Genomic DNA, 57,671 nt, shown 5'->3' with positions numbered 1-57,671 from the left:
CAAATGCTGCGTCTACTCTCGCCTTCGCCAGATCCATTCCTTTATAGTGATCCCATGGTCTTTGCATCGTAGCTGCCCCAAAAACGTCTGTTCCATCAGCGGTAAATGTATGCCAATAGGCAATAGAAAATCGCAAGTGCTCTTTCATCATTTTTCCGCCAATTACTTCTTGAGAATTATAATATTTAAATGCTAAAGGATTAGTGGAATCTTTCCCTTCGTAAACCACTTTGTTTACGCTTTCAAAATAGTTGACTGAACTAGAATAAGATTGAGCCATGTTATTTCCCCCTTAAAAATCATTTCAAATACATGCACGTTTTATTTCATATTGTAAGTAAGTTGTCTGTTAGTTTGTTGTCCGAACAAACTAACTTATTTTCATCTTATATAACCTCATCAGTATTTTCAATATTTTTTTTGTTTTTTATGAACACATTAGATATAGTAAAGGTAAGATTCGCTATGTACTATGTCTCATACTGAAAACAATACATTTCAACTTAATTTAAAGATTATACAAATGGAGTGGATTAAGTGGTTATCGCTGATCAAACCTTTGTCAAAAAAGTAAATCAAAAGTTATTATTAAAAGAAATTCTTAAAAATTCACCTATTTCAAGAGCAAAATTATCTGAAAAGACTGGATTAAATAAATCAACTGTTTCATCACAGGTAAACACGTTAATGAAAGAAAATCTTGTATTTGAAATTGGTCAGGGACAATCAAGTGGCGGAAGAAGACCTGTCATGCTTGTTTTTAATAAAAAGGCAGGATACTGCGTAGGAATAGATGTTGGTGTGGATTATATTAATGGCATTTTAACAGACCTTGCAGGAACGATCGTTCTTGATCAGCACCATCATTTGGAATCGAATTCTCCAGAAAAAACCAAAGACATTTTAATTGATATGATTCATCACTTTATTACGCATATGCCACAATCTCCATACGGGCTTACTGGTATAGGCATATGCGTGCCTGGACTAGTTGATAAAAATCAAAAAATTGTTTTCACTCCGAACTCCAACTGGAGAGATATTGACTTAAAATCTTTCATACAAGAGAAGTTCAATGTGCCCGTTTTTATTGAAAATGAGGCGAATGCTGGGGCATATGGAGAAAAAGTATTCGGTGCTGCAAAAAATCACGATAACATTATTTATGCAAGTGTCAGTACAGGGATAGGGATCGGTGTTATTATCAACAATGATTTATATAGAGGGGTCAGCGGATTCTCTGGAGAAATGGGACATATGACAATAGACTTTAATGGCCCTAAATGCAGTTGCGGAAACCGAGGCTGCTGGGAATTGTATGCTTCTGAGAAGGCTTTATTAAAATCTCTTCAGACTAAAGAGAAAAAAATGTCCTATCAAGATATTATAGACCTTGCCCACCGGAATGATATCGGAACTTTAAATGCATTACAGAATTTTGGATTCTATTTAGGAATAGGCCTTACCAATATTCTAAATACATTCAATCCTCAAGCCATCATTTTAAGAAACAGCATAATTGAATCGCATCCTATGGTTTTAAATTCAATTAGAAGTGAAGTGTCGTCCAGGGTTTATTCCCAATTAGGCAATAGCTATGAATTATTACCGTCTTTCTTAGGAAAAAATGCACCGGCATTAGGAATGTCCTCTATTGTTATTGATCAATTTCTGGATATGGTTACAATGTAATTTATGATTAAAATGTACAGATCTCTGTGTCCTGCGCTCATCTTTAAAGATGAGCTTTTTGTTTGTTATATTAATGTTGAATAGGAGTATTTCTGAAGGATATGAAAAAAGGAGTTCTAAAATAGAAGTCTCCTTTTTTCATGCACAAATTATTTTTCTTTATAGCGAAAATATCTAAAGTCGGCCGGAATATTGTTACCACTGGTATCTTGGCATTGCATCCCTACAAAGGCTCCCGTGAAAAATCCTCCTCCACGGATGTAATCATCTGATAATTTTTTCGATTCCAATGCAATGTCAATTTTGTGCCAATCTTCTTTGTTAAAAGAATAAAAATAATAATAATTTTCCTTTTCAATATTTACTTTTAAATATACATACTTTACTTCACGAGGAATAACAATTTTATTTTTTAATGGTTGTGAAAAAGAAAAGTTATCACATATTGTTAATTCAAGAATACGGCCAAGGTCTTCATCATGCGTGACTTGAAGAGCCGTCCAGTTTTCTGTATTGTAATAGTTCACCAATCCAGCAGCTTGTTGAAAATTCTCCGGATAAAACTCAACAGCCGTTTCTGCTTCAAAATGGAGACTTTGCCAACGTCTGGCCACAAATGCCTGAGTAAAAGTCGAGGTTAATGATTCATGACCGTATAATCGTAAATGATTTGGCACTTGAGTTAATGAACCTAATTCATTCGTAAACGGGATCCTTAAAGTTTGAAAATTTATATTTAATGTTGAGTCCTCAAATTCATCAACTTCCGGGTACGTTGCTTGAAACATTGTATTAGGTATAGAAGGCGCTTCTACCTCCAAGCTTCCTTCTTTTCCACCTACTACATAAGGCCATTCATCTTTCCAATCCAGTTTTTGAATAGCTGTTTCTCTGCCTAAAGGGCAATATCCTCTCTGCTGAAAAATTGAATCATCGTCAGGATGAATAGGACGTCCCGTTAAATGAGCTAAATACCACTCATCTGTATGTGTTTGAACAATGGATGCATGACCGCATTTTTGCAATGGATTTCCTGGATCATGCCATGATGTTAAGATTGGATTATCGGGATGAACTTCATATGGTCCCTCAATATTTTTAGAACGGGCAATTGTAGCAGCGTGTTCAAACCGTGTTCCTCCTTCTGCAGTCAATAAATAATAATAGTTCCCGATACGGTAAAGGTGCGGCGCTTCTGTCAGCTTTCTTTCAGTTCCTTTAAATATCACTTTCGGTTTACCGATTAGTTTTTGCTCCTTATCAGAATATTCCTGCATGACAATGCCTCCAAAGGAGTGCCGATCAATACGCTGATCCCATAACATATTTAATAAATATTTTTTTCCATCCGTATCATGGAACAAAGAAGCATCAAATCCTGAGCTATTTAATTTGATCGGCTCCCCCCAATCGCCATTAATCGTTTCGCAAGTCACTAAATAATTGTGACAATCTTTCCAGGCGCCATCTACGACCTTAACATCCGTATAGATCAGCCAAAACTTTCCGTCACTGTAACTTAAACATGGTGCCCATACCCCGCCTGAATTAGGGTTTCCTTTCATGTCTAATTGTGAAACTCTCTGTAAAGGATGTGCGACTAAGCGCCAATTCACTAAATCTTTTGAATGGTGTATCTGGACACCTGGAAACCACTCAAATGTAGATACAGCGATATAATAATCCTCCCCTGCCCTGCAAATACTTGGATCGGGATTAAATCCTTTAAGTACTGGATTGGTAATCTTCATTTGGGACTCCTCCTCAGTCTATTTTCTTTTTTAAGCTTTGAAATCATCAATATGATCCAAATAAACTTTGTCTCTATTCTCTAATTCTCGAACCATGTTTTTATATTTTTTCTCATCTAAGTTATAGAAATTAATATCAATTAAAGCCAGAGCCAGCAAGAACACGGGAATAATGGTTGTTGTAATTAAAATCCCCGTTAATGCCGCCGGGGTTTGTGCCTGATTTGCCACATATCCAAACTTATCAAGAACCAGACCCGGAACAACTCCTCCTAAGGCCATACCAAACTTAAAGAAAAATCCGATGATAGCGTAAATAAGCCCACCCATTCTTTTCCCAGTCCTGTACTCTCCATATTCTATTGTTTCAGGAATAAGCGCCCACATATATCCCCCGGCAGTGAGACTTCCAGCAGCAGCGATTAAGCGACAGAAAAGTATGAGATATACATTACTTGGCGGAACAAACAGTAAAGCTAAGAGGCCGATTATATTCAGTAATAAAGCATAGTTTAGTAATTTCTTCTTCCCCAAAAATTGATGAAGCCTTGGAATAAACGGTAAAATGACCAAAGCGGGCAAACTTCCTATCAAACCGTACCACTTCACCAAATCCTCTCTTTCTAAGTTATACGTTACGTAATAAATGCCAACCGAATTACTGATGGAATTCACTCCAAAAATAATAATAAAGAAAATACTTAATACAACAAGTGGACGATTAACACGAAACTGCTCAAATATATCCGTAAATTTAATTTTTTCTTCGGATTTTTGAAGAGTGACACGCTCTTTTGTGCTTTTAAAACAAAAGATTAAAAGGCACCCTCCTATCAATCCTAAAATACCCATGGTTAGCTGCCAGCCAAGAGATTCGTTGCCGGAAGTATCGCTTAAATAAGCAGCCAATAAGGGAACAAAAAATGCAACGACAAGTCCCCCAAGATTCGCAAATAACATACGAACTGATGTTATACTAACCACTTCTTGATTATTTCTAGTCATTGCAGAAGTTAACGCGCCATATGGCACGTTAATCGTTGTGTATGTAAGCGACAAGCCAACATAGGTCATATAGGCATATATTAATTTCCCCATATCTGAAAAATCTGGTGTTGTAAAACAGAGTATTGCCAGTATGACAAATGGGAAAGCTCCGAATAAAAGATACGGTCTAAAGCGTCCAAACCTGCTATTTGTTCTGTCTACTACTGTTCCAATAAAAGGGTCAGCGAGAGCGTCGATGATTCTAACCACTAAGAACATGGTACCGGCTGCTGCTGCCGATAAACCAAATACATCTGTATAGAAGAACAAAAGATAAGTAGACACCGTTGCATAAATTAAATTACATGCAAAATCTCCAGAAGCATAGCCAACTTTTTCAGTCATGCTAATCTTCTTTACATTTTCACTGACCATGATCTTTCCTCCCTTTTCGATCATTAAATAAGGAACAGTATGCAATGGTATAAAAATTTCTCAAACTCACCTCGGCCGGCAATTGTTTATAAAAGCGCTTTCAATAAATCACAAAAAATATGAGTGGTTTAATTTCACAGTGCATTTTTCATCGTACAAAGCGATCTAATCAGCAAGCAGTAAATTCATCTTTTTAGTTGCACCCGTATACTTTGGAAAGGATTAAAGATACAACACTCTTTTGTTTTATATATTGTTTAGCTCCCATTGAATCGAGCCTCTTATTCCCCCTTTAGAAGTAACCTTATCTTATGGAACTAATAAAGTCATCTTCATTAGTTTGTTGATTAGACAAACTAACTTGACTTAATATTATAAAATCCTATCAACTTTTTCAATGTTTTTTCAGAAAATTTAAATTCCTGAAGCAAATATTGATTATTTTTAAACAGTCAGTTTCTCAAATATCCTGATTATTCTCTTCAAAAAGATTTCATTCCTTCTAAGAACCCTGTGAAATTTTTAAATTCATATAAACTTTACTCTGAATAAAACAAAAAGCAGTCTATTCAGATCTGCTCCTTTACGTTCTCTTCTTTTAACTTTTTGTTTAGTTTGAAACTAATGAAGACATTGATCATTGCAGCTGGAACATATAAAATTCCTGCTCCCATTATTCCTAACGCAGTACTTGAACCTAATATAAAAGCCTGCATTTCTGTATTTCTTGACTTCAAACTAAGTAACACTAGAATACCCGCTATTACCCCTATAAATCGAGCAATGCCTGGAATAAAGAAATCAGTTAGGATTCCAAATATTTGTCCAATAATTGATAACACAATCCCCATAAAACTGGATAATACAACTAATGTTTTGATAGCTTTTCACCCCTTTTTAAATCCGTTTCCATTATTAAACCGCTTTTGATACAGGTCTACAAGTATAGCAGCCCGCTCTACAAACCCTCTCAGCTGCCATGCTTTTTGACTCACCATTCTCTTTCCGCTCTATTCCAATACAAATAAACACTCCTTCCCTTGCGATAATGGCGATTAGCTTTATTCAAAAACTCTGCAAAGAGCGGTGTATTCATACGTGAATGCCGGAGATGTGGAATAGAAAAGAGCCTTTAACTTAATATTCTTTAAGAATTCTCACAGTCTGTTTCTAGGAACTTTTATTCTTTACTTTTCTTGTTTAAGCTCTTTCTTTTTATTCCTTTTGTAACCTGCATAAGAGCCGCCAAAAATAGCTATAAACATGGCAATCCAAATAAAAATGTTCAAGTCAACTCCCCCAATTTTAAATAAAACACTTCTTTTGCTTTTTCCTCTCCAATAAATGCTCATACCGTGTTATGGTTTAATAAAACTTCCAAGGAGTGGTTCTTTGCTTAAAGCTTCAAAAATACTGATTTCATGTGCAGCTTTAATTCTATGTGTATATTCTTTATACAATCAAAGTGAATTCCTCTTGGTTTCTCTCCAAGTATTAGTTGCCCTTCTCTTTGTTTTAATGGGAGTGGAGACACTTTCAAAGAAACAAACAAGGTCTGCGTATTTGTTGTTCGGATCAGCGGCTTTTATACTTGTTGTGAACGTTGTGAAATGCATGATTTAAATAGTAGATAAACTAATTCCGCAGGCATATGGAATCCCAGACCCAATAAATTAACGCAGCAACAATGCTCATTATGTAATAATTTAAGCTCTTGAACACTGTAAGAGCACTAGGCGGATAATCAACAAACCAGAACACGAACACAGCTAAAAAAGCTACTGCTGTATAAATGAAAAAATAGATCAAACTGAACTTTCTGGGATTTCTTCTTAGTAATAATTGTAAGGGGAAAGCAAATATTAAGTAAGTGATAAAAGAGTAGAATGCAATGATGCCTATTGTGATTAAGGCGATCGCCATAAATCCCGAATAAACAAACATATACAAGCCAAAGACTAGACCATATGACAAACTCGAGAATACCAGAGTATAAACATAACTGTTTAACGTCTTTTGATTGAGGCTCAAAATCAGCCCCCCCTACCATGTATCCTTTTTAACCAGTTATCCAATTGTTCAAAATCTTCATCGATTTTCACAACTTTTTAAAAATTAGACTCCGAATAACAAAGTTCCACCTATAAAAAAGAAGAAAGGGAATAGTAACAAAATTGAATTTAAAATGATTCCCCATATAGCCCACCGTTTATTTGTCTTGATTGAACCTAACGCCAGCATTATCCCTATAGGTGAGAGTAATAGAGGGAACAATACCGGCATTCCTTGCCACGGCATTGAAATAATCCCAGTCAAAAAATTAATTATTAATATAGCTGAGATAATTGGAAAAGCAAATGAAAATATGACTGCAGCTTTTTTAAAATTCATATTAAAAGTAAATCTCCGTTCTCTTTAAAATCGTATTTTTCATAAAAATATATTAAGACGTCATTGTCTACGATGCTATTGCTTCAACAACAGGTTCATTAATACTTTCAAAAGATGCCTCAAACCTTGCCTCAGATCACACTGCGCTTAATTCTTTTCTCATATTCCGAAAAGATGTTTTATCTAAATGATTTTTTTTTCGTTAGTATCAAGGAAGTAAAGAAGCTTAATGCCATTCTATTCTATGTATTGAGTAGACTTCAATTAAAATTAAAAAAAGATCGGCAGATGCACGAACATCTAACCGATCTGCAATAGATAGCTCCTCTTAATAGCTTCACAGCATCCCATTTGATTCTCGTACTTCCACACTCAAACACTCTGTGTTCTCCCGGTCCGTTACAGTTTCCTTCGTTGTTACAGTAAACGTTTCACTAGCTGGTGATGGCTTATCTGATATAGTCACAACTATTGGCAGCTGTTAAAACCTTAGCGGTATACACTGTGCCAGTTTGATGGCAATTTTCTGATTAAGCCTCATATTCTTGTCCATTGGGATTAAGATTTGTTCGATGGAGGTTCAACATCATTGTATTAGGTTTACATCAATTACGTTATAAAAGGCATTAGAGGTATCCGCAACGTCCCACACCCCTAGAATGACATGATAACCACTGCGATCAGCTGGCACATAAATCTTATGAGAAAGATTAGTATCTGCCTTTGAACCATCGTGATCAACTGTTCCAATTAATTCAAACTCATCTCTTGTTAATGGTTTGTTTGGATTCCAATCTTTCTTGGTTATATAATAGTGCCATTTTGATGTTGCGTGAGGAGCAGTATAGTGCCAAGTAAAGGTGTTTAGACCTCCATGCATGTTTTGTTTTACCCAATGATCTGCAGTCTGCCTGTCTAACCCAAAGTCAATTTGACCAAAGCCTCCATTTGCCGATGCAATTTTTCCATCTGGCGGACCTCCGGCTGGAAACCCTTTTGGTCCTTCTACCGATTGAGGATTATCAACTACAGAACCATACTTTTGCGTAGCTGCCGTCCAACCAATTATTTGTTTTTCTAATGATCCCATGTACGCTCTACTAGCAGGTTCTTTTATATACCCGTGTGCAGATACATCACCTGCAAATAAAGTAGCACCCACACTTAGAACAGCAGTTAGAACAGCGCCTTTGACAAAACCCTTCATTACCAACTCATTCCTCCCTTTTCTGTAAAATTTTTCTCTTCCTACTATAATAATTCATTATATGTCAGGTAAACTCCTTCTTTTTTTTTTGATGGCGTAACACTTAAAAAACTTCATACTCCCCCGCTCTTTTGTTCTTCCTACAGCTTTTTTTCGTCTTGATTACATGTATTCATGTAACTTTGAAATAAAGTCGTAACGTCTATATTAATGTTGCGATGCCTTCTTTTCTTTAGAAAATTCTTGTCTAAAGTTTTGTTCTTTTTAACTAAACGGGTAGGTATAATTAAGCTATAAAAAGAAAACAAAACATCATAAGGAGGATTTTTGTGTTTCAAACCTTAGACCATTTTTTTAAATCTTGGGAGTTCGAAGCTGACGCTACACAGAAACTGCTAAATAGTCTAACTGATGAATCACTTAAACAAGCAATAACTTCACAAAATTGGACTTTAGGCCGTATTGCTTGGCATACTGTTGCTGCCATTCGCATCATTACCTCAAACACAGACTTAACGTTTCATGCCCCTGCTGAAGATTATCCTGTTCCTACTTCGGCTCAGTTTATAGCAGACAGCTATCATCAAGCCAGCAATGCGTTTGTACAGGCATTAACAACCCAATGGACTGATCATACACTTCAAGAACGTATCAACTTTATTGGTCAACAATTGCCAAAGGGTTCACTTTTGATGTTTTTGATTCAACATCAAAATCACCATCGAGGACAAATGACTGTTCTTATGAGACAAGCAGGATTAACTGTTCCAGGTATTTATGGTCCAGCTAAAGAGGAATGGACAAAATTCGGTTTGGAACCCCCGCAAATGTAAGCAGCCTTTATAACGAAGTTAACCTATTACAAAATATAAAAGCATGTTTCGATGATTTTTTTCAAAACATGCTCTTCCTTTTGTTCATTTAATCAATGTTGATTAACATCAGAAATAATATCTGGCAATTTTCTTATCTCCTTTTTGAATAATGTTTTGATACACATTAAAATGGGTAAAAATTTATAAGGTGATTTCTTTGAATCATGATCAAAAAGTTACTCATTACTCCTCATTTATTTTTTCAACGATCATCGTGTTGCTGGTCGCAATCTTTCCTGAATACACTTCTTGGTTTGTGACTGTTTTCTTTTTGGGTTTTGCACTTATATATACTCTCCAAAAACATAAAGCAAGTTCGTCAAAAGCAATTTCTTATATTTCATATTTCTTGTTCATCGTTGTATTGGTTTACACATTAGTAAATATATAGTTTTAATCCTACTAGAATTGTCTCAAATAAAATGCCCTGCATGTAAGAATGTCTCCTGCCATTTCAGTGTTCTAAGTAGGAGATGGTATTTTGTTTGTATCGCCAATGTTTCTGCCTTCAATATAGTTCAATTCCACTCTTCCTCTAAAATAGCGTAATAATATTCATCCCACCATTCATTGCCTTTAGGAATACATTTTTTAAAAAAGCCTTCTCTTCTCATTCCAATCTTCTCCATAACTCGATATGATGGGATATTCTCAGGTTGACACGTAGCTATCATCCTATGTAAGTTCATTTCTTTAAATCCATATTCCAAGATAGCTTGTGCTGCTTCAGAAGCATACCCTCTATTTTGATAATTCGGATTAAACACCCACCCAATCTCATATGTATGTTCACCAAAATACTTATAAAAAACAATATGGCCTATAAGAGAATCTTCATCTTTTAGTATTACAGGAAAATTTTCAGCGTTATCACCTTTGTTTTTATTTACAAATGTTTTTGCATCTTCTTCAGTAAAAACCCCTTCTGGTATATACTTCATAACATTCATATCTGACGTATACTCATATACAGCTTTCCAATCTTTGAATTCAAATTCACGTATCAATAACCTTTTTGTTGTTATATGCATTAAAATATCTCCCATCAAAAATAATTACACTTAAATCTTTATTCGATATTAAGACAATAATAACCTCTTTAAATACTATCCTTATACAACAATCTGGGCCCTTACAAACAAAGGGTAGGCGTTTCAGCTATATCTTCTTGTAGACTTCTGTGTACGCCTTTAATTGGTCACGTAAATCCTGCTCTTATGCTCTAATCGCTTGACTTTCCGCTTTAATGATTCGATAATCGCGCCTTTATTATTTTCATTCATATCCCTTTGCAGCTTTCTTTTTCATTTTTAAAGCTCTTTACACAAAAATGAGGCTATCCACAAAATGACAATTTTAGGGATAACCTCTTTTTTATCAAAATCTAATCAATCATCTAGCTTTCACTCCATAAAAGCTTCTGAATAATGAACGACACCTTGCACATCTTCAAGAGAATGATTTGCTAATTCCAGAGCCATAAATACTTCATCAGGCACCTCAAAGGGTGCTTTTATATTCCATAAGCTAGCTGGCTTAAAACCAAACTTCGGATAATAATCTTTATGTCCTAAAACAATTACTGAACGATAACCAAGCTCTATTGCTTTTTTTAACCCAGCACGAATTAATTGACTCCCGATTCCTTTTTTCTGGTTCTCAGGCGCAACAGAAACTGGAGCAAGTGCCAAAGAATCGACTGCATTATCGCCATCTATGATTTGGATTTTAGATAAAAGGATATGACCTACGATATCTTTGTTTTGATGTAATGCAACTAATGAAAGTTCAGGAATGAATGCATCTGATTTTCTAATCTTATTTACAAGTATGTGTTCTTTCTTGTCGCTATATTCTACATTTGAAAAAGCTCTTTTAATCATTTCTTCAGACGTATGATATTCTTCAGTGAGCTCTTGCCTAATTGAGATTTCCATATTCATATCCCCTGTTCTTTTAGTTAATTGCCATAAGCTTTTTCTTCAACAGCCTTAATACTTGTTAAGAACGTTGTAATATTAAATCTTTTCTTGATTCTTTATAAATACTGAATCCCAGAACCAGTACACCGCCGCTGCTACAAAACTCAAATAATAAAAGTTCACATGTTGAACCTCAGTAAGCACATAAGTTGGATCACTGGCTAAGGAGAACAAGAATAATGCGATTAGCGCTACGATTATGTAAATCAATAAGTACACCACACTAAATTTCTTTACTTTTTTTCGAAGTAATATTTGCAATGGAATAGCAAATACTGTATATGGGATGAATGCATAAAATGGTATGATGAAAATTGTTATCAGCATCCAAGGTTCGAAATTAGAATAAGCAAAACCATAAAACCCAATAATAATCCCGTATGTAATGCATGAGAGCGCTAGTGTAAGACTATATCTAGCGACATTTTTTTTATTAAAACTCAAAGCTTTAACCTCCAAAAAATATAGCTCAAATCTTTTCTTTAAAAAAGAATTGTTATTCAGTTATCCAAATTGCTAGATCTTCATCGATTTTCACGTCATTATAAATTTTAAACTTCAAATAACAAAATCCCGCCTATAAACCAGAAAAAAGGAAATAGAAACATAATTGCATTTAAGACTATTCCATATATGCACACCGTTTATTTGACTTTATTGAAACCAACGCCAAAATCATTCCTATAGGAGAAAGCAATAATGAAAAAACATCGGCATACTTTGCCATGGAATTGAAATAACTCCCATAAAAAAATTAATAGATAGCTCAGATAATTGGAATAGCGATTGAAAAAATAGCTGCAGCATTTTTAACATTCATATTGATAGCAAGTCTCCCTTCTCTTAAATTCGTAGTTTTATTTAGACTTTTTCCCAGGAATGTCTTAACCTTTTTCTTTCTATTTAAAAACAATAGCTTTTTATAGCTCCTTAATTAAAACACTACACATCAACTTCTGGGTTTCCCGCTCAATTTCTCTTACATTATTAAACTGCCCGCTAGGTCAATTATAGATTTAAAAACATCATCTTCCATTACTTCTTTCTCCTTCTTTGAGAAAAATTGTATCATTTTTATATAACTTTTTTCAATTAATTCTAGTGGTGCCTCTTTTAATGTTAGTTCGAATTCAATAAAGTGATCAAACTTGGAATACAAGGCTTCTCCTCATGACTTTTTAATTTCTTCTCTAGATTTATAGTTAGAAGGTAGAAGTGCAGATAATGATTGCTTTTGAAATATCTGCTACATAGTGTTTATCAACTAAAATGCCTTATTTTATAAAATGCGCTATGAAATACTGCAGGAGCTTTATCAAATTCATCAAGCAATATAACATTAGATGAACGATTTAATAAGTCTCTTGCTAAGGACGACCCATTGGCAAAGGTTGGTTATTATTGCGATCGTTTCAACAGCTCAACTATATAAAAACTATCTTTTATTTAGATATCGTTATTGAACTCCAATCAAACGTTTCGAGAACTTTAAGCAACCTTTCAACTTTTGGTGCTCTCCAAGCTGTCATAGCGTACGTATGAACCTTTTTCGTATAGTGGTAATGATTTTGTTTCTCTTTTGCCTCCGCTTTAGTTAGAAACATTGTATTTTGATAAATGTAATGAACCTCTGTTTCTGGATCAGATCAGCGCCACTGTCTACATATTCATGTATCCAATCTAATGCGGAAGCCTCACACTCTATATCTTCCACCGTTTCTGAAGACAATTCATCATTCTTTTTGATGTCCTTTAGATAACTTTCCAGCTCATAGGATTCGCCATCTTCAGGAATGTAAACAGAATAGCGTTCCGCATCATGATCTGAAGTCCTAACCCATTTATAATCTCCTATAGACCAAAATCACGGTGCAGCTTGAGAGCCATGATCCTGTGTTTTCAATTCAGTTTGGAGGTCTTTCAAAAGCTGAATATCGTGATTCATTCGTTTCCCCCTAATTTGTTTAAAACCACGATTTTGAAAATAAATAGGCTTTTATGATCCTTCATTCACTTCCAAACAAACTCCAGATATTACATAATAAATGAATAATATGTAAATGGAGTTGATATAATTGAACCCTCGGAAAATTTTATTGAGTTCTGCTTTAACATTCGGCATGCTAATATCCGCTGTTCCTGCCTTGGCAACGAATGTATCATCTGAAGTTGTTGTGAAAAATGATGAATATGAGTACGACACCATATATCAGCTTAGTCCCATACCAAACTTCAAGCCTTCTCTTGAATACAATGGTTATACTTATACTCTTACAAATTTTTATTTTGATTACTCAATAGGATTTTATAAGGCTATTTATACAAAAGTTGTTTAAACTTATAAGGGGCTTTTTAGCTCCTTTTTCTTGTTTTAAGCAAGGTGTTTCTTCCTATGTGATCTTTTATGTATGATATCAAACGTAATATTTACTTTTGCTGGTCCCTTCTTTTCTGTTGCGCTGAATAATAACAATCACTTGGCCATATTTTGATTCCTCAATGATCTCGACTGATTAACCCTTAGATGCAATATAAGCACTGGGATTGTGTACGATATACGACTTGAAGATATTGGGTGACAATTTGACAGAGAAATTTAATGCACTTCTAACTTTTTTAACTGCAATGGGAATCATTGTTGACCCGACAACTCTCAAGGTATTTCTGATAGTGAACAAGCAATGGATTTTGATTTACCGAGATAAAACCCCTACCCTTCTCTTAATCGAGGAGGGTATTTTTTTCGCTTTTTAAGAAAACGTTAATCTTCCTTAAACACTTAAATATGATAAAATATTACATATTTAGTCTATTGGATACATAGAGGGAGGGATTTCAATGGAGCAATTAATTCCGTCATCCACGGTTGGAGTTAAAATCAATGAGTGGTATAAATACATACGGATGTTCGCCGTTCCAGATGCTGAGATATTAAAAGCAGAGGTTGAAGAAGAAATAAAACATATGAAGGAAGATCAAGACTTATTGCTGTATTATTCTCTAATGTGTTTTCGTCATCAGCTAATGCTGGATTACCTTGAACCTAAGTCATTGAATGAAGCACGCCCTAAAATTTCAGACTTATTAGAAAAGATCGAAAGCAGCCAAACAAAGCTTAAAGGTGTCCTGGAATACTACTGCAATTTCTTTAGAGGAATGTATGAATTTGATAAGAAGGATTATATAAATGCAATAAGGTCATATAAAATGGCTGAGAAAAAGCTCGCTTTAGTAACAGATGAAATTGAACGAGCTGAGTTTTATTTCAAAATGGCTGAAGTGTATTATCACATGAAACAAACCCATGTATCAATGCACTATGCTGAAGCAGCCCTTAACATTTATAAAGACCAAAAAACTTATACTGTTCGCCGAATACAATGTGCATTTGTTGTAGCAGGCAACTTTGATGATCTGGAAAGTCATGAAAAAGCAGTTCCCCATCTTCAGAGAGCCCTAAAAGACTCAAAAGCCATAAACAAACACAAACTAATTGGGGCATCATTATATAATTTGGGGAACTGTTATTATAAAATGAAAGAGTATGACAAAGCTGCTGAATATATTGATCAAGCAGTCTCATTGTACGAAAACGATAAAAGTGATCTTCTCCCTCACACGTTATTTACACTGACACAAATTTACTTCAAAATGAAGGATATTGAAAAAGCCTTGATTCTTTATAAAAAAGGAATCGAGAGAGCACAAGCCATAAACGATGATGTCTTAGTTGCTGAGTTTAATTACTTAAAGGCTTTATATATCGACTCTATAGATAAACGCACAGTTTTCCGAACTTTTTCTATGCTTAAAGATAATGTTATGTATCCAGATTTAGAGGAATTAGCACTCGACACGGCTAATTATTGTAAGGAGATAGGGCAATTTGAAAACTCAACCACCTTTTTTGACGTCATGGTGGATGCCCGAATCCAAATACAAAGAGGAGAGTGTTTATATGAAATTTAAACTTGCATTAGCCACCTTTTCAGTTTTCGTTGGATTAGCAGTGTTTAGTGGCTTTTCATCCTCGAATGACCAAGAATTCCATGAAGCTAAAAGGAACATTACTTCTATTCAACCAACCAAGTTTTTTGTTTAATGTTTAACCCTTCTCAATGAGAAGGGTTTTAACTCTTATGTCCACCTGTTAGCCCAGCTCTGTGAAGTGCTGTCCCTGCAGGTGTATAAGAAACTGCTCTTAGAATCGCTTTCGATCCGTATTTGCTCTAATTCCATCCATAACGAATCCAAGCTTTCTTCTTTTTATTATCCACTTCAAATAAACTAACCTGCTGATTAACATCACCCTCAATATTTGATAGCGTGACTGAGATATTACTCACTGTTTTACCCGAGTAAAACTTATAAAAGCGCATCAAGCAACATTCATAAATGTCCATTGTGATATTTGTGGGGAGATCAATTGTTTTGGATCGATGAAAACCAACGCAAAACTCATCTTTACTGTAACCAATTCCCAGGCTAATTGTTCGACCAACTTTATTATGTGCACGTGCCCTTCTTGCGACTTCCTCACAAATCTCCAGAAGAACAGCTTTAATCTCTTCTTTTCTTGTGTAATCCCTCATTAAAATTTGACTCTTACCAAAACTAATCTGACCTTGCATCAACTGAGCACCTATTTCTGATAAATCAATTCCGTGAGAGGTAGTACAACTGGTTTCCCATTATTCCAAACTTCTTTTCAAGCAGCTCTAAAGGAAATATAGCCAACTGACCTACAGTTGATATTCCCATCCGATTCAGATTTCTTTCCATCCTCCCTCCTATTCCCCACATTTTAGACAACGGGTGAACCTTCCAGAGTTTATTTGGTACATCTTCATATCTCCAACGTGCAATACCACTCTTTGTTTTCTTACTCTCCAGGTCAAGCGCAAGCTTACTGAGTAACATGTTATCTCCAATGCCTACTGTGCACATTGGCCAAATTCTCTCCACATGCTGCTTTGAATTGCTTTGACCATGTCTTCAGGATCTTCCTTCCTGCAATGCGGATTTCCCACGATAAGCAATTATTACATAAAAAAGCCGGATCCCCACTCTATGGGGATCCGGCTTTGCTTATTGTTAGAGTATTATTTTTTTCATTTTTTTATATTTCATCGACTCTCTAATCTTGTCGAAGAATAGCTATGGCCTCAATGTGTGTAGCAAACCATCAAATATTCAACATTCACTAAGTGTCCTTATCTCTGCTCAAGAGATAAAAGAATGAACAGTATAACCGTTCTTTTATCCATTTAAGGTCGTCCATTATAACAAGATCTCAATTGATAAGCCATTACAATATTTCAATGTACCCTTCTGTTCCATTCACACGAATTCGTTGCCCGTCTTTGATTAGTCTGGTAGCATTTTCAACTCCAACAACTGCAGGTAAGCCATATTCACGCGCTATCACTGCTCCATGGGTCATCAGTCCACCAACTTCGGTGACTAGGCCTTTTATGGATACAAACAATGGTGTCCAGCTAGGGTCAGTAAAGGAAGTGATTAATATATCTCCAGCTTCTAGATCAGCATCTTCCATGTTTAAGATGACACGTGCTCGCCCCTCTATAACTCCGGAGGAAACAGGGAGACCTACAATCGCTCCAGCTGGGAGATTTTCTCGTTTGTACTCGCCTGTCATGATTTCACCATCAGACGTGATAACACGTGGTGGAGATAGTTTTTCATATAATTTATACTCGTCTTTTCGTTTGCTTATGATTTGGTAATTCAGATTATTTGTGCGTACGACTTCGTGAAGTTCTTCAAAAGTGAGATAGTATATATCTTCTTTTTCATGAATAACGCCCACATTTACGAGTTGTTCGGCTTCTTTCAGTAAAGCCTGCTTATAAACGAAGTAGCGATTAACCATGCCGTATTTTGGATATTCCCGATAACCGATGAAATTCCGGATTATGTCGATCATTCGTTTGGTTTCTTTGGCTTTTTGTTCACCATCCGGTAATTGCTTCAATCGATCTAATAACTCTTGTTCTTTCTTCAAAGCCTCCTGTCGCCCTTGCTCAAATTTCCGATGGCTGGCATTAGGCTCAAAGTTTTTGATATTATTAAGAATCATTGGGACAAGTGTAGTTGGTTTTTCGCTCCACCGAGTTCTTGTAATATCAATTTCTCCGGCACATCGCATCCCGTATTTGTTGAGATAAGCATGGATAGCGTCTTGGATTTTCTGTCCATTTTCAAACTCAACCAGCTCATCCAAAAAGTGATCATTTTTTACATGCTGTAAATAAGCAATTACTTCTGGATAAGGACGGATCACGTCTGCGACGTCCAATAGCGCAAGACCCATTTCTGAAGTAATATTATGAGGTACAGATTGAGAAAGCGTATCTGCTGCGTTTTTTTCGCCTAACCACTCGTTCATTTTTTCGTTAATCCATGATGTAGCATTTATAGCAGCCATAAACACAGCTGAACTTTGTGGGTCAAATAAGATCTTCTTTAATTGCTGGATATCTTCGAGAATAAAATCAAACAAATCCGATCCCGATTTCGTTTGGATGTTTTGTTTTAACTCTTCTATCGATGTTTGACTTCGCTTAATCAAATTAGAAACGATTGTCGGATCGTTCTCGAATTGTGACAGCATATCTGTATTATTACTTCGGTTGGGAATCGTTGCTGTTTTATCATTTGGTATCGACTTAATGAAATCTCGTCGCTCAATTGTGGTCATAAGTGCGTCTTTTAAGAGCGGATCGTGTTGTCCCATGCCATTTAATAAAAATTCTCTGCTGTCAGGTGATGCCAGATTATGTGTGACATCAACAAATAACCTTCCACCAGCTTTATGCATGGGTGCAGAAGTCGTCAACAGAAAAAAAGACAATCCCAATGGTTTTATGGGATCCGTCATCATTTGTTGATGACCAACAGAGATATAGACGTGATTTTCTTGATCGCTCGCTTCAGGGATGGGGTATAAAGTTGTGATTGGACGACTCTGGACAATATAAAAAGTATCGTCAACCAAACACCATTCGATATCTTGCGGGCAACCAAAGTGGGCTTCGATCTGTCTCCCGATGCGTGCCAGTTGTAGAATTTGTTCATCAGTCAGTGTTTGAGTCTTTTGCTGAGTAGGATCGATCTGCTGTGTTTCTGTTCCTCCTTCTTTTCGTCCATAGATAGCCAATTTTTTGGTTGCTATCATCTTATCGACGATTTGCCCATCCTGTACTTTATAACAATCGGCAGATACCAAGCCAGAGACCAGTGCTTCACCAAGTCCAAAACCGGCATCGATGGATAACACCTTTCTGTTGGAAGTGATTGGATCAGCGGTAAATAAAATCCCCGAAGTCTGTGAGAAAACCATCCTTTGAATGATAACAGATAAATAAACTTGGGTATGGTCGAATCCATTTTGCATGCGGTAGATTACCGCGCGATCCGTAAATAGGGAAGCCCAGCATTTGCTGATATGCAGCAAGATCGCTTCTCTGCCGATAATATTTAAATAGGTATCTTGCTGACCGGCAAAAGAGGCATGTGGTAAATCTTCAGCAGTCGCACTCGAACGCACGGCATAGGCATGTTCCTCGCCAAACTGGGAGAGATAGTGAGCAACTGCTTTCACAACATCGGAAGGAATTTCTACTTCCATAATGATTTGTCGAATCTTTCTGCTGATTTTACCAATTTGTTCTCGATCCTCAACTTTTAGCATGGCCAATTGATCCAACAACACTTGTAACGTTTCGTTTTGTTCGATGGCTTTTTGATATCCTACTGTTGTGACACAAAATCCTTCTGGTACTTGTAGACCTTGAATTTTTGATAATTCCCCTAAATTAAACCCTTTTCCTCCAACAAGCAAATGCTGTGTTTTTTCAATTTCATGAAAACCAAGAACCAAAGAACTCATTCTACATCTCCCCTTCAAAAATAATAATTGACAAAGAGCTTTTCAGTATGATATATTGAAAATATAAGATGGATATCTATAACTTTTTATACAGAAAGCACACGTAATCTGATTATATCACCGTGTCTATTATTGTGCAATATAAAAAGAACCTGGGCTATTTGGGACTGACCCCCGTTTTTGAGACAGGGATCAAAACACCTTTTATACAGCCAATTGCCGATAGCTTATCGGTGATTGGCTGTTTAGTTTCGTTTGAATACGAATGTTGTTATAATAATAAATGTATTCTTTGACAGTGCGTTCTACGATGGCGGTGTGGTTCGATCAATGCTGTTAAGATAGAACGTTTCAGACTTTAGTGAGGAATGAAACGATTCGATGGAGGCATTATCAGCGGGCGTCCCTTTGCGGGACATGCTCTTGGTAATGCCTTTTGTTTTAACAGCTTTCTGATACTCATAATAAGTGTATTGCTTTCCAACAGGCTGTTCGAATCGATGTGTATCCCCAGCCTTATGCCATCTAACCCATGTCTGAACCTGCGTCTTATTCTTGATATTCAATTCCTGCACGATCTCTTTCATAGGCACGCCTGCCAATCTCATTTCTACAGCCTTCTGTTTGACTTCAATCGAATAACTCACTCTTGTTCCCATGCAAAAAACACCTCCAAGTCTAATTTCGGCTAACAATCATCCGTTTTCAAACTTGAAGGTGTTTTTTATTTGTCTCATCTTATGGGGTCAGTCCCCCCTGTCCTTTAAGGAAAACGACTTTTTTATACGACTTCTTCAAGTAAATCCCCATTAACCTTTTTTGGGGACTATTTGTAATCTCTGCGCAGTTAAATTATACCTGTGCTAGCCCGCCATCTACGAACAATTCAACACCCGTCAAGTAACTGCTTTCGTCTGAAGCAAGGAAAGATACAGCGTTTGCTACTTCTTCAGGTGTCCCAACTTTTCCAGCTGGAACAGTATTTCTGGTATTTTCCATTGCTCCTTCAAGTGCATCACCAAAAAGCTCATCGTATGCAGGTGTAAGAATAACTCCTGGACTAACCACATTTACACGGATTTCAGTACCTTTTAGGTCAAGAATCCAGTTGCGAACTAGTGCCCTTAATGCTGCTTTTGATGCTCCATATACACTAAACGCTGGGTTGCCAATTGATCCAGCAGTAGAGCCCGTTACAATAATAGAACCTACTTTGTCCGGGAATAGTGATAACGCTTTTTGAACAGTAAAGATGGTTCCTTTAACGTTAATGTCGAACGTTCTATCAACCTGCTCTTCAGTAATTTCACCTAATGGAAGGAAGTTGCCGGTGCCTGCATTAGCAAAAAGAATGTCCAGCTTACCTTTTTCCTGCTTTATAATGTCATATAGTTTGTCTAAGTCTTCAAGCTTAGAAATATCACCTTGAACACCGGTTACGTTCTTGCCAATTTGGTTAACAGCTTTATCAAGTTCGTTTTGTCTACGTCCCGTGATATAAACATATGCACCTTCGTTTACAAATTTTTGTGCTGTAGCAAGACCAATCCCACTTGTTCCACCCGTTACAAGCGCTATTTTACCTTCAAATTTACCCATACTTAACACTCCTTTAGAATTAATTTTATTTTATATCTAGTACCTTTAAGTACTTGAAGAACAACTTACAAGATATAGTATCCTTCAGTAAGCACATTATCGGAAGTACCCACTTTTTTGTGATATAGTAACTAAAAAGTAATAAATGTGGAATGGAGAGCGTTAGACATGAAAAAATTTAGCTGTGGGTTCGAAGTGACAAAGGAAGTTATTGGCGGAAAATGGAAAGGCCTTGTATTATACTTTTTAATGAATGGACCAAAGAGAACGAGTGAATTAAAGCGCATTATCCCAAATATAACTCAGAAAATGCTGATTCAAACACTTAGAGAGCTTGAAGCCAGTGGACTTGTGAGCAGAAAGATGTATAATCAAGTACCGCCGAAGGTTGAATATTCATCCACTGAACTTGGAGAATCTCTTAAACCTATCTTGCAGGAGCTCTGTCAATGGGGAGGCCATTATGCGGAGCAAGAGTATGCAGAAGGTGAATATGAAATTGTACAACCAGAATAACTAAAGTTAGGATTGATGTAGCTGCTGAAGTAAATGCTAAACAACTTCAATACCATCACCTAACAGATGAAGAACAGTCAAAAATAAATGAGATATTCAATTTTGAAAGTGAAGTTCTAATAAGAAGTGTCATGGACTATATTCAGGAGAACTTTGATGAAATTCAAAAAAGAGCTGTTTCAAATGTAAGAGAAGGTTCAGAAACTTAGCCAAAAAATAAATGAAGATATTGATAATAATATTTAATGCCTATGATCTCTAGATAGGCATTTTCTTGTGCATAAAAAAAGACCTGAATTAAAAATCCAGGTCACACTACTCCCCTGTATTCACCTAATTATTTAGTACGTTTTTATTGATTTAACTATGTTTATGACAACTCTTACATGTACACTTCTGGTCACAGTGGGGGTCACACTCAGGTCATAAAATGACTTTTACCGGTTTCAAATCATCCAATACAAACTAATCATTGTACAGTAATCTACCCTATCTCTCTTCATTTCATATTTTCACAGCAAATTCAAACATAAAATAACAAAGTACTCCTTGCATTTCCTCATCCGTCATGCTATATTCATATAGCGATGAGCTGAATTGTGTAAGCCGATGTACATGCCCTTTGCGGCACACACGAATGTGGCGTGTGGTGCATCGCCTCAATACGCAAAGACGTTTGCCTCTTAGGCAAACGTCTTTTTTGTGTTATCCGATTTTTGTTCCGTTTGGTAATGGTTGTTCAGGCTGAAGCAGGACGACATCGCCTTGGCCGGGAATGCCGCCGAGGACTAAGACTTCGGATTTAAAACCTGCAATTCGGCGCGGCGGGAAGTTCACGACAGCGATAATTTGTGTGTTGGCCAGTTCTTCTGAGCAATAGCGCTTTGTGATTTGCGCGCTTGATTGTTTAATGCCGATTTCTTCTCCAAAATCAATGAACAGTTTAATCGCCGGGACTCTTGCTTCAGGGAACTCTTCCGCTTTGATAATGGTGCCAGTTCTGATATCCAGTTTTTCAAAATCTTCAATTACAGCCATCATTATATCTCCTTTTTCTTACTATTTTAAAAGAGACACCAGCTAAATGTTTAACCAAAAGCTCATCTTTTTTTATCTGAATGAAAGGTATTCCGGTACATTCGGGGCGATACACCTGTACTTTTTGCAAACCATCTTGTAAAAGAAGAAAGGTTTTGAAAACCGAGCGATTGACTCACGACAGTCAGCGTAACATTTTTCTCAATCAGCATCCGTTTCGCTTCCTCAAGACGGAGGTCAGCTATATAGACTTGAGGGGACTTACCGGTCTGTTTCTTAAACCAGCTTGAATAGTAAGCTGGGTGATAATGTTCAATTTTCGCCAGCTTTTGTATTGTCAGCGGCTCAGACAAATGGCTATGGATGTATGCGATTGACGCATGAGTATGGGTTTGCAGTTTTTCTTTTATGTATTGAACAAGCAGGTGGAGCGTGTGCGCTGAGCGTGTGTGTGCTTCCTCTATTAATAAGTGCCTGATCGAAGACCAAAAAGGATCGATTGCAGCTTCAATCCCTGCGGCTGCATGATGCTCCTCAATTTTCATCGCCTGAAGCGGCACATCCAGCACAAGACATTCATTTCTGCCAATAGAGCGGAACCGATGCTCGCACTCTGGCGGAATATATAAAAATTGATCCGGCTTTAATTTGACCTGCCGATCCTCTGTTTCAAGATCGATATTCCCTTCAAGGGGAAAAAGAAATTGGCTGTATGCGTGCTTATGTGAGGAATAAAGGCGTGTATATGTCCGTTTTTCACAGATAATCTCTTGAAGCGAATTCATCAGCCATCCTCCTTTTTGATCCGGTAATGGTGTTCCGATATAGGCGAGAACCCGATTTTTTCATACAAAGAAACGGCGGCTGTGTTTTCTTTCATCACTTGCAAGTACATATACTTAGCTCCATTGTTCATTGACCATTCAGTCAGAGCCCTGATGACTTGGGTCCCTGCCCCTTTTCCTCTATGTTCCTTTGCTACTACAACGTTGCTGAGTCCGCCATAGCCATCGATAACGGAAGCCGTGCCCACTGCTGTCAGGCTGCCTTGGTCATACATAGTGAAAAAGGTTTTACACGGCTGCATTCGTTTGAAAATGCTTGTATAGCCGCAATGCCGTTCGGGTGAAAATGCTTCCAATCGGATAAAATCATCAATCCATGAAGACGATGACTCCCGCTCCCACTTATATGTAAATCGGCTGTTGTCAAAAGTACGATCTAAAATATCGCAGCATGTTGCTGTCATTTGAAAACATTCATCAATCTTTTCATATCCGCTGTCTGCCAGCGCATCATCCAGTCCTTCCGGAGATGCGTCACTGATTTGAACACAAACGGGCAGACCTAAACTTTTATAGAAATGCTCGATCTCTTTTTGGTAATCTCCTTCTGGCATGTCCGCCGATGTCCATACGCTGTTCGCCCGTTTGGTTACGCCAAAATTCGCTCTGAGAAGCCATTTCCCCATTCTTTTTTGAATATAAGACGGCCATGATGCTGCCGCTAATTGCTCAATTTTGTAAATATCATGCATAGCCTCTTGCCTCTCCCTTATATATACTGCATGATTTATTATACAATATTCAGAAATATAAGACATATATTATTTAGTTTACATAATACTTTTATTGTTTATTAACAGACCCGATAGAAATAATCGAATTGAAAATGCTAAGCTGTCTGAAATGTCTTCCTTTAATTCAAACGCTTCTTTTCCGATTAAAGTCGCGAATCCGTGCAGCAAGCTTCGCAGCCCTCTTGTTGCATGGATCACAGTCTGTTCGTTTGCATAACCGCTGTCAATAAGCAGTTTCGTGACAAGACGGACAATCTGGTTTGACAGGCTTTCAGCTCTTTCATCTTGAATTTTAAGCAAAGTCGCTTCATAATAACCCGGATTTTCAACTGCAAACCCAACATATGCATCGCCTAAAGATAGCAAGGCGGACTCCCCCTTCTGTTCTTTGACGGAATCAGCCATCTGATCAAAAAGCCTTGTCAAACCGCTAACGGCAAGCTCTGTTCTGATTCCCTGCAGCCCGCTTATGTGATTATACAGAGACGGGGGCCGCACATTCATTTTTTTAGAGAGTGCGGCTAGCGTCACGCCGTTTATTCCTTCCTGATCAGCAATCTCTGCCGCCGCCTCTATAATCATCTTTTGATGCAATCCTGCTCTCGGTGACATGGTCAGACCCCCTTCTTTGCTTTTTGAATTGCTAATTTCATCAATTGTTCTGGTGAAGCAAGGAAATTCCCATGTCCGACCGCGAGACAGCTCGGCGCCTTGTCAACAAGCCATTCCGCGCTTCTTACAGCAGCCTCCTTATTCCACGTGGCGAAGGCAGGAAAAGGAAATGACCATCTCATCTGGCCTGAGACGGCTATTCCCCCGCGTAATTGAAATGCATCCCCAGCTATTACAATTCCGTTTCTTGTGTCCAGAAACGACATGCTTCCCGGGGTATGACCTGGGCTTGAAATCGCAAGGAGAGAACCGATTGTTTCACCACCCGCCAGCAAAACGTCAGGCTTTGTTTTGATATTTTTTGGAATTCCTCCTTTTATAGGCGTCTGCGGTTCATCTTTTCGCAAAGAAACATCACCTTTTAACAAAAATGAATCACGCTCGGATATGACAACCTTTGCATGAGGGAAAGCTTGGGACAGTGCATCCAGCGAACCGACATGATCACCGTGCGCATGAGTCAATAAAATGTGTTGTAACGGTTTTCCAAGCTGATTCACTGCTTGGATAATCCCTTTATAGCTGTTCGGAAGACCAGTATCAATTAAGGTTACTTCATTTTCTTCCTCTACAAGATAACAATTGACCGGAAATAATGTCGGATAAAACGTAAGCTGCCGCACAGTTTGATTCTGAATGATTCTCATATGATACTCCTCCTGAATAAAAAACTAATGGTGTTAGTTTTATTATTAACTAATACCATTAGTTTTTCAAGAGTGTTATACCAAGTTTATGGCGACAAATATTTTAACCTGCGCCCGCTGCGGTGAAAGCGCACTTTGATCATATTGCTCAAAGTCTCCAGAAAACGTACGCAAATGGCGCTTGTCCCAAGACCAGATTTCCTTCCATGTGTCGAGTACAATGTCTTCAATAGGACCGATTCTTGAAGTGAAAACAGCATAAGCGGAAGCCGGTAAATATATATCCTCATAAGGTTTCGGAAGCATGTCGCTATGCTCGGTAAAAGCGCCGACAGAAAATGTGTAAAACCCTTTCTCCTGCTGTTCGTAATGAGAGTATAAAGCGATAATGCTCTGATCTTTTTTATTAGGCGGAAGTAACACGCTCGTATCCTGCTGCCAAAATCGATTCCATAAGAGCGGGATTTGTCTTTTTTCCGTCATTTCCAATGCATTGCTTGTTCTTTGTGACAGCCCTGAAAAGCGCTTCTGTTCTATATGTGTCATATGTGAATAGCTCATATGATACCTCCTTTTTACCTAGATTATAAAAGAAGAAACCTGACAGCATTGTGTCAGGTTTCATATATTTTTTGCATATGAAAAATCGTTTCTTTTACCTTTTCCCGGATATGAAGGGGTTCCAGGACCTCAATATCCTTGCCAAATTGCAGCAAGAAACCGATCAGCCATTGATCCTCAGGCAGAGATATCACCGCTCGGCAGGCTTCATTATCATCAAATAGAAGGACATCATTTCCAAACCATTCACTTATACGCTGATGCGCACCGGCCTGGACAAGAATGACCAGCTCAGTTAAACGATCCTTTCGATACCAATTCGCATCCCAAGGCAGAGTCTCCAGCTGTATGTCTTTTCTCTTATATGATTGCTGTAAAACAGTCAGATCTTTCATCCGGCTTAATTTAAAAAAGCGGAAATCGTTTCTAACCAGACAGTAGGCGTATAAATACCAGCGGCCTGTCTTGCACACCAACGTGTAAGGCTCTGTTTCACGGAGAAGTGTTTCCCCGTTTGCGTTTGTATATGTAAATGATATGGTTGACGACCGATCGATTGCATCACTGATGTTTTGTCGAAGCGCCTTTTGGTCCTCTGTTTGTCCCCATGCCGTCATGTCAATAAACCATTTTTCCGTTTCACGCTTAAATGCCTCTGCGTCCTGGTCAGGTATGAGATGTTTTATTTTTTGATATGCCGCGCTGTGAGAAGCGGGTTCATACATCGATGAGACGCTCTGCAAAGCGGAAGCAATAGCAAATAGCTCCTCTTCTTTCAGCCACTCTCTTTCAAGCCGATACCTTTCCATCACACTGATCCCGCCCCCGGCGCCTTGTGAGGTTACAATCGGAATGCCCGCTCTGCTGATCGTATCAATATCTCGGTACACCGTTCTGACTGATACTTCAAACAAATCAGCTAGCTCAGCAGCCTGCACTTGTTTTTTGCTGATTAATAACATCACCATCGCTAACATACGTTCCAGTTTCATTTTTCGCACCTTGTCTCCTGCTTTTATTTTCCAATATTATCATACCATTTTATGAGGCTTGGGCATATCTATTATGCAGCCTAAAGGCATCGTGCATATGTTATGAAAACAGGGGCCTCCCCTTCTTTTTTTATGGTCATTGTTTATTTAGACTACTAATTCAAAACGGATAAGCATACACTTCTCAACGGAGGGGATATCACATCATGCATCTTACACTTCAAAGCGTTTATCCTGTCGTGATTATCGTCTTTTTTCTGTATAAAAAAATCAAACGATCCATCGGATATCAGCCGCTGAAGCCTCGCTGGCTTTTTACTCGTATGATTCTTTTTTCAATGTTTGCATTCGGTCTCACCATCTTCAGTCTCATTCATCCTTTTTTATACGGATATTTCATTATCGGCATTCTCGGCGGAGGTCTGCTGGTTTTTTTCGCCAGGAAAAATCTCTCATTTGAAAAACGCAGAGGAAAAATTTATTTTCGGACTCATATTTGGGTAGAGCTTATTCTGCTAACCCTATTTCTATCGAGATTTCTTTATCGTGTAACAGAGCTGTACCTTGCCGCTCCTGATTTACACAGCCTGGGATCTTACAGCCAGTCTATCGGTACTGATCCTTTCACGATTGGCGTCTGTTTTCTGATCGCCGTATATTATATCGGTTTTTCCTCTATTGTCATCAAAATCAGCAGAAACGGGATGGAACAAAATGGGCACAGTAAAGAAAAAGACATCCTTGCGTAATCGCGACATGCGGCAGCAAGGATGTCTTTTTTAATCGTGTCTTGTATGATGGATCATTTGCTGAAGCACATCTAAAACATGCTCATCCTCGGGAGAATAGTAGATTGATGTTCCTTCTCTGCGCGATTTCACGAGCCGTAGATTTTTTAAAAACCTGAGCTGATGGGATACTGTTGATTGCAGTAAATTCAGTTTCTCCGCGATCCCGTTCACAGCATGTTCACCCTGAGAAAGCAAATGGAGAATTCTGATTCTCGTAGGATCAGAAAGCGCTTTGAAGGTTTGTGCGACCAGAAATAAAGTTTCTTCGTCCAAATCGGTCACCGTTTCATTCGCACGGTCCGTTTCTCGAAATTCAGTCATGTGTCTCACCTTTCTTATTTCATAGTTTTATCTTATAACAAATGTCCTTTCATGCAAACCTGTCTCTTCTTGTTCCAATTTAATCTCATAGTTTAAATTTATGTTTCAAATCAGGTTTTCACTTGGTCTGGTATACGTTCTGTGTCATAATGAAAAAGTCATACTGCTGCAAACATTGAGGGTGAAACACAGTGAAGAAAAAGAGAAAAGGCTGTTTCGCTGCTGCGGGTTTTATGATGATTTCTGTCTTTGTCATGGCCTCTTTTTTATTGGTCCTGCTTTTGTTCAACCGCGATTTAATCAAAAAACTTCCGATTGACACGAAAACAATTGTCCTCGAACGTTTAACTGATTATAAACCGCTGGTTGAGGACGAGCTTGAAAATCGGGGACTCTCCAATTATACATCGCTGATACTCGGCATGATGTATCAGGAGTCAAAAGGAAAAGGCAATGATCCGATGCAGTCCTCTGAATCTCTAGGGTTAAAGCGTAATGAGATAACAGACCCTCAACTCAGTATTAAACAAGGCATCAAGCAATTTACCCTCATGTACAAAACCGGTAAAGAAAAAGGTGTGGATTTGGATACGATTATTCAAAGCTACAACATGGGGGCAGGTTATATTGATTTTGTAGCTGAACATGGAGGAACGCATACTGAGGAACTGGCAAAACAATACTCCGAGCAGCAAGTCGAAAAAAATCCCGGGCTCTATACTTGCGGAGGAAATGAAAACAATTTCCGTTATCCGTATTGCTACGGTGATTACACGTACGCGGAAAAAGTAAAAGAAAAAACGAAAACTGTTGAAAAATCTTTACAAGTTGCAACACTTGAAACCATGGAATCAACGGCTCATTAAAGGAGCCTGTCAATTTACTGACAAAGCCCAAAACGATATTTGGGCTTTTGTTATGCTTACAAACCTCAAAAAAGCCATACAAAGTATGGCTTTTAATAATACGGTGATATCATCAAATATACAATAACGCCTGTAAGGCTGACATACAGCCAAAGCGGCATTGTCCATCTGGCAATTTTTTTATGGCGCTCAACCTGCATGCTGAAGCCTCTGATCAGCGTAAACAGCGCAAGCGGCACGATGATTGCAGAAAGGCAGATATGCGTAATTAAGATAAAGAAGTAAATCGGACGCATAATACCTTCTCCGCCATACAGCGTATTCTCCGCAATCGAATGGTATGTGACATAGCAAATCAAAAACAATAATGTTGTCGTAAAAGCTGCTAAAATAAAGCGTTTATGCGCCTTAATGTTTTTTTGTTTAATCATAATCAGTGCCGCCAATAAGAAGATAAACGTAAAGCTGTTGAATATCGCATTCAGCATCGGCAAAATGTGAATATTCGCATGGCTGAACTGATCTAATTTAGGCATAAAAAACAGCACTGCGATTAAACCGTTAATCAGAACTGTCAGTGTAAGGACAATTCCAGTATAATTTTTCGGTTTATTTTCTGTTTGATTCATTTGGTGACCTCTCCTAATTTGTACTGGCTATCCAAATCGTATGCAAATTCAACAGAGATGTCAACGTTTTCGATGGCTTCGTCAGAAATTAGACACACTTCAGAAGGCCGGTGCATTAAAAGCACCAGCCTTTTGGTTTATGCCTCTTGCATTAAATGATCAACAACCTTATGTTCATTTTCATTCAGCAAATTTTTTTGGATTTTCGAGTGAATGGGTTTGGTCATATGCTGATCAAGGATGTCAGCCGTTTCTTTATCACCGGCAATGATCATCCGCTCCCATTTTTTTGCCGCGGCCTTTTGGTCGAGGTTGGCCGCCAGCCGCTTGTACAGTCTCGTTTGATTCTCCGTTACATGATTCTTCAGCTGTTCCTCTTCTAATGAAGCCGATGCGGTTTTAAAAGACTGGCTGCTCTCCCATGATTCATTGATTACGTCATATTCATAATGTTCCACTGCTTCAATTTTGCCTAAAACGGTTTCTATAATTTTCACTTCATTTTGCTGCGTTAAAATAAAAGCCGTGCTTGGATACGTTTTGCGCAAATTCTCCAGCTGATCAAGTACAGCTGTCTCTTCCCAGTAAAATTTTGTTTCAACAGGAATTTGAAGCCTGATCGCTTCCCATATACCGCTATTCGAAACAAAAAACACGAGGCTGCGCGGCATGTTTTTTCCTATTCCGTTAAGGTGCTGATAGATTTTGTCCGTGATTGCATTCAGACACTTTTCTTCCTCCGGGTCACTTGCTGCCAGATATTCTTTTAATCTGCCGAACCCTGACTTAAGGGCAATTTTCCATTCTCCCCCTTGCTGCTCTGGATCCCTCATATCTGTGTTGAGATATAACGAGAGAATTTTGTCCGGGGGTTCCAATTGGACATAACGCAATTTCTTAATCAATGAATCAATCGGCATTCATATTCCTCCTTTTGCAACGGATTACTTTTCTTTTTCCTCTCTTAAAACCAATCAAACCTTCCTTGCACTAAATTCTAGCAATTATGGATTTATCATTTACAAACGCCTCTTCTATCTACTACAATTGGTTACTGTGTTTCTAACTATTTTTTGAAAGGGGTTTGATTTTGATTACCACTAAGGAAAAAAACCGCCAAGAGCTTGAAGAAGAGCTGAATCATTTAGAATTTCAAATTTATCGCATGCAGGAAAATATAAAGGATCTATCGAAAGATGCCAGAGTGCTTGGTATTGATCAATCGAAAGATGAAGATTGGATGATTGTTTCCTCGATTGATGATGGCCAAACATGCAAGATTATGCTCACAGATTGTGAAACAGCTTATAGAGGGAAAAGCTGCTTTTCGCTTGTAGCATCCTATCAGGACGATGCCATTCATATTGGGGATATTAAAGGACCTCCGAATTACGGCTTCGGTTCTATTTGTATGAAATATTTAAAAGATATTGCCAGAGACTGCAATATCCCGAAAGTCACCGGCGATATAGCCAAACGGGATTGGAATCATGTGGACAGACTCATTCATTTTTATGAAAAGCATCAATTTGAAGTATCCATTGACTACGATACACAATCAGGAAGCATTAAATGGACGGATTTCTAAAAAAGTCTGGAAGAATATGCCGAGATATGCTGTAATGGTGTAAAACTGTTTAGGAGGACCTGAAGAGTGTTTGCACCCAAACTGAAACCGGGAGACGAAATTCGAATTGTGTCTCCCGCCACCAGCATGTCCGTATTAACAAATGAAGCAAAGTTGCACGCAAAAACGACATTAGAACGATTGGGTTTTCGGGTGACCATTGCTGAACACGCAGAGGAATTAAACGAATTCCAGTCATCCTCTATCGAATCAAGAGTAAGTGATCTGCACAGCGCCTTTTTTGATCCCAATGTCAAAGCTATTTTAACAACACTCGGCGGATTCAACAGCAATCAGCTGCTGCGTTATCTTGATTACGAGAAAATCAAACAGAATCCAAAAATTCTTTGCGGCTATTCCGATATTACGGCTCTCGCCAATGCCATTTATCAAAAAACCGGTCTCGTTACATATTCAGGCCCCCACTTTTCTACATTTGCAATGAAAAAAGGATTGGACTATATAAAAGATTATTTTCTGGCTTGCTGCGCTTCGGATGAAGCCTTTGAAATCCTGCCATCACAAGAGTGGAGTGATGATCAATGGTTTTCAGATCAAGAAAACAGGCACTTTCACCCTCATTCCGGTCCTATTGTGATCCAGGATGGTTATGCTGAAGGCACATTGATTGGCGGCAACCTGTGTACACTTAATTTGCTGCAGGGCACGGAGTATTTTCCTGAAACAGAAAATACAATTTTACTGATTGAAGATGATTATATGTCAGACGCAAATATGTTTGACCGCGATTTACAATCGCTCATCCACCTCCCTTCTTTTTCAAATGTAAAGGGGATATTGATCGGCAGGTTCCAAAAAGCATCAAACGTATCAATAGATCATGTAAAAGCCATGATTAGATCAAAAAAAGAATTATCCGGCCTCCCCGTCATCGCAAACATAAATGCCGGGCATACCTCTCCAATTGCCACGTTCCCTATAGGGGGAACATGCAGGATTGAAGCTGATTCGGGCAAATCACGAATATGGATCGACAAGCATTAAACAGCTTACTGCACGAGGGCATATGACAAGTGTCATGTATGATGCATGATGTGTGCTACTACAAAGGACTCCTCTCATTAGCGTATACTTAACCGAGACACACAATGAGAGGATACTTACTATGACTGAAAAAACCATTGCCCATAAACAAAAACTGCTGACAAAGCAAGTCGCTGCTTTTGCTCAGCCAGAAACAAAAAACAGTCTGATTCAGCTTTTAAACACGTTTATTCCTTTCTTCGGACTGTGGTTTCTTGCTTATTTCAGCCTCAATGTCTCCTATCTTCTTACTTTAGCTTTAACAGTGATTGCCGCAGGGTTTTTAACCAGAATTTTCATTATCTTTCATGACTGCTGCCATCAATCATTTTTCAAACAAAAGCGCTATAACCATATTCTCGGTTTTCTGACAGGTGTTCTGACTTTATTCCCTTACCTTCAATGGCAGCACAGCCATTCGATTCATCACGCGACCAGCAGCAATCTGGATAAACGCGGAACAGGCGACATCTGGCTGTTAACGGTAAACGAATATAAAGCCGCACCTAGACGCACAAAACTTGCATACAGACTTTATAGAAATCCGTTTATCATGTTTATTCTCGGACCAATTTATGTTTTTCTGATCACCAACCGTTTTAACAAAAAAGGCGCAAGACGTAAGGAGCGTGTGAACACGTACCTTACAAACCTGGCAATTGTGTCATTGGCTGCTGTTTGCTGCCTGATCTTTGGCTGGCAATCGTTTTTGCTGGTGCAAGGCCCTATCTTTCTGATCTCAGGTTCAATCGGCGTGTGGCTGTTTTATGTACAGCATACATTTGAAGACTCTTATTTTGAAGCAGATGAAAACTGGAGCTACGTTCAGGCCGCTGTGGAAGGCAGTTCATTTTATAAACTCCCGAAACTCCTTCAATGGCTGACAGGCAATATCGGTTACCACCACGTTCACCATTTGAGCCCAAAGGTCCCCAACTATAAGCTTGAAGTTGCTCATGAACATCACGAACCATTAAAAAACGTACCGACAATCACCTTAAAAACAAGCCTGCAATCACTCGCATTCCGGCTTTGGGATGAAGACAAAAAACAATTTGTGTCATTTCGGGATATCAAACAAATATCTTTCCGCCTTCCGCCTGATTCAACAGAAAAACAGAAGCTGCGGAAGAACGCCTGACAATTAGGAGGTCTTCTTATACAACAAGAAGGCTTCCTTTTTATTGTTCGGTGGTGCAATCTGGCTTTCACAATGGTAAAGTTACATTTAAGATGAAAAGCTGAAAATGAGGTTATATCATGATCAAAAAGCATTTTACATTTCAAAAACTAAGCGGGATCACGCCTTATATATGGACGATATTTTTCATCCTGCCCTTCTACTTTATATTTAAATCAACTTCTACAGTTGTTATTATCGTCGGAATTATTTTGACGCTTTTATTTTTTTCAGTTTATCGATTTGCTTTTGTCTCAAAAGGCTGGGCCATTTATTTGTGGGCGTTTCTGCTAATCGGCATTTCAACAGCCTCCATTACGCTGTTCAGTTATATTTATTTTGCTTTTTTTATCGCGTATTTTATTGGAAACATAAAAGAACGCGTCCCTTTCCACATTTTATATTACGTACATTTAATAAGCGCAGCCGTCGCAGCGAATTTCAGTCTTGTGTTAAAAAAGGAATTCTTTCTGACACAAATTCCTTTTGTAGTCATTACCCTCATCAGTGCAATTTTATTGCCGTTCAGTATCAGAAGCCGCAAGGAGCGCGAACGGCTGGAAGAAAAACTTGAATTTGCAAATGAACGGATTGCCGATTTGGTAAAATTAGAAGAAAGGCAGCGAATTGCCCGCGATCTCCACGATACGCTTGGTCAAAAGCTTTCTCTTATCGGTTTAAAAAGCGACTTGGCGAGAAAATTAATATACAAAGATCCTGAACAAGCAACGCGTGAGCTGAAAAGTGTTCAGCAAACAGCGAGAACTTCTTTAAATGAAGTAAGAAAAATCGTATCCTCTATGAAAGGCATCCGGCTCAAGGATGAAATCATAAACATCAAACAAATTCTCGAAGCAGCTGACATTACATTTATCTACGAAGATGAGAAAATGCCCGAAAATATCTCATTGCTTAATGAAAACATTTTGAGCATGTGCTTAAAGGAAGCTGTCACAAATGTCGTGAAACACAGTCAGGCTAAAACATGCCGAGTTGATATTCAGGAGCTCTGGAAGGAAGTTGTTATTACAGTGTCTGACGATGGAACATTTCAAGGAAGAGACACGTGCTTTTCAAAAGGACATGGCTTACTCGGTATGAGAGAGCGTCTTGAATTTGCAAACGGGAGCCTTCACATCGACACCAAAAACGGAACCAAGCTTACCATGACGATTCCTAATAACTCAAAATAAACAAAAAGGATGGCTTACATGATTAGTATATTTATTGCGGAAGATCAGCAAATGCTGCTGGGCGCTTTAGGGTCACTATTAAACTTAGAAGACGATATGAAAGTTGTCGGCAAAGGAACAACCGGACAGGATGCTGTCGAATTCGCAAAAAAACATCAGCCCGATGTATGCATTATGGACATTGAAATGCCCGGAAAGACGGGGCTTGAAGCTGCTGAGGAATTAAAGGATACAGATTGCAAAATTATTATCTTAACCACTTTTGCCCGCCCCGGCTACTTTCAGAGAGCCATTAAAGCCGGCGTTAAAGGCTATTTGTTGAAGGACAGTCCGAGTGAAGAGCTCGCGAGCGCCATCCGAAGCGTCATGAACGGAAAGCGTATCTACGCACCTGAGCTGATGGAGGATATGTATAGCGAGGCCAACCCTCTCACAGATAGAGAAAAAGAAGTGCTCAAACTTGTGGCTGACGGAAAAAACACAAAAGAAATCGCCCAAGAACTCAGCATTAAAAGCGGGACGGTGCGAAATTATATCTCTATGATTCTAGAAAAACTTGAAGTGAAAAACCGTATAGAAGCCATTACGCGTTCAAAGGAAAAAGGGTGGTTTAAGTAAAAGAGGATCTTGGCATATGTCCAAGATCCTCTTTTGTTCATCTGCTACTCCCCACGCTGAAAACAGGAGATATGTTGCCGCTCCAAGAATGAAAATAACACATCACATGACGCATGACGCCATCTTGACGTGCTTCCATGGTGTAATATCAACCTGCGGGTCATAATCAGGCTTGTATTCAATTTAGGAACCGCAGCAAATGCCGGTACTCTTTTCGTAAAGAAACCACGAGGACATTAAAGAACCTGATCACCTCTTGAAGATTGTATACTGGAAGGCATATCACACGAATCTTTCATAGACAGAACAAAAGAGGAGTAAACACATGATCTACTCCTCTATTTAGTTTCTTGCCCCTTCACTTCTTCATAGTCTGGTGTTTTCTTTGATAAACCAAGGCGTCATTTTCGCCGTTCATTGTTCATTGGCATATCATCCACCTCTTGATGATAGCTGTATAGCTCTATGGCGCGTATAAAACAAATGGTGCGATGACATGGATACAATCCCGAGGGCTGCAACAAAAATGCGCCCTGATTTGACAATTTCACCTTCACCATCATCTGGCTTGAACATTGGCTTGTATATATTTAATGTAAACGAGGTAACTGTACTGTTTACAGCCCCACTGAAAGAGCTTAAAATCACCCTGAATAAAATAGCGGCAAAAACACCATTAAGCGACGCTGGCAATAAGTCGACGATCTCGAGGGTATACAGTGGCAGCATCTCTATTCCGAAGCCATACAAATGAAAAGGCAGTCACTCCCGGAACTACTATATAATACACTCCGATCAGTTTAAAAACCTGCTAAAAAAGCCCCTGTCCTTCATCTGAATGTTTAGCGCCTAACGCACGCTAAACAAATTGCATGTTCATAAATACAGGTGATTCAACTAATAAACCTGTTAAAATCGTCGGCCAGGATACATCTGCCGAATTACAAATATCGATTTTATGTTATGCAGTCAGTCTTGCAATTCCGCTCTCAAAGCTGCCATCTTCGACTGCAAGAACGCCGAGAACCACAAAAAAAAAATCGTCTAAAATTAAATCAATTCCGTATATCACATCTGCTAAAAGCAGCTGCTATCAGCCCCCCAAAAAATGTAGCAGTCGTTACGCAATAATGAAGGAAATCAGCTAAACCATCATGAACGTGCTGATGCCAAACGTCTCCGTAAAGCGGAAGACAAGAGCCTTGAATACAGCATTGTTGCTGGAATGAAACAGCATAACCTATGATCAAATCGCTGCTCCAAAAAATCAGGTATCGCCATGACTCCTGTTTTTAAGTAACGCGGGCGGCGCACTTGCTTCCCAAGACATGCTGTCATAGAGCCCGCGTAGCTTTGTCCATTTAACCCGGCCATCAGCTCAGTTGATAAATTCGTTATAAAAGAGAGCTTTCAATATATAAAACAGTGAGGCTCCTCCCCTAAGAAATAAGGTTAGAGTATGAACGATACAATAATCATAGCAAAAACCAACAACACCTTCCGCAAAGACAGTAGATGACAGGAGCGTTTACCTTCTATTCATCGAAATCAGAAGGAGCACAATTTTTCTTTTATCAGCATATTATGTTTTACGTCTCTAAAAAACAAAAAAAGGACACGAGCTTAGAGCTACATGTCCTTTAACTTCATCTATTCTATTAATTTAACACTTTTACACTTACTGTTCTGACGCCCCAATTATGTGCATCACTTTTGTTTGGTACAAATACGTCAATTTTATTTCCTTTTATTGCGCCGCCAGTGTCTGCTGCTGTTGCTTCTCCATAACCTTCAACATAGACTTTAGAACCTAGCGGAATCACGTTTGGATCAACCGCAATAACTTTAGCATTCGGGTTCTTGTTTAAGTCGATGCCTGTTGCTGTAACGCCGGAAATGCCGCCGTCGTTAGCAGAGTAAGCAGTAGCAGTAACAGTTAGTTCTTTTGCCGCTTCTTGTTGATTTGTATTAGATTCAACAGCCTTTTCTTCTGTTTTAACAGAAGTTTCTGCTGCAGCCTTTGTTTCTTGTTTTGGTTGCTGTTGAACAGCTTCTTGTTTAGGTTGCTCTTTTTGCACAGCCTCTTGTTTTGTTTCAGTTTGAGGTGCGCTTGTTTGCGCATTCTCAGTCACTGTGTTTGCTGCTGTTGCCTGACCTTTTACTGAAAGTGCAGATCCAGCATAGATCATGTCAGAGCTTAAGTTATTCCAAACTTTCAGGTTGTTAACTGTCGTACCGAATTTTTGAGCAATCTTAGAAAGCGTATCTCCCGCTTTAATTGTATATTGCCCAGAAGTGGTTGTTTCTTCTGAAGAAATGGTCAGTTTTTCTCCCGCAATGATTGTATCAGAAGTTAACTTGTTCCATTCTTTTAGGTCCTTTAGGTTCACTCCGTTTTTCTGAGAGATCCCCCAGAGCGTATCACCCTTTTGCACCGTGATTTCTTTTGCAGAAGCGTGAGCTCCGAATGCAGTTGTTGAAAGTGCTGCAACTGCTACAAAGGACATAATCGTCTTCTTCATAAGTAAATCCTCCCTTGTTAGCTTTTTATTGGCGGCTAACAGGTGATATCGTAACACATGTAAATGTCAAATCAATAACAAAAAGATATGATTTAGATTACAGTTCCTTTACATGAAGGATTTCTCTCCGTTGGAAAGTCTTACTGAACCCTTGATGTAATAGGCTTTTCAAGTCTTTTAAGTTCGAGTCAAAAAAAAGAAAAGAAAATGTGTTTTTCAAAGAAAAAAAGGTTGATTTATGCTTTTTTCGAGTCTGTCACCTGTACATAAGCTTGTATTTCTTCTAAAAAAAGCCGGCCATATTTTGCTCTTTTTTGTTCTCCGACTCCTTTTACAGATAAAAGTTCCTCATCATTTACAGGCTGTTTTCCTGACATATCTTTCAGTGTCTGATCAGAAAAAACGACAAAAGGCGGGACGCCCTGCTCTGCTGCAATTTGCTTGCGTAAGGTGCGCAGCCGTTCAAACAGCTCATCATTTTCCGTAATGGCTTCTGCTTTTAATGCTTCTTTTCTCGCTACTGATAATTCGCCTCTCAGCACATTTCTCCCTTTTCCGCTTACAAAAAGAGTCGGAAATGTTCCATCTGACATCCTAATAAATTCGTCAGCAATCAGAAATTCAATGAAGTCGCTGATTTCACCAACTGATTGGTGCTTTAATATTCCGTATGTTGAAAGGCTGCTAAAGCCGTTTTCGAGCACTTTTTTATTTTTTGATCCAGCGAGCACCTGGGCAACCATCGTCTTCCCAAAACGTTCATTCATGCGAATGATACACGATAAGACCATTTGTGCTTCTCTCGTCACGTCATGGGCTGTTCTTGTATCTGTGCAGTTTCCGCACTGTCCGCAGGCTTCAGCTTCCTTTTCTCCGAAATACATCAGAATAAATCGCTGCAAACAATCTTCCGTATGGCAGTAGTCAACCATTTGCCGCAGTTTTTTCAAGTCCTGCTTTTTCTTCTCTTCATTTTCCGATTGCTCGATTAAAAAGCGCTGCACCATAATATCCTGCGGAGAAAATAAAAGCACACATTCACTGTCGAGGCCATCCCTGCCAGCTCGTCCCGCCTCCTGATAGTAGCTTTCCATATCTTTCGGGATTTGTGCATGAAGAACAAACCTGATATTTGATTTATCGATGCCCATGCCGAAAGCAGATGTGGCAACCATGACCTGCAGCTCATCGTTCAGAAACCTTTCCTGCTGTTCTTTTCTGACTTCGTCCTGTAAGCCCCCGTGATACCGCCCTGCGCTGATCTGATTTCGTTTTAATCGCTCATATATCCGATCTGCTTCTTTTCTTGTCGCCGTATAGACAATGCCTGCTTCATGTTTGTTTCTTTTTACATACTCTTCAATAAAACGATCTTTGTTTTCCCCCTTTGCAACTTTTAAAGTCAGATTGTCACGGGAGAAACCGGTATACACCGTGTTTTCTTTTTGAATATGCAGCTGGCTGCATATATCATCATGCACCTCAGGTGTTGCTGTTGCCGTTAATGCCATGATGACGGGTTTGTCATTTAACTCACGAAACAGAATTTCAATGTTTCTGTAGCTTGGCCTGAAATCATGGCCCCATTGAGAAATACAGTGCGCTTCATCTATTGCTACTAGAGGAACGTCAATGCTTTGCAAAATACGAATAAATTCTGTTGACGTTAACCGCTCTGGTGTAATGTAAAAAAGCTTATAAGCTCCTTCTTTCAGCCCGTTCAGCCTTTCATATATCTCTTGATTGGTTTGCGTGCTGTTGATGTAAGCAGCTCTGATTCCCGCTTCTTCAAGAGCATCAACCTGATCCTTCATTAAGGAAATTAACGGTGAAATGACAATAGTTGTTCCTTCAAGTATCAATGCCGGAATTTGATAGCAAATTGATTTCCCCCCGCCTGTCGGCATGATGCAGGCCGTGTTTTGTCTCGCTTCTGTCACCGAACGGATGGCTTCCTCCTGCCCTCTGCGCAGCTTTTCATAACCGAAATAATGCGCCAAAAGAGATTGGGCTTTATGTAACATAACGTGTAACCCTCGCTTTTCCTTCAATTTCTCCCATCATATCACAAAAAATAACCCTGCATTTCTTCTCAGATGGAAATTGAATTTTCGATATAAAAATCCTTTTTTAGATAAAATAAAAAGCCATTTCCATAAAGGAAATGGCTTTTGCTACATCTTGCCGTATGCAAGTAAGAAAGTTTTAAACCACCACTCCTCAAAGTGGGTGTTTGCAGAAACGTTCCTGTCGTCCTCTACAATGGAGGCATGACATTCCGGCTTCGATATAAAACTCCCTATTACAGCTTAAAGGTTAAAACTTAATTAACAATACGTACAAAGTAGCTTCTTTTATATAGTACACCATCGGACATATTTTATCAAGGGGTAGATCAATTGTTCAGAAAAACTTTTTTTCGTCCATAAAACTGTTTTTTCGCTAATATATCTAATCATTCGACAAACAAAAAATATATTACAATAAAAAACGGCGCTTTTTAACGGCAAGAAGTCATCACTTTCTTCTATATAATATGTGCACGCAAAAAAACTCCTATCTCACGGATAGGAGTCTTCATTCATTAAAATTTAACAGCAAGCTCTTTTGCTTCTTGTAAACCTTTTTCAACAATTTCTTGTGCTTTATCAGGCGCTGCGTTATGTCCCTCAATGACAACTGTGTGCAAATCTTGAACACCCCAGAAACCAAGAACTGTTTTCATGAAGTTTAATGACATTTCTAGTGAAGCCATTGGTCCTTCTGAATAAACGCCGCCGCGCGCGTTAAGAAGTGCAACTTTTTTGCCGCCCATTAAACCAACTGGTCCTTCTTGTGTGTATTTGAATGTAACGCCTGCGCGAGACAGGTAATCCACATAAGTATGAAGCACTGCTGGCACTGTAAAGTTCCAAAGCGGGAATGCGAATACCACTTTATCAGCTTTTACAAATTGGTTCAGATATTTGTCAGCTGTTGCAGCTTGTTTTTTCTCTTCCTCAGTCATTTCCATACCTTGACCTGCTTTAAATGTTCCGTTAATCATATCTCTTCCAAGGTAAGGAAGGTTTTCTTTATGAAGATCTAATTCAATCACTTCATCACTAGGGTTGTTTTCTTTATATGCAGCTAGAAATGCTTCGTATAGTTTAACTGAAACACCTTCTTCAGCTGTACGGTCACTTGATTTTACAAATAAAACTGTAGACATTTGTATTCCTCCCGGTAAACTTTTTATATTAACTTACAAATAGTATGTTACTTTCTTTTTTATGCAAAGTCAATCACTTTATTTCGAATATGAGATTTTTTCATAAAAAAAAGCAAGTACACTTCATATCGGTGTACTTGCTTGCCATTTTCAGTTTGAATCCTGCTCACGATCTAAAATCTCATACGTTTGAGAGCTTTTTTGATCAATTGTTTCTTTATTAGATAGATCTTTGACCTGTTCATGAAACTCCCTTTCGAATGACGGAGCATCCGTTTCGAAGTCATCCTCTATATCAGCTTGAGCTTCCACTGTCATTCTTGCGTACGGAACAGCTTCCAATCTTTCGTATGGAATGTCTTGACCAGTTTTTTCACAAATGCCGTACGTTCCGTCTTTTATCTTTTGTAAAGCATGATTAACTTCCTCCAAAAGCTCCCGGTCTATTTCTTTTACCGTTTGGTCTGTCATGCGGTCTGTTACAAGTGTTCCGTGGTCAGCCATATGGTTATCGACCCCATTAGACAGCTCTCCTACTTCTTCAGTCATTGATTGTGTTTTCTTTTTTTCGCCAGACAATTCTTTTTGCATATCAAGCAATTTATGGTAGAGATGCTGAGTTTGTTCTTTAGTCAGTGCCATGTGTATCCTCTCCTTTTTTTCTCTGTTCCCCGTTTTGAATACTGACAAACCAAAAAAGCTTTTATGGCACAAAAAAAGCCAAACCATTCTTTGGAGACGGCTGGCCTCAGTCAGTTTATTCAGCTGCATAAATACTTTGTCAGCACCGCTTGCACTTCGCTTAAATCGGTATCTTTCGCAAATTCTAATTCAAAGGTTTTGCTTCTTGTCATTAATAAAAGTCCAGTATCGGGATCAAACATTCCCGCCTCTTGAATGGCAAAGCTTTCAATCGTTTTATATGGAAGAAATACACGTACCTTCTTTTTAGAAAACACCTTATTATCAAAGAAAATGATACGTTTGTTTGTAAAGCAAATTTGGTCAACCCGGAGCTTATAAATCGATTCTATTCTTTCCCCTTCAACGAGCAAAGCTTCAAGCTTCTTTGCGTCAGTTGATCTGCTAACAGAAAAAATACCCAATGAAGAACCCCTCTTTCTGCATTTATCTATTTTTCTTATGACGAGATTACATTAAATAAAATAAGTCCTTTATCCCTATATAAGAATACGACATAGAAGACATTTAAACCATTACGAACAGATTACATTTTTCAAATTTTTGATTTGTTTCTTGTCTTTTGAATTGTTGTCATCATGTAGTACGCACCAAAAGAGAAAAAAGTTTCATTTTCCGTAAATATTTTTTGAAAAATGAGTTTTTTAACGTTTCTTTTGTGTATCTGTTTTATTTTCCCTTTTTGAAACAAAGAAGAACCGCAGCTTAGCTGCGGTTCTTTGCATAACCATCTGTATCTTCAATGTGACATCTTCTGTTTCTTCTTTCTCAGGAATTCGATCGGTGATTATACCTCTTCAAAATATTCTTTATAGTAACCACCGATTTTATTTGTATTATCGACGACAAACAGAAATTCCTCTGTTTCATTCTTCACTTCATATTCTTTCCCCGGAGTTAATACGCGATTTACAATGTATTTTTTTGCGTTTGTCTGAACACACTTTACTTTTTTAATGGTTTCTTTTTCAAGCCAATTTTTATGTATCATGATGAAATCTCCTTTACTTGTCTATAAACCTATTGTAGCTTTTTTCTTTTGTAAATTGCAATATCGGTTATTCATTGATTTTGCCTTGTTTTCTAGTATAGAATGTTTGTATACGCTTACTTCCGCAGTAACGATCACAGCTAATTCCTGCTCTTCAATGAAGCAATATCCATTCTATCACCAAGAATCTCAGAACAGACCATAAAAATGACTGGAGGTTTGTTACGAATGAGTTCTTTAACGATGCAAGTGAGTAAAAGGCTGGAGACATTTTTACAGGGAACAAAGAAGCTTTATATTGATGGAAAGTTTGTTCCGAGTGCCTCAGGGGCAACCTTTGACACGCCCAACCCGGCGACAGGCGAAACCTTAATGACGCTGTATGAAGCCCAGGCAGAGGATGTGGACAAAGCCGTTAAAGCTGCCCGCAAAGCCTTTGATCAAGGCGAGTGGAGAACAATGTCTCCAGCATCGAGAAGCAGACTGATGTATAAGCTGGCAGATTTAATGGAAGAGCATAAAACTGAGCTTGCTCAGCTTGAAACCCTTGATAACGGAAAACCAATAAACGAAACAACAAATGGAGATATTCCGCTGGCTATTGAGCATATGCGCTATTACGCCGGCTGGTGTACAAAAATAACAGGGCAGACAATCCCTGTTTCCGGCTCTTATTTTAATTACACACGCCATGAGCCTGTCGGCGTCGTCGGGCAAATCATCCCATGGAATTTCCCGCTTCTTATGGCGATGTGGAAAATGGGTGCGGCTCTTGCAACCGGCTGTACCATTGTGCTTAAGCCTGCTGAGCAAACCCCGCTTTCAGCTCTTTATTTGGCTGAGTTAATTGATAAAGCCGGTTTCCCTGACGGTGTCATCAATATCATTCCGGGATTCGGTGAGGATGCGGGAGAAGCACTTACCAACCATGAAGCGGTTGATAAAATTGCCTTTACCGGATCAACAGAAATCGGAAAGAAAATCATGGGCACGGCGGCAAAAAGCATTAAGCGGGTCACCCTGGAACTGGGCGGAAAATCACCTAATATTCTGCTCCCGGATGCGAATTTGAAAAAAGCCATTCCAGGCGCTTTAAACGGTGTCATGTTTAACCAAGGCCAAGTCTGCTGTGCGGGCTCACGCGTCTTTATTCATAAAGACCAGTATGATGAAGTTGTCAATGAGATGGTGTCTTATGCTGAATCACTCCGCCAAGGAGCCGGACTTCATAAAGATACCCAAATCGGCCCGCTCGTGAGCAAGGAGCAGCATGAACGCGTTCTTTCTTATATTCAAAAAGGGAAAGATGAAGGGGCTAAAGCTGTCACTGGCGGAAGCTGCCCTTATGAAGAAGGATACTTTGTCGCGCCGACTGTGTTTGCGAATGTTGAAGACGATATGACCATCGCTAAAGAAGAAATTTTCGGACCAGTCCTGACGGCCATACCATATGAAACAGTGGATGAAGTCATTGAACGAGCTAACCATTCTGAATACGGACTTGCTGCCGGACTATGGACCGAGAATGTAAAACAAGCCCATTATATCGCAGATCGTCTTCAAGCCGGCACTGTCTGGGTAAACTGCTATAATGTGTTTGACGCAGCTTCGCCATTCGGCGGTTATAAACAATCCGGACTCGGAAGAGAAATGGGCTCATATGCTCTAGATAACTACACAGAAGTCAAGAGTGTCTGGATTAATCTTGAGGACTAAAAGGTTTTTCAAAAAAACTGCTGCCAGCCAGCAGTTTTTTTCTTTCAGTAATGGCGGCAAAAGCAGATGAATATATATCTTCTGAAGGAGTTGAGCGGGATGAGCACACTTCAGGAGAAGGTGAGGCGTTATCAGCAAAAAACCATTTCAGAGCTGAAAGATAGGCAAAATGATGACGGTTCTTGGACATTTTGCTTTGAAGGGCCAATCATGACGAATTCTTTTTTTATTCTGCTCCTCAGCTCACTTGATGAAGGTGAAAATGAAAAAGAACTCATTTCGGCACTCGCAGTCGGCATTCGCGAAAATCAGCAGCCAGACGGAACGTTTAACAATTTTCCTGACGAAACAGGCGGCAATATAACAGCTACCGTCCAAGGATATGTCGGAATGCTGGCTTCAGGATGCTACCATCGAACTGATCCGCACATGAAAAAAGCTGAACAATTCATTGCTTCACATGGCGGCTTGAGAAATATTCATTTTATGACAAAATGGATGCTTGCAGCAAATGGCCTTTACCCTTGGCCCGCTTTATATTTGCCATTGTCGCTTTTAGCAATTCCCCCAACATTCCCGGTTCATTTTTATCAGTTCAGCACATATGCCCGTATACACTTTGCCCCGATGGCCGTAACACTCAATCAGCGATTCACACTAAAAAACCGCAAAATTCAATCTCTCCGCCACCTCGACCCGCACATGACAAAAAATCCTTTGACTTGGCTCCGTTCCGATGCTTTCGAGGAGAGAGACCTCTCTTCTGTTCTGACTCATTGGAAGCGCATTTTTCGTGCACCCTTTGCTCTTCAGGAACTGGGCTTACACACAGCTAAAACGTATATGCTTGACCGGATTGAAAAAGACGGCACACTGTACAGTTATGCAAGCGCCACAATATTTATGGTATACAGCCTTCTGTCACTTGGTGTGTCACGCCATTCACCGGTCATCCGAAGGGCAATAAATGGCATCAAAGCATTGGTGGCTGAATGCGGCGGCATTCCTTACTTAGAAAATTCCACATCCACTGTTTGGGATACTGCATTAATCACCTATGCGCTTCAGCAAAACGGCGTTGCCGAAACAGACGGTACAATGACAAAAGCCGCTTCGTTTTTACAAAAGCGGCAGCATACCAAGATAGCAGATTGGTCTGTCAAAAATCCAAATGTATCTCCAGGCGGCTGGGGATTTTCAAATATCAACACGAATAACCCTGATTGTGACGACACCGCAGCCGTCTTAAAAGCAATTCCCCGCAACTTCTCTCCTTCTTCTTGGGAGCGAGGTGTGGCTTGGCTTTTATCGATGCAGAACAATGATGGAGGGTTTTCCGCCTTTGAAAAAAATGTGAACCACCCTCTTATCCGCCACCTCCCGCTTGAATCCGCCGAGGATGCGGCTGTTGATCCCTCAACCGCCGACCTTACCGGGCGGGTGCTGCACTTTTTAGGTGAAAAAGCCGGCTTTTCAGTAAAACATCACCACATTCAGCGTGCTGTGAACTGGCTTTTTGAAAACCAGGAACATAATGGATCTTGGTACGGACGATGGGGTGTTTGCTACATTTATGGCACATGGGCTGCCTTGACCGGTATGCACGCCTGCGGAGTTGTTCGAACACATCCTTCGATACAAAAGGCAATCCGGTGGCTCAAAACCGTACAAAATGATGACGGCAGCTGGGGTGAATCCTGCAAAAGCGCGGAGGTCAAAACCTATGTGCCGCTTAAAGAAGGAACCATTATACAAACTGCATGGGCTTTAGATGCTTTATTACAATTTGAAAAACCCAGTCATTCAGCAATTGTGAAAGGAATGAACTACCTCATGGACAACAGTTCTCATGACGGTAGAAGCTTGACTTATCCAGTGGGTATCGGGCTGCCAAAGCAATTTTATATTCGTTACCATAGTTACCCTTATGTGTTCCCTTTGCTGGCTGTCAGCAAGTATTTGAATTCTATTGAAAAGGAGACAGCAAATGAAACGTGAATCTTATCAAAACGAGATGTTCAATTGGTGTGAAGCCTTAAAAGATCAGATTCAAAAACGAGGACAGCTTGATCAATTTGAGGATCAAATCGAAAAGATGATTGAAGCGCTGGAGGATGACCAGACGACAGAAGAAGAGTGGTATCAGCAGGCCGCCACACTCTATCGTGATATTACACAATCAGAAGAAACAGGTGAAAGACGTGCCTTCGTTCCTATAGGAAAACATGTTCTCCCAAAGCTTCCGTACAAGTACTCCGCTTTAGAACCTTATATTTCACGTGATATTATGGTGCTTCATCATACAAAGCATCATCAAAGCTATGTTGACGGACTGAATAAGGCAGAATTGGCGCTTAAGAATGCCAGAGCTTCAAAGAACTATGACTTGATCACTCATTGGGAAAGAGAGCTGGCATTTCATGGAGCCGGCCATTATTTGCACAGTATTTTTTGGTTTTCTATGCATCCAAACGGAAAAAGACGTCCTACTGGAGCATTGTTTCAAATGATCGATCTTTCATTTGGAAGCTATTCGGCCTTTAAGGAGCATTTTACCCAAGCTGCAAAAAAAGTGGAGGGTGTCGGGTGGGCCATTCTTGTCTGGTCCCCTCGTTCCGGACGGCTTGAGATTTTAGCCGCAGAGAAGCACCAGCACTTCAGCCAGTGGGATGTTATCCCTCTTTTGCCGCTTGATGTATGGGAACATGCTTACTATTTGCAATATAAAAATGACCGCGGGAGCTATGTTGATCATTGGTGGAATGTAGTCGATTGGCGTGAAGCCGAAAAACGTTTTGAACAGGCAAAAGAAGTTGTATGGAAACTCTATTAAAAAAGCCCCCTTTTCCAGGGGGCTTCATTTTTTAAAAAACACCTAATACATGTAAAAATACAATAATGATTGCAACAGGTGAAAGATAACGTATCAGCAGAAGCCAAACCGCGAACCACTTTCGCTTGAGGTTTGAGCCGCTTTTCAGCTCGTTAAACAAATCCTCTTTCGGTATTTTTAACGGTACAAAGATAGAAATCAATAACGCTCCTGACGGCATTAAAATATTGCTGACCAGAAAATCAGCTGCGTCAAAAATAGACATGTGAAAAATGGTAACATCACTTAAAACCCCGTATGATAACGCAGACGGTACGCCGACCAGAAAGATAGCAATCCCGCCGATCCAAGCAAATCGTTTTCTTTTACTAACATCGCCTTTAGAAAGCACAGCGACCAAAATTTCAAGCATTGAAAAGGCAGAGGTCAGTGCCGCAAATAAAAATAGAATTAAAAATGCTAATAAAAAGACAATTCCGAACGGCATTTGATTAAACACAGTCGGCAGCACATTAAATAACAGAACAGGCCCTTGATCCGGTTTGAGGCCGAATGAAAAAACAGCTGGAAAGATCGCGATGCCCGCCATAATGGCGACAAGGACATTCAAAACCGTAACAGATACAGCAGACTGCACCAGATTTTCTTGTTTCTCTAGATAAGCACTATACGTTACCATTACAGATACACCGACACTTAATAAGAAGAAGGACTGGCCCATCGCATATAATATCGTATTGGCGTCAATCGCAGAGATATCAGGTGTCAGGAAAAACTTAATACCTTCTATCGCTCCATGAAGTGTAACTGAACGCACCATTAAAATGATAAATAATATAAAAAGCGCCGGCATTAAAATTTGGCTTGCTTTTTCAATTCCGCTGCTTACACCTTTTGCGACAACCAAAATTGTGACCAGCATAAACAGCAGCTGGCCTCCTACAGCCAAATAAGGATTTGAAATAGTATTCGCAAACAGCGTATTAAATCCTGACGTATGCGATAAACCGCCGGTAAAGCCTTTAAAAATGTAATTTAAAATCCATCCGCCGACGACGCTGTAGAATGATAACAGAATAAAGCACGTCGCCATGCCCAAATAGCCTATCCAATGCCACTTAGACCCTGGAGCAAGAGATTTATAGGATTGGACGGCATCTTGCTGTGTTTTTCTGCCTATGATGAATTCACCGAGCAATAATGGCAGTCCGATTAAAATTGTAAATAAAATAAAAATAAATAAAAACGCGCCTCCTCCGCTGGTGCCTGCTACATATGGGAATTTCCATATTGCACCGAGACCGATAGCCGATCCAGCCGCAGCTAAAATAAAGCCCAGCTTCGAAGACCATTGATTAGCTTCCTTCACCCTATCACTCCTATTTTCCAAAACAGCTTAAAGGTTCATTGTAAGAATATCTACCTATATAGTCAAGAATATTTTGATTAGTTTACATAATATATTTATCATCTATCTACATAGATATATCAGAATACAGTCAATCTATCAATATTGCATTATTCAGAAAATTAATTATAATAGGGGAATACCAAAAAATCTGTAAGGATTTCTGCTGGAGTTCTTGATCAGTGTATGAGGAGTGTTTTTATGGAAAACATCAGAAAGATAAGTCATTTCGCGGGACAAACCTTCGGAATCTGGGTCATTGTTTTTGCCGTGCTCGGATTTTCTTTCCCGTCATTATTTTCTTGGATCAGTTCTTATATTACGATTTTCCTTGGCATTATTATGTTTGGAATGGGGCTAACACTGCAAACCGATGATTTTAAAGAGCTACTCAGAAAACCTTTGTACGTCATTATCGGAGTGATTGCCCAATATACGATTATGCCGCTTGTTGCTTTCGGCTTAGCCTATGGCCTGCATCTCCCCTCGGAAATCGCGGTAGGCGTTATTCTCGTTGGCTGCTGTCCCGGTGGAACTGCCTCTAATGTCATGACATTTTTAGCAAAAGGCAATACGGCCCTGTCTGTTGCTGTCACTACGATTTCCACCTTGTTGGCACCTGTTTTGACGCCGGTTTTGATTATGCTGTTTGCCAAGGAATGGCTGCCTGTCTCACCTGGCTCGTTATTTATTTCGATTTTGCAGGCTGTATTGATTCCAATCATTGCAGGCCTAGTCGTCAAAATATTTTTCAAAAAACAGGTCGCAAAAGCCGTTCATGCCCTGCCGCTTGTTTCAGTCATCGGTATCGTTGCCATTGTGTCAGCTGTTGTAAGCGGCAACCGGGAAAACCTGCTTCAATCAGGTTTGCTTATTTTTTCAGTAGTCATCCTGCATAACGGGTTTGGATATTTACTGGGATTTCTTTGTGCAAAGCTGTTAAAAATGGATTATTCGTCTCAAAAAGCAATTGCAATTGAAGTCGGCATGCAAAACTCAGGGCTTGGCGCAGCACTTGCCACGGCACATTTTTCACCGCTATCTGCCGTTCCGAGCGCGATTTTCAGTGTATGGCACAACCTTTCGGGCTCCCTGCTCGCTACATATTGGTCTAAAAAAGGTAAGAATCCAAAAGAAGATTCAAACAGCACAGAACTGTCTCTTTAACATTCTATTGTATATAAAAAGGTACATCACGTTTATCCGTGATGTACCTTTTTAATTTTATCCCTCTAATAAAAGCTGTTCAGGATCTTCTAGTAAGTTTTTAATTGTGACAAGGAATCCAACTGCTTCTTTACCGTCTACAATTCGGTGATCATAAGATAAAGCGATATACATCATCGGACGGTTTTCGAAACGCTCTTCATCAATTGCGACAGGGCGCAGCTGAATCTTATGCATACCCAGGATACCAACTTGAGGGCTGTTTAAAATCGGTGTCGACATGAGTGAACCGAAAGTCCCTCCGTTTGTAATGGTAAATGAGCCTCCTTGCAGCTCACCAAGGGTCAATTTATTGCTTCTCGCTTTTTTCGCAAGCTCGCCGATTTCTTTTTCAATGCCTGCAAATGTCAGGCGGTCTGCATCACGTACAACTGGAACGACAAGTCCTTCCTCAGCTGCGACAGCGATTCCGATATCATAGAATTTTTTAACAATCAGCTCATCGCCTTGAATTTCTGCATTCAAGAGCGGATATTTTTTCAAAGCCGCTACAACAGCTTTTGTAAAGAAAGACATAAAGCCGAGCTTCACTTCATTTTGCTCAAAGAATTGGTCTTTGCGGCGTTTTCTAAGATTCATAACAGCCGTCATGTCAACTTCATTAAATGTAGTCAGCATCGCAGATGTTTGCTGTACTTCGACTAGACGTTTTGCGATTGTCTGTCTGCGGCGTGACATTTTTTGCACTTCAACAGGCTTTTCAAAGCTTTGCTGTGTTTTTTGAGCCTGCGGCTGCTGTTTTTGCTGAGGAGCTGGTTTCGCCGCCGGTTTTTCATACGCCTCAACATCCTGTTTGCGCACTCTTCCAAGCGGGTCGCCAGTCGGAACCTGAGACAGGTCAATCCCTTTCTCTCTCGCCAGCTTACGGGCAGAAGGAGATGCGATTGTTCTTGATTTTGCTTCAGTTTGCGCTTCCTGGCTCACTTCTTGCGCCGCTGGTTCAGCTTGCTTTTCTTCTTTTTCACTTTCTTTGCTTTCAGCCTTCTCTGAAGGAGCAGGGGCAGAACTTTCACCCGCGCCTTCTGTAATGGTACCGATAATTTCTCCAACTTGGACGGTATCACCCGAATCTTTCAATACCTCTTGAAGAACACCCGATTCTTCTGCTGTCAATTCAACATTTACTTTATCCGTTTCAAGTTCAAGCAGATATTCACCCTGTTCTACATAATCACCGGGCTGCTTTAACCATTGGGCTATTGTTCCTTCTGAGATTGATTCTGCTAATTCAGGTACCTTAATTTCCGCCATTTTTTCATTTCCCCCTTAGTTTTTGCGAGTCAAGCTATCAGATACAATACGTTCCTGTTCTTTTTTATGAACTGTCGGATCTCCCTCTGCAGGACTGGATCGTCTTCTTCGTCCAATATATTGAACGCTTACTCCTTCTGGTGCAAGTTCTGTCAAATAAGGGCTGATGTAGCTCCAAGCCCCCATGTTCTGCGGCTCTTCCTGAACCCAAACGATTTCTTTAAGGTTCGGAAGCTTTGCAAATAATTCTTTGACTCCTTTTGCAGGGAATGGATACAGCTGTTCAATTCTCGCAATGTGAAGCCACTCTTTCCCGTCTTCTAACTTGTTGAAATGATCGCTGATGTCTATAGATACTTTACCGCTGGATAATACGAGCCGCGTTACTTTTTCATACTCATGAGAAAGTCCTGACTGTTCGTAAACAGGCTGGAAGCGGCTTTCGCTGAGCTCCTGCACTTCAGAAACGGTATTCGGATTGCGCAGAAGGCTCTTCGGCGTCATGATGACGAGCGGACGAATTTCCTCACGCAGCAGCATTTTAGCCTGTCTTCTTAATATATGAAAATATTGAGCGGCGCTTGTCAGGTTGGCAACCGTCCAGTTATTCTCAGCAGCTAGCTGCAGGAACCGCTCGATTCTACCGCTTGAATGCTCAGGGCCCTGTCCCTCATAACCGTGCGGCAGCAGCATCACTAATCCGGATTTTTGGCCCCATTTTGCTCGTCCGGCAGAAATAAATTGGTCAAAGTACACTTGAGCAGCATTGGCAAAATCCCCATACTGCGCTTCCCAAAGGACAAGTGTTTCAGGTGAATACACATTATAGCCGTATTCAAAACCGAGTACAGATCCTTCAGACAGCGGGCTGTTATGAACGGCAAATGATGTGTCACAATCTGACAAATGGTGCAGCGGCACAAATTCCTTGCCTGTCTCACTGTCGTGAAGCACAAGGTTTCTTTGGGCAAACGTTCCGCGCTCAGAATCCTGTCCTGTTAATCGAATCGGTGTTCCGTCTTTCAGAATGGAAGCAAACGCGAGAGATTCAGCCAATGACCATTCCACTTTTCTGTCATCATCAAACGCTTTGGCCCGTCTTTCCAAAATGCGTTTTAGCTTACCGAATACATTAAACGACTCCGGCCAATTGACCAGTTCGCCATTCAGCTTGCGGAGCACATCAAAATCAATAGATGTATCTACATCCGGAAAGCCGTTGGAAACAGGTTCCGGAAGTTCTATTTCACTGGCGATATGTTCCTTTTTAGCCGGCACTTTTTGATAAGCGTCTTCTATGCGTTTCGTTACCGACTTTTCAATGTTTTGAACAACTTCCTCGGTTAGCACCCCTTCTTTAACGAGCTTTTCCGCGAAAATATGTTTGACAGTCGGATGCTTTCTTACAGCGTCATACAGCATCGGCTGAGTAGTTGACGGCTCATCCATTTCGTTGTGTCCATAGCGTCTGTACCCGATCAAGTCAATCAGAAAGTCCTTGTTGAATGTTTTTCGGTATTCTACTGCAAACTTAACAGCTGAAAGACAGGCTTCAGGATCGTCCGCATTTACGTGAACAATCGGAATTTCATAGCCCTTCGCCAGGTCACTGGCATAGTTTGTTGATCTTGATTCAGCGCTTTCTGTTGTGAATCCGATCATGTTATTGGCGATAATATGAATCGCACCGCCGACTTGATACCCTTTTAAAGAGCTTAAATTCAATGTTTCAGCTACAATTCCTTCCCCCGGGAACGCAGCGTCTCCATGAATTAAAATCGCAAGTGATTTTGTTTCATCCTGAACCGGATATCCGCTTTGTGTTCTTGTTTCCTGCGCCGCTCTTGTGCTGCCTTCAACAATCGGATTGATAAATTCCAAGTGGCTCGGGTTATTCGCCAGCGTAATGCGCGCTGACTTCGTTTCAGCGTCATGAAGCTCACGGTTCGCTCCCAGATGATATTTGACATCCCCCGTCCATCCGTAGCTGATGCCGATTGATCCTTCAGACGGGACAAGATCCTTGTTCGGCGCGTGCTGGAATTCTGAGAAGATGATTTCATACGGTTTGCCCAGCACATGTGCCAGCACATTCAGGCGGCCCCTGTGCGCCATACCGATGTTGACGCTCGTTGTACCTGATTTGACAGATTGTGCAATAATGTCATCAAGCACTGGAACGAGAGCGTCCAGACCCTCAATTGAAAAACGCTTCTGCCCGACGAAGGTCCGATGTAAAAATTGCTCGAATCCCTCTACTTCCATCAGTCTCTCCAGCACAGCTGACAGCTTTTCGGCTGAGTTCTTTTGGAACAATTCACCGGATTCAATCTTTTGAGTCAGCCATTCGCGCTCTTTAAAGTCGTGTACATGATCAAATTCAAATGAGATGGTTCTTTTATACGTATTTCGTAAATATTGAATGGCTTCTAAACCGTTCGTAATGTTTGTAGGAGCGTCTTTACAAATGACCGACGCAGGTATTTCTTTTATTTCCTCTTCTGTTAGCCCGTAATCGGATAATGGAAAGAGCTCGCTCTTTTTCCCATCCTTTCTGAGCGGATTGACGGAAGCGTTCAAATGGCCATAGGTTCGTATATCTTCTGCAAGTCTGATTGCTGATGCGATCTTTTGTATCAGATCGGCTGTAACACGTCCCTTTTCTTTTGTTCCCGATGCCTCTTTTATATCGCTTGGAGGAGCTCCGAGTTCGTCGAACATTTCCTTCAGATCCGGATCAATGCTGTTCGGATCCTGGGTGTACTGATCGTAAAGCTCCAGGGCATAACCGAGGTTCGGACCGTAAAAATCTTCCCAATTCATTCGTTGTTTCATATTATTTTGAAACATTTGAATATTACCCCCAACCTAGATAATCAAGTGATTTATTCACTATCTTAAAATAACTTTCGAACGCTGTGTCCAAAATTATGTAATAAAAACGCTTCCAACGATATTTTACCACTGTTTGCAATTTGATTCTACCTTGATTGTTCACAAAATAGTAAAAAACCTTTATAAAAAACAAAAAATTTAATCATTTAAAAAAAGAAACGCCAAAAAGCATAGAATAAAGGGTTATCCTATGCTTTTATGGAGCAGTTTTTTAAGAAGCGGATACAGTACATCCGGAAGCTGATCGACATCCGGGACAAATATACTGAACTTCCCGTACATATCCTGTATCGTTTTCATTTGTGATTCTTCAATTTCCGAGTTGGAGAGAAAAACATTTATGACTTCTATTCCTCTTTTTCGAGCTTCGATAACCGCTTCACTTGTATCGACAATTCCATTTTGCTCATAACCAAATGCGGCCGGCTCTCCGTCAGAGAACACGATTAAGAATTTTTGCGCCTCGCTCCGCTGCAGCATTTTTTTCGTCATTTGCCTGATCGCATAGCCGTCACGGTTGTCTTCCTCAGGTTCAAGCTGCATAATCGCCGGTCCCGCCGCCTTTCTTAAGGATGACTGAAATGGAATTACCGTATTAAAATAGTTCGGCTGACTCGTTTCGGTCGCATCGTTTGTATCCTCCCAGAAACCGACAATTTGATGCGGGACTGCTACCGACTTCAGGGCTTCGTGAAACAATACGATTCCCCGCTTCGTTTCATCCATTTTGTCGAACATGCTTGCTGAACAGTCGACCAGCAATGTAAAAACAGCGTCAATTTCTGAAGAAGGCTCTTGTTTTTTGTAAAAAAGACGCGGATTCCACTCCGTAAAATAACGGAGAAGCTTGTTGTTCAGACGGCCCGCGTGAAGGTCAGTCCTTGGCAGCGTTTTTTTGTGTTCAAGCGTTTTTTGAATCATCTGTTTCAAACGCTTCTGATACGATTCGATCGATTTTGCCTGCTGTTTATAAGAAAGCTCTTCATCTTGTGTTGCAGGCTGCGGTTCTTTATAAATCGCAAACGCGAATTTATTTTCCTTTCCGTTGGCAAGACCCGCACCGTTCGGCTGGTCTTTTTTGGACTCCAGCGCTTCCAGTTTGGAATAGTCTTTTCGTTTTGTCTGTCTGGCTGAACCTTGAACAGAGCCGAGGGCCTGGTCTCCATCGTCCCCTTCTCGAGAAGCATCTTTTCCTAAATCAGATTTTGCGCCGTGTTCAATATCAAATTGAAGGAAGCTTTTAGACGGCGCTTCTGTTTCACGGTGCCAAGTCGGCATTTCTTCATCGTGAATATCTTCATCGCCGTCTGACTTTTTCGGAAGCGTTATGTCATCGCTCAGCTTCGGCGCTTTTTTCTCTTCTTCAAATAACGGCTGCTCTGCAGCTTTTGCATAATCTAACTCAGGCAAAAAGAAGTAGGTATTCAGCATGTCTTTATCAAGCACCTCTTCAAGTCCGTCCATGATATCTTCGACAATTTTCAGAACGTGATGTGTAGAATCAGCTTCATACACACGCAAGAGCTGCTGTTCGATAAACGGGCGCATCAGATCAATATCATCACGCATAGACGGGATGGCTTCCAGAGGCGATTCCGCCGTCAGCTTGACATACATGGCGCAAAAGAGCGCATCCGTAAAAATGCTTCGTTCTAAATTTAAAGTCAGCTGCGTGGAGAAATGTTTTCTGTACATGTCTTTTCGTTTTGCAAATACATGCTTTGTCCCAGGACGCTCGTGTTTGATACATTCTTCAATTCTGATGTCCTCAAGCAGCATAAACAGCTGTTTGGCAAAGCTTTTGTACGTAAGATTGTGCTGGATATAATCCAAAAGGCTCGCAAACTCTTGCAGCGAGCTGTATTTTGTTCCGACCGATCGAAGGTAGACATCGCTTTTGAGACCTGCTTCCATATCTTCAGCTGCTCTGTCCTTCCAAAAGTGGCTCATGTAGATTTTTTTTTCAAATGGGTTGTAGTAGGACTGAACGCCATACTCCACTTCCACTGCCTCACTTTTGGTGAGCGTTTTGGCCAAATCGGTCAGCATCATAAATAAAAACGAGTCAATTGTGCTGTCATTAAATTTGATAAATTTCATCGCACATCCCTCATTCAAACAGAGTTTCTGCGATATTTCGGACCGCCGCCTTTTCACGGTCATCGTCAAGCTTCTCTACAATTCCGCGTTCGATGGCGCGTAGCGGCGGAATATAAGCGGCTAAATCACACGTATCAATTAAAGCTCTGATGGATGCCGCTTCTTCAGACACCTGCCCGTTATTGGCCTGAACGATCAAATCAGAAGACAGCGTGATAAACCGGTCAATCAATTTCTCATCATGAAGAGCAGACTGAGACATGAGTACTTGTTTCAGCAGCTCGCCTTTAATATACGGCACATCAATGATGACAAAACGGTTTTTAAGCGCTTCATTCAGCGGAACGGTTCCGACGTAGCCTTCATTGATGGCAGCGATGACTCCAAACCCTTCTTTTGCCCGAACGACTTCTCCTGTAAACGGATTTGTCATCATTTTTCTGTAGTCCAATACACCGTTTAAGATGGGCAGGGTTTCGGGTTTTGCCATATTAATTTCATCTATATAAAGAAAGTGGCCTTCATTCATGGCCGTTGTCACAGGTCCCGAGACAAACTCGATCGTCGCCTGGCCAGATTGATTTTCAATGGTTTTATAGCCGACCAGCGCTTCAGCATCCAAATCAACTGAGCAGTTGACACTGTGCATTGGTTTATGAAAATAGCTGGACAATGTTTCTGCCAGCTTAGTTTTACCTGAGCCTGTAGGTCCTTTTAACAGGATATTTTTCCCCATCGCTAATGCGATAATGGCATCGAATAAAATGGCTTCATCCTCCGCCTCATAGCCTGATGTCCCAATAAGCGATTGAAATTCTGGAGAAATCGGCTGGCTTTTATATGATAAAAGCTTATTTTGTATATCTTCCGGCAATATTAAATGCTGCAATTGAGATGTCATAGACAGGTTTCCTTTCCTATTCGTATTCCATTAACGAGTATACTAAAAAAGCCCCTGTATGCTCAATACAAAAGGGCTCCCGCTATATTACTGTTTCTCGTTATTGCCAGAAAGCGCTCCGCAGACAATTCGCGCTCCTGAATTTCCGCTCGGATTCGTCAAATAGTCGTCAGCCTGTTCATGAATAATAAACGCGCTGCCATCCTGGTCGAGAATATTCAATTTGCTTCCTTTTTGTAAAGAGGTTTCAGGCGCATTCATAATAACATCTACTTTCCCGTCTGCGCCGACTTCAAGATTCGGAAGATCTCCGGCATGATGTCCCATCGGATTATTGAAGCCGTGTTCTTTGTTCAGCGGATTAAAAGGTCCGCCCGCGGATTCAAAATCCGGCCTGACACATGATCCTTTTTCATAAATATGAAACCCGAGTGAAGCCCCAGGTGTCAGGCTGTGTGCTGAAATGTGGAAATCGAGCCCTTCGTCTTCTGACTCTTTTATTTCAATAAATCCGACTTTTTTGCCTTCTCTATTGACCAGCTGAATCTGATGACGAAACGCTGAGGTTTCTATTACCTTTTTTTCCGGTACCCGCCGCGGATGATCAGGAGGTGTTTCCTGATTGCATCCCGCAAGACCCAGTGCCGTCAGCACGATAAGGAGCAAGAAACGATTCATGCTGTCTCCCCCTTGTTTTTTCTAACAGTCTGGTCAATCATATTCCGATATAAACTAAAAAAAGCCTTTTAAAAGGCTCAGCTTGTAGAGAAAACGATGTTTTTTCTACAAGCTTTTTTGTTTTATACAGT

At 39.8% G+C, this 57,671-nt stretch carries 54 protein-coding genes, 1 other RNA gene and 5 pseudogenes (1 of these 60 running past the window's edge); 19 read left to right on the top strand and 41 right to left on the bottom strand.

The features are described from left to right. Positions 1–280 carry the start of a xylose isomerase gene (gene xylA, locus LNN34_RS05935; protein WP_229042974.1) on the bottom strand. 1,058 nt of this gene lie to the left of the window's left edge, so only the first 280 of its 1,338 coding nucleotides appear in the window; its start codon is at positions 278–280; the stop codon falls past the left edge of the window. 257 nt (positions 281–537) lie between these two features. Between xylA and LNN34_RS05930 the strand changes: the two genes are divergently transcribed. Beyond that, positions 538–1,692 carry an ROK family protein gene (locus LNN34_RS05930; RefSeq protein ID WP_229042973.1) on the top strand — a complete coding sequence of 385 codons (1,155 nt, stop codon included), beginning with the start codon at positions 538–540 and terminating at the stop codon, positions 1,690–1,692. A gap of 149 nt (positions 1,693–1,841) precedes the next feature. On the opposite strand, the gene xynB is transcribed toward LNN34_RS05930, so the two are convergent. The 3 genes from xynB to LNN34_RS05915 all read right to left on the bottom strand — a co-directional run bounded on the left by xynB (position 1,842) and on the right by LNN34_RS05915 (position 5,716). After that, positions 1,842–3,443: a xylan 1,4-beta-xylosidase gene (xynB, locus tag LNN34_RS05925; protein WP_069487370.1), complete on the bottom strand. Its 1,602-nt coding sequence runs from the start codon at positions 3,441–3,443 to the stop codon at positions 1,842–1,844. Between the two features lie 30 nt (positions 3,444–3,473). After that, a complete protein-coding gene (locus LNN34_RS05920; protein WP_044155618.1) occupies positions 3,474–4,865 on the bottom strand; it encodes an MFS transporter in 1,392 nt (463 codons plus the stop codon). 569 nt (positions 4,866–5,434) lie between these two features. Beyond that, positions 5,435–5,716: a hypothetical protein gene (locus LNN34_RS05915; RefSeq protein ID WP_059336546.1), complete on the bottom strand. Its 282-nt coding sequence runs from the start codon at positions 5,714–5,716 to the stop codon at positions 5,435–5,437. Positions 5,717–6,257: 541 nt separating this feature from the next. Here LNN34_RS05915 and LNN34_RS05905 point away from each other — a divergent pair. After that, a complete protein-coding gene (locus LNN34_RS05905) occupies positions 6,258–6,488 on the top strand; it encodes a membrane protein (protein WP_044155615.1) in 231 nt (76 codons plus the stop codon). Between the two features lie 12 nt (positions 6,489–6,500). Here the strand turns inward: LNN34_RS05905 and LNN34_RS05900 are convergent, their stop codons facing one another. From LNN34_RS05900 to LNN34_RS05890, 3 genes are all read right to left on the bottom strand, one after another. Next, positions 6,501–6,896 carry a UPF0715 family protein gene (locus LNN34_RS05900; protein WP_229042972.1) on the bottom strand — a complete coding sequence of 132 codons (396 nt, stop codon included), beginning with the start codon at positions 6,894–6,896 and terminating at the stop codon, positions 6,501–6,503. Positions 6,897–6,980: 84 nt separating this feature from the next. Further along, positions 6,981–7,256, bottom strand: coding sequence for a hypothetical protein (locus LNN34_RS05895; protein ID WP_044155612.1), 276 nt, complete (start codon positions 7,254–7,256; stop codon positions 6,981–6,983). Between the two features lie 586 nt (positions 7,257–7,842). Further along, positions 7,843–8,463 carry a lytic polysaccharide monooxygenase auxiliary activity family 9 protein gene (locus LNN34_RS05890; protein WP_099043387.1) on the bottom strand — a complete coding sequence of 207 codons (621 nt, stop codon included), beginning with the start codon at positions 8,461–8,463 and terminating at the stop codon, positions 7,843–7,845. 329 nt (positions 8,464–8,792) lie between these two features. On the opposite strand from LNN34_RS05890, the gene LNN34_RS05885 reads away from it, so the two are divergent. Both LNN34_RS05885 and LNN34_RS05880 read left to right on the top strand, forming a co-directional pair. Beyond that, positions 8,793–9,296, top strand: coding sequence for a DinB family protein (locus LNN34_RS05885; RefSeq protein WP_229042971.1), 504 nt, complete (start codon positions 8,793–8,795; stop codon positions 9,294–9,296). A gap of 199 nt (positions 9,297–9,495) precedes the next feature. After that, entirely contained in the window at positions 9,496–9,729 is a 234-nt protein-coding gene (locus LNN34_RS05880) for a hypothetical protein (protein ID WP_127696876.1), read from the top strand. A 127-nt stretch (positions 9,730–9,856) separates the two neighbouring features. Here the strand turns inward: LNN34_RS05880 and LNN34_RS05875 are convergent, their stop codons facing one another. From LNN34_RS05875 to LNN34_RS22055, 5 genes and pseudogenes are all read right to left on the bottom strand, one after another. Beyond that, a complete protein-coding gene (locus LNN34_RS05875) occupies positions 9,857–10,369 on the bottom strand; it encodes a GNAT family N-acetyltransferase (RefSeq protein WP_044155603.1) in 513 nt (170 codons plus the stop codon). A gap of 372 nt (positions 10,370–10,741) precedes the next feature. Next, positions 10,742–11,275: a GNAT family N-acetyltransferase gene (locus tag LNN34_RS05870; protein ID WP_215510439.1), complete on the bottom strand. Its 534-nt coding sequence runs from the start codon at positions 11,273–11,275 to the stop codon at positions 10,742–10,744. Between the two features lie 81 nt (positions 11,276–11,356). Further along, positions 11,357–11,764, bottom strand: coding sequence for a UPF0715 family protein (locus tag LNN34_RS05865; protein ID WP_215510438.1), 408 nt, complete (start codon positions 11,762–11,764; stop codon positions 11,357–11,359). Between the two features lie 107 nt (positions 11,765–11,871). Then, positions 11,872–12,140, bottom strand: a pseudogene (locus tag LNN34_RS05860) (hypothetical protein). 622 nt (positions 12,141–12,762) lie between these two features. Continuing rightward, positions 12,763–13,265 (bottom strand): annotated as a pseudogene (locus LNN34_RS22055) (hypothetical protein). Positions 13,266–13,395: 130 nt separating this feature from the next. Here LNN34_RS22055 and LNN34_RS05855 point away from each other — a divergent pair. From LNN34_RS05855 to LNN34_RS05840, 3 genes are all read left to right on the top strand, one after another. Continuing rightward, positions 13,396–13,656, top strand: a complete 261-nt coding sequence (locus LNN34_RS05855) for a hypothetical protein (RefSeq protein WP_082687961.1) — start codon at positions 13,396–13,398, stop codon at positions 13,654–13,656. A gap of 502 nt (positions 13,657–14,158) precedes the next feature. Beyond that, positions 14,159–15,289 carry a tetratricopeptide repeat protein gene (locus tag LNN34_RS05845; RefSeq protein ID WP_229042969.1) on the top strand — a complete coding sequence of 377 codons (1,131 nt, stop codon included), beginning with the start codon at positions 14,159–14,161 and terminating at the stop codon, positions 15,287–15,289. Continuing rightward, a complete protein-coding gene (locus tag LNN34_RS05840; RefSeq protein WP_229042968.1) occupies positions 15,279–15,422 on the top strand; it encodes a hypothetical protein in 144 nt (47 codons plus the stop codon). The genes LNN34_RS05845 and LNN34_RS05840 overlap by 11 nt, the downstream gene beginning before the upstream one ends. 28 nt (positions 15,423–15,450) lie before the next feature. On the opposite strand, the pseudogene LNN34_RS05835 reads toward LNN34_RS05840, so the two are convergent. From LNN34_RS05835 to LNN34_RS05820, 4 genes and pseudogenes are all read right to left on the bottom strand, one after another. Beyond that, positions 15,451–16,329, bottom strand: a pseudogene (locus tag LNN34_RS05835) (DNA polymerase thumb domain-containing protein); the annotation flags it as partial. A 299-nt stretch (positions 16,330–16,628) separates the two neighbouring features. Further along, positions 16,629–19,232 (bottom strand): phosphoenolpyruvate synthase, encoded by a 2,604-nt coding sequence (gene ppsA, locus LNN34_RS05830; protein WP_229042967.1) that lies wholly within the window; start codon positions 19,230–19,232, stop codon positions 16,629–16,631. A 204-nt stretch (positions 19,233–19,436) separates the two neighbouring features. Then, positions 19,437–19,891: pseudogene (locus tag LNN34_RS05825) on the bottom strand (IS3 family transposase). A 193-nt stretch (positions 19,892–20,084) separates the two neighbouring features. Further along, complete coding sequence (locus LNN34_RS05820; RefSeq protein WP_151296604.1) at positions 20,085–20,831, bottom strand: SDR family NAD(P)-dependent oxidoreductase; 747 nt, start codon at positions 20,829–20,831, stop codon at positions 20,085–20,087. Between the two features lie 168 nt (positions 20,832–20,999). Here LNN34_RS05820 and LNN34_RS05815 point away from each other — a divergent pair, with 168 nt between their 5' ends. Next, a complete protein-coding gene (locus LNN34_RS05815; RefSeq protein ID WP_044155588.1) occupies positions 21,000–21,347 on the top strand; it encodes a winged helix-turn-helix transcriptional regulator in 348 nt (115 codons plus the stop codon). Between the two features lie 705 nt (positions 21,348–22,052). Here the strand turns inward: LNN34_RS05815 and csaA are convergent. From csaA to LNN34_RS05780, 7 genes are all read right to left on the bottom strand, one after another. Beyond that, a complete protein-coding gene (csaA, locus tag LNN34_RS05810; protein ID WP_044155587.1) occupies positions 22,053–22,385 on the bottom strand; it encodes a chaperone CsaA in 333 nt (110 codons plus the stop codon). 62 nt (positions 22,386–22,447) lie between these two features. Continuing rightward, positions 22,448–23,170: an AraC family transcriptional regulator gene (locus LNN34_RS05805; RefSeq protein WP_044155585.1), complete on the bottom strand. Its 723-nt coding sequence runs from the start codon at positions 23,168–23,170 to the stop codon at positions 22,448–22,450. Next, positions 23,170–23,922, bottom strand: a complete 753-nt coding sequence (locus LNN34_RS05800; RefSeq protein ID WP_059293261.1) for a GNAT family N-acetyltransferase — start codon at positions 23,920–23,922, stop codon at positions 23,170–23,172. Before LNN34_RS05800 ends, LNN34_RS05805 begins: the two co-directional genes overlap by 1 nt. Positions 23,923–24,000: 78 nt before the next feature. Further along, positions 24,001–24,576: a TetR/AcrR family transcriptional regulator gene (locus LNN34_RS05795; protein ID WP_059293262.1), complete on the bottom strand. Its 576-nt coding sequence runs from the start codon at positions 24,574–24,576 to the stop codon at positions 24,001–24,003. A 2-nt stretch (positions 24,577–24,578) separates the two neighbouring features. Then, the gene (locus LNN34_RS05790; protein WP_069487360.1) at positions 24,579–25,283 is read right to left on the bottom strand and encodes an MBL fold metallo-hydrolase; all 705 of its coding nucleotides are present in this window, start codon (positions 25,281–25,283) and stop codon (positions 24,579–24,581) included. A gap of 75 nt (positions 25,284–25,358) precedes the next feature. Further along, entirely contained in the window at positions 25,359–25,844 is a 486-nt protein-coding gene (locus LNN34_RS05785; protein WP_229042966.1) for a GyrI-like domain-containing protein, read from the bottom strand. Between the two features lie 53 nt (positions 25,845–25,897). Then, the gene (locus LNN34_RS05780; RefSeq protein ID WP_229042965.1) at positions 25,898–26,836 is read right to left on the bottom strand and encodes a helix-turn-helix transcriptional regulator; all 939 of its coding nucleotides are present in this window, start codon (positions 26,834–26,836) and stop codon (positions 25,898–25,900) included. A 206-nt stretch (positions 26,837–27,042) separates the two neighbouring features. On the opposite strand from LNN34_RS05780, the gene csk22 reads away from it, so the two are divergent. Then, positions 27,043–27,585, top strand: a complete 543-nt coding sequence (gene csk22, locus LNN34_RS05775) for a mother cell-specific sporulation protein Csk22 (RefSeq protein ID WP_229042964.1) — start codon at positions 27,043–27,045, stop codon at positions 27,583–27,585. A 30-nt stretch (positions 27,586–27,615) separates the two neighbouring features. Here csk22 and czrA read toward each other — a convergent pair whose 3' ends face one another. Continuing rightward, positions 27,616–27,948 (bottom strand): Zn(II)-responsive metalloregulatory transcriptional repressor CzrA, encoded by a 333-nt coding sequence (gene czrA / locus LNN34_RS05770; RefSeq protein WP_024121707.1) that lies wholly within the window; start codon positions 27,946–27,948, stop codon positions 27,616–27,618. 191 nt (positions 27,949–28,139) lie between these two features. Here czrA and LNN34_RS05765 point away from each other — a divergent pair, with 191 nt between their 5' ends. Beyond that, complete coding sequence (locus LNN34_RS05765) at positions 28,140–28,814, top strand: lysozyme family protein (RefSeq protein WP_024121708.1); 675 nt, start codon at positions 28,140–28,142, stop codon at positions 28,812–28,814. A gap of 92 nt (positions 28,815–28,906) precedes the next feature. Here the strand turns inward: LNN34_RS05765 and LNN34_RS05760 are convergent, their stop codons facing one another. Beyond that, positions 28,907–29,443 carry a DUF420 domain-containing protein gene (locus LNN34_RS05760; protein ID WP_003231280.1) on the bottom strand — a complete coding sequence of 179 codons (537 nt, stop codon included), beginning with the start codon at positions 29,441–29,443 and terminating at the stop codon, positions 28,907–28,909. A gap of 137 nt (positions 29,444–29,580) precedes the next feature. Continuing rightward, positions 29,581–30,363 (bottom strand): VLRF1 family aeRF1-type release factor, encoded by a 783-nt coding sequence (locus tag LNN34_RS05755; protein WP_099043026.1) that lies wholly within the window; start codon positions 30,361–30,363, stop codon positions 29,581–29,583. A gap of 170 nt (positions 30,364–30,533) precedes the next feature. Here LNN34_RS05755 and LNN34_RS05750 point away from each other — a divergent pair, with 170 nt between their 5' ends. The 5 genes from LNN34_RS05750 (at position 30,534) to desR (ending at position 35,105) form a co-directional block, all read left to right on the top strand. After that, positions 30,534–31,031 (top strand): hypothetical protein, encoded by a 498-nt coding sequence (locus LNN34_RS05750; RefSeq protein WP_024121710.1) that lies wholly within the window; start codon positions 30,534–30,536, stop codon positions 31,029–31,031. A 66-nt stretch (positions 31,032–31,097) separates the two neighbouring features. Continuing rightward, positions 31,098–32,075 (top strand): S66 family peptidase, encoded by a 978-nt coding sequence (locus LNN34_RS05745; protein WP_215510434.1) that lies wholly within the window; start codon positions 31,098–31,100, stop codon positions 32,073–32,075. Positions 32,076–32,196: 121 nt separating this feature from the next. Continuing rightward, entirely contained in the window at positions 32,197–33,255 is a 1,059-nt protein-coding gene (gene desE / locus LNN34_RS05740) for a fatty acid desaturase DesE (protein WP_044155570.1), read from the top strand. Between the two features lie 119 nt (positions 33,256–33,374). After that, positions 33,375–34,487, top strand: a complete 1,113-nt coding sequence (locus LNN34_RS05735) for a sensor histidine kinase (RefSeq protein WP_044155565.1) — start codon at positions 33,375–33,377, stop codon at positions 34,485–34,487. Positions 34,488–34,505: 18 nt separating this feature from the next. Continuing rightward, positions 34,506–35,105, top strand: coding sequence for a two-component system response regulator DesR (gene desR / locus LNN34_RS05730; RefSeq protein WP_229042963.1), 600 nt, complete (start codon positions 34,506–34,508; stop codon positions 35,103–35,105). A 338-nt stretch (positions 35,106–35,443) separates the two neighbouring features. On the opposite strand, the pseudogene LNN34_RS05725 reads toward desR, so the two are convergent. The 9 genes and pseudogenes from LNN34_RS05725 to LNN34_RS05685 form a co-directional block, all read right to left on the bottom strand. Beyond that, a pseudogene (locus LNN34_RS05725) lies at positions 35,444–35,520 on the bottom strand (lipoprotein); the annotation flags it as partial. A gap of 17 nt (positions 35,521–35,537) precedes the next feature. Continuing rightward, entirely contained in the window at positions 35,538–35,834 is a 297-nt protein-coding gene (locus LNN34_RS05720; protein WP_229043067.1) for a sodium:solute symporter family transporter, read from the bottom strand. A gap of 929 nt (positions 35,835–36,763) precedes the next feature. Then, a complete protein-coding gene (locus LNN34_RS05715) occupies positions 36,764–37,627 on the bottom strand; it encodes a LysM peptidoglycan-binding and 3D domain-containing protein (protein ID WP_044155560.1) in 864 nt (287 codons plus the stop codon). Positions 37,628–37,863: 236 nt separating this feature from the next. Beyond that, positions 37,864–39,651 carry a DNA helicase RecQ gene (recQ, locus tag LNN34_RS05710; protein ID WP_229042962.1) on the bottom strand — a complete coding sequence of 596 codons (1,788 nt, stop codon included), beginning with the start codon at positions 39,649–39,651 and terminating at the stop codon, positions 37,864–37,866. 143 nt (positions 39,652–39,794) lie between these two features. Continuing rightward, a non-coding RNA gene (gene ssrS, locus LNN34_RS05705) (6S RNA) lies at positions 39,795–39,981 on the bottom strand. A gap of 230 nt (positions 39,982–40,211) precedes the next feature. Continuing rightward, the gene (gene azoJ / locus LNN34_RS05700) at positions 40,212–40,838 is read right to left on the bottom strand and encodes an FMN-dependent NADH-azoreductase AzoJ (RefSeq protein ID WP_202657168.1); all 627 of its coding nucleotides are present in this window, start codon (positions 40,836–40,838) and stop codon (positions 40,212–40,214) included. 150 nt (positions 40,839–40,988) lie between these two features. After that, positions 40,989–41,480: a TraR/DksA family transcriptional regulator gene (locus LNN34_RS05695; RefSeq protein ID WP_229042961.1), complete on the bottom strand. Its 492-nt coding sequence runs from the start codon at positions 41,478–41,480 to the stop codon at positions 40,989–40,991. A 119-nt stretch (positions 41,481–41,599) separates the two neighbouring features. Beyond that, positions 41,600–41,944, bottom strand: a complete 345-nt coding sequence (locus LNN34_RS05690) for a PH domain-containing protein (protein WP_024121720.1) — start codon at positions 41,942–41,944, stop codon at positions 41,600–41,602. A gap of 383 nt (positions 41,945–42,327) precedes the next feature. Next, entirely contained in the window at positions 42,328–42,531 is a 204-nt protein-coding gene (locus LNN34_RS05685) for a DUF6501 family protein (protein ID WP_024121722.1), read from the bottom strand. Between the two features lie 228 nt (positions 42,532–42,759). On the opposite strand from LNN34_RS05685, the gene dhaS reads away from it, so the two are divergent. The 3 genes from dhaS to LNN34_RS05670 all read left to right on the top strand — a co-directional run bounded on the left by dhaS (position 42,760) and on the right by LNN34_RS05670 (position 47,080). Further along, a complete protein-coding gene (dhaS, locus tag LNN34_RS05680) occupies positions 42,760–44,247 on the top strand; it encodes an aldehyde dehydrogenase DhaS (protein ID WP_024121723.1) in 1,488 nt (495 codons plus the stop codon). Between the two features lie 99 nt (positions 44,248–44,346). Next, positions 44,347–46,245, top strand: coding sequence for a prenyltransferase/squalene oxidase repeat-containing protein (locus LNN34_RS05675; protein WP_229042960.1), 1,899 nt, complete (start codon positions 44,347–44,349; stop codon positions 46,243–46,245). Further along, a complete protein-coding gene (locus LNN34_RS05670) occupies positions 46,235–47,080 on the top strand; it encodes a superoxide dismutase (RefSeq protein WP_044155550.1) in 846 nt (281 codons plus the stop codon). The genes LNN34_RS05675 and LNN34_RS05670 overlap by 11 nt, the downstream gene beginning before the upstream one ends. A 31-nt stretch (positions 47,081–47,111) precedes the next feature. Here LNN34_RS05670 and LNN34_RS05665 read toward each other — a convergent pair whose 3' ends face one another. Continuing rightward, positions 47,112–48,449, bottom strand: coding sequence for a sodium-dependent transporter (locus LNN34_RS05665; RefSeq protein ID WP_229042959.1), 1,338 nt, complete (start codon positions 48,447–48,449; stop codon positions 47,112–47,114). A 240-nt stretch (positions 48,450–48,689) separates the two neighbouring features. Here LNN34_RS05665 and LNN34_RS05660 point away from each other — a divergent pair, with 240 nt between their 5' ends. Next, positions 48,690–49,655, top strand: a complete 966-nt coding sequence (locus LNN34_RS05660; protein ID WP_229042958.1) for a bile acid:sodium symporter family transporter — start codon at positions 48,690–48,692, stop codon at positions 49,653–49,655. Between the two features lie 57 nt (positions 49,656–49,712). Here LNN34_RS05660 and odhB read toward each other — a convergent pair whose 3' ends face one another. The 5 genes from odhB to LNN34_RS05635 form a co-directional block, all read right to left on the bottom strand. Then, complete coding sequence (gene odhB / locus LNN34_RS05655; RefSeq protein WP_059293272.1) at positions 49,713–50,966, bottom strand: 2-oxoglutarate dehydrogenase complex dihydrolipoyllysine-residue succinyltransferase; 1,254 nt, start codon at positions 50,964–50,966, stop codon at positions 49,713–49,715. A gap of 15 nt (positions 50,967–50,981) precedes the next feature. Continuing rightward, positions 50,982–53,816: a 2-oxoglutarate dehydrogenase E1 component gene (sucA, locus tag LNN34_RS05650; RefSeq protein WP_059293273.1), complete on the bottom strand. Its 2,835-nt coding sequence runs from the start codon at positions 53,814–53,816 to the stop codon at positions 50,982–50,984. Positions 53,817–54,044: 228 nt separating this feature from the next. Beyond that, positions 54,045–55,961, bottom strand: coding sequence for a vWA domain-containing protein (locus tag LNN34_RS05645; protein WP_229042957.1), 1,917 nt, complete (start codon positions 55,959–55,961; stop codon positions 54,045–54,047). A gap of 10 nt (positions 55,962–55,971) precedes the next feature. Beyond that, positions 55,972–56,862, bottom strand: a complete 891-nt coding sequence (locus LNN34_RS05640) for an AAA family ATPase (protein ID WP_059352493.1) — start codon at positions 56,860–56,862, stop codon at positions 55,972–55,974. A gap of 87 nt (positions 56,863–56,949) precedes the next feature. Beyond that, the gene (locus LNN34_RS05635) at positions 56,950–57,540 is read right to left on the bottom strand and encodes a superoxide dismutase family protein (RefSeq protein ID WP_059336574.1); all 591 of its coding nucleotides are present in this window, start codon (positions 57,538–57,540) and stop codon (positions 56,950–56,952) included. Positions 57,541–57,671 lie beyond the last annotated feature (131 nt).

The organism is Bacillus sp. AF23 (genome assembly GCF_020861455.1).
In the GTDB taxonomy this organism is placed as follows: Bacteria; Bacillota; Bacilli; order Bacillales; family Bacillaceae; genus Bacillus; species Bacillus halotolerans.
Note: the sequence above shows the minus strand (reverse complement) of the source record. Positions and strands in the feature narration are given on the sequence as shown.

Bases quoted from the DNA above. Each gene is read 5' to 3' on its own strand.
- odhB (WP_059293272.1), bottom strand. From the start codon at position 50,966: ATGGCGGAAATTAAGGTACCTGAATTAGCAGAATCAATCTCAGAAGGA.
- LNN34_RS05915 (WP_059336546.1), bottom strand. From the start codon at position 5,716: ATGGGGATTGTGTTATCAATTATTGGACAAATATTTGGAATCCTAACT.
- LNN34_RS05840 (WP_229042968.1), top strand. From the start codon at position 15,279: ATGAAATTTAAACTTGCATTAGCCACCTTTTCAGTTTTCGTTGGATTA.
- LNN34_RS05790 (WP_069487360.1), bottom strand. From the start codon at position 25,283: ATGAGAATCATTCAGAATCAAACTGTGCGGCAGCTTACGTTTTATCCG.
- csk22 (WP_229042964.1), top strand. From the start codon at position 27,043: ATGCATCTTACACTTCAAAGCGTTTATCCTGTCGTGATTATCGTCTTT.
- LNN34_RS05800 (WP_059293261.1), bottom strand. From the start codon at position 23,922: ATGCATGATATTTACAAAATTGAGCAATTAGCGGCAGCATCATGGCCG.
- LNN34_RS05920 (WP_044155618.1), bottom strand. From the start codon at position 4,865: ATGGTCAGTGAAAATGTAAAGAAGATTAGCATGACTGAAAAAGTTGGC.
- LNN34_RS05685 (WP_024121722.1), bottom strand. From the start codon at position 42,531: ATGATACATAAAAATTGGCTTGAAAAAGAAACCATTAAAAAAGTAAAG.
- desE (WP_044155570.1), top strand. From the start codon at position 32,197: ATGACTGAAAAAACCATTGCCCATAAACAAAAACTGCTGACAAAGCAA.
- LNN34_RS05785 (WP_229042966.1), bottom strand. From the start codon at position 25,844: ATGAGCTATTCACATATGACACATATAGAACAGAAGCGCTTTTCAGGG.
- LNN34_RS05660 (WP_229042958.1), top strand. From the start codon at position 48,690: ATGGAAAACATCAGAAAGATAAGTCATTTCGCGGGACAAACCTTCGGA.
- LNN34_RS05875 (WP_044155603.1), bottom strand. From the start codon at position 10,369: ATGCATATAACAACAAAAAGGTTATTGATACGTGAATTTGAATTCAAA.
- LNN34_RS05675 (WP_229042960.1), top strand. From the start codon at position 44,347: ATGAGCACACTTCAGGAGAAGGTGAGGCGTTATCAGCAAAAAACCATT.
- LNN34_RS05815 (WP_044155588.1), top strand. From the start codon at position 21,000: ATGAAAAAATTTAGCTGTGGGTTCGAAGTGACAAAGGAAGTTATTGGC.
- LNN34_RS05795 (WP_059293262.1), bottom strand. From the start codon at position 24,576: ATGTCACCGAGAGCAGGATTGCATCAAAAGATGATTATAGAGGCGGCG.
- LNN34_RS05890 (WP_099043387.1), bottom strand. From the start codon at position 8,463: ATGAAGGGTTTTGTCAAAGGCGCTGTTCTAACTGCTGTTCTAAGTGTG.
- desR (WP_229042963.1), top strand. From the start codon at position 34,506: ATGATTAGTATATTTATTGCGGAAGATCAGCAAATGCTGCTGGGCGCT.
- csaA (WP_044155587.1), bottom strand. From the start codon at position 22,385: ATGGCTGTAATTGAAGATTTTGAAAAACTGGATATCAGAACTGGCACC.
- recQ (WP_229042962.1), bottom strand. From the start codon at position 39,651: ATGTTACATAAAGCCCAATCTCTTTTGGCGCATTATTTCGGTTATGAA.
- czrA (WP_024121707.1), bottom strand. From the start codon at position 27,948: ATGACTGAATTTCGAGAAACGGACCGTGCGAATGAAACGGTGACCGAT.
- LNN34_RS05820 (WP_151296604.1), bottom strand. From the start codon at position 20,831: ATGGGTAAATTTGAAGGTAAAATAGCGCTTGTAACGGGTGGAACAAGT.
- LNN34_RS05895 (WP_044155612.1), bottom strand. From the start codon at position 7,256: ATGAATTTTAAAAAAGCTGCAGTCATATTTTCATTTGCTTTTCCAATT.
- LNN34_RS05780 (WP_229042965.1), bottom strand. From the start codon at position 26,836: ATGAAACTGGAACGTATGTTAGCGATGGTGATGTTATTAATCAGCAAA.
- LNN34_RS05640 (WP_059352493.1), bottom strand. From the start codon at position 56,862: ATGACATCTCAATTGCAGCATTTAATATTGCCGGAAGATATACAAAAT.
- LNN34_RS05695 (WP_229042961.1), bottom strand. From the start codon at position 41,480: ATGGCACTGACTAAAGAACAAACTCAGCATCTCTACCATAAATTGCTT.
- LNN34_RS05670 (WP_044155550.1), top strand. From the start codon at position 46,235: ATGAAACGTGAATCTTATCAAAACGAGATGTTCAATTGGTGTGAAGCC.
- LNN34_RS05645 (WP_229042957.1), bottom strand. From the start codon at position 55,961: ATGAAATTTATCAAATTTAATGACAGCACAATTGACTCGTTTTTATTT.
- xynB (WP_069487370.1), bottom strand. From the start codon at position 3,443: ATGAAGATTACCAATCCAGTACTTAAAGGATTTAATCCCGATCCAAGT.
- dhaS (WP_024121723.1), top strand. From the start codon at position 42,760: ATGAGTTCTTTAACGATGCAAGTGAGTAAAAGGCTGGAGACATTTTTA.
- LNN34_RS05870 (WP_215510439.1), bottom strand. From the start codon at position 11,275: ATGGAAATCTCAATTAGGCAAGAGCTCACTGAAGAATATCATACGTCT.
- LNN34_RS05805 (WP_044155585.1), bottom strand. From the start codon at position 23,170: ATGAATTCGCTTCAAGAGATTATCTGTGAAAAACGGACATATACACGC.
- ppsA (WP_229042967.1), bottom strand. From the start codon at position 19,232: ATGAGTTCTTTGGTTCTTGGTTTTCATGAAATTGAAAAAACACAGCAT.
- LNN34_RS05715 (WP_044155560.1), bottom strand. From the start codon at position 37,627: ATGAAGAAGACGATTATGTCCTTTGTAGCAGTTGCAGCACTTTCAACA.
- LNN34_RS05720 (WP_229043067.1), bottom strand. From the start codon at position 35,834: ATGCTGCCACTGTATACCCTCGAGATCGTCGACTTATTGCCAGCGTCG.
- LNN34_RS05635 (WP_059336574.1), bottom strand. From the start codon at position 57,540: ATGAATCGTTTCTTGCTCCTTATCGTGCTGACGGCACTGGGTCTTGCG.
- sucA (WP_059293273.1), bottom strand. From the start codon at position 53,816: ATGTTTCAAAATAATATGAAACAACGAATGAATTGGGAAGATTTTTAC.
- LNN34_RS05845 (WP_229042969.1), top strand. From the start codon at position 14,159: ATGGAGCAATTAATTCCGTCATCCACGGTTGGAGTTAAAATCAATGAG.
- LNN34_RS05755 (WP_099043026.1), bottom strand. From the start codon at position 30,363: ATGCCGATTGATTCATTGATTAAGAAATTGCGTTATGTCCAATTGGAA.
- LNN34_RS05735 (WP_044155565.1), top strand. From the start codon at position 33,375: ATGATCAAAAAGCATTTTACATTTCAAAAACTAAGCGGGATCACGCCT.
- azoJ (WP_202657168.1), bottom strand. From the start codon at position 40,838: ATGTCTACAGTTTTATTTGTAAAATCAAGTGACCGTACAGCTGAAGAA.
- LNN34_RS05760 (WP_003231280.1), bottom strand. From the start codon at position 29,443: ATGAATCAAACAGAAAATAAACCGAAAAATTATACTGGAATTGTCCTT.